This is a genomic window from Candidatus Omnitrophota bacterium, assembly GCA_030688425.1.
GTDB lineage: Bacteria > Omnitrophota > Gorgyraeia > Zapsychrales > JANLHA01 > JAUYIB01.
Map to the genome: position 1 here is coordinate 114085 of JAUYIB010000012.1, position 57671 is coordinate 171755.

Below are 57671 nucleotides of genomic sequence, written 5' to 3' on the forward strand. Positions count from 1 at the left end.
ACAGATCTTCCGTCGTCCCTATTCCGGGCGAACGCTCCAGGGCCTTGCGGATCATCTCCTGGGCCTCGGGCTTCTTGTATTGCAACTGCAATAAAACCGCCAGGGCTTCCTCCTGCCAGCCCGGAGCGGAAGCCAGAGGGGCAACAGCCCCCCGGTCCTTGATCAATCCATATTTTCCAACTTTACCCTGGAGCTTGGCAATGATTTCCTTGGATTTCTGCAGCCCGATTCCCGGCAGGGTTTTCAGGAAAGACTGGTCGCCTTCGTTGATCGCCTGGGCGATCTCCGAGATCGGCTTATTCAAGGCCTTGACCGCGGCCCGAGGGCCGATCCCCGACACCTTGATGAAGTGAAGAAAAAAATCCCGCTCGATCTCGTTTAAAAATCCCACAAGCACGTCATTGCCGCTGGAGGGTGTCAGCTGAAGATAATGATAAATGACCAGATCAATCGTCCCCTGCCCATCGGAAGGTCCCTCAATCCTTCCCAGGACCGAGACCGGCACCAGGACTTCATAACAGATGCCGTGGAGGTCAAGGATGACCGAATGTTCCCGTTTTTCAACCAGGCGGCCTGACAGTTTGACGATCATATCACGTGGTCGCGGGCTTGATCCGCGCGCCCGCTGCAAACGACAAGCGCCGGAGGCGGGACTCCTGCCGCTCGATATACGCAAACCCCAAAGCCAGGGCCAGCGCGTCGCTGGCGTCCAGCGTCAGCTTCTCTTCGCTGATCCCCAGGGTCCTGGCGACGACACTGCGGATCTGTTCCTTGGACGCATTCCCGTTACCCAAAAGGGCTTTGCGGATCCGCTTGACGGGATATTCGACGAGCCGCAGCTCCCGGTGGGCGCACAACAAACAGATCACTCCGCGCGCGTGCCCGAGGATGCATGCCGTGGTCGGATGCCGGTAATGCGCATACAGCTTCTCGATGACCATGACCTCCGGGGAATACTGCTGAATCACGGCGTCGAGATTGGAATACACCTTGCCGATCTTGTTTTGCAGAAGGTCCCTCGGCCTGGGCTCGACCGTCCCCGCCTCCAGCAGATGGACGGACCGGACGGCCCCGGGCTCACAGTCAATCACGCCGTACCCTGTGGCTTTCAACCCGGGATCTATGCCCAAAATTCGCATGATTACGCCGACTTTTCCAATTCTTCATCAGGGATGTCAAAATTGGCGTAAACGTTCTGGATGTCTTCGTGCTCTTCCAGGGCTTCCATGAGCGCGATGATCTGCTTGGCGTCATCACCCGCGAGCTTTACGCTGGCGTTGGGAACCTTCGTGATTTCCGAGGCGACCAGGGGGACCTTTTTCGCGTTGAGGGAGCTCTTGACAGACTCCAGCTTCGCGGGCTCGCAGGTGATTTCGAAATAAGCCGCGTCGCTTTTGATATCGTCCGCTCCCGCGTCCAGCACGATATCCATGAGTGCATCTTCGCTGATTTTGTCCTTCTCTATCGAAATGAAACCTTTCGACGTGAACATCCACGCCGTGCTGCCGGCTCCGGCCAGACTGCCGTTCTTCTTGGTCAGAATATTCCGGACCTCAGCGGTCGTCCGGTTCTTGTTGTCCGTCAAGCCTTCGATCAAAAAGGCCACCCCGCCCGGGCCGTACGCGTCAAACATGACCGTTTCATAAACAACACCCGGAAGTTCGCCCGTCCCTTTCTTGATGGCATTCTCAACGTTGCTGTTGGGCATATTGACTTCCTTGGCCCTGGCGATCGCCGCGCGCAGGCGGATATTCGTGTCCGGATTACCGCCGCTCTCTTTCGCCGCCGCCGTGATTTCGCGCGTCACCTTGGTAAACGCGGCCCCTCTCTTGGCGTCTGTAGCCGCTTTCTTGTGCTTGATCGTTGCCCATTTTGAATGACCTGACATGGAACCAACCTCCTCATTGCCGTGCTCTGGGATTTTCCGCCGTTTCTCCCGCCGGACTCATGGCCGGCAGAATTCCCGAGGAATAAACCCTTTTGTTACTTGATTGATTCTGTACATCCACGATACATCGTCGATGGACCCCATTGAAAATAGAACGAGCAAGCCAATAAGCCGAGTTCTGTCATCCAGGCGGTTCATTTGCATGAACGCGCCGGACGGCGGTTATTCCACTCACCCCGGGGATTGCTCCCCCCACGGACGAAAACCCGCGGGGCCTTGCCGGCCGGACTCTTGCAGCCAACCCGGAAATGTGACGAAGCGGATCCGCTTCGTTCCGCCGTTTGACCGGAGGATCTTTCCCTATTTGGCCTTGCTCCATGCAGAGATTGCTCGTTTCACCCCTCGACTCCTCGCTGCGCTCGTCGCTCAGGGTAAACCCTCTTACAAGGAATTTATACTGAGCGAGGCCAACATGTTGGCCGAGTCGAAGTATCGTCACTGTAGCTCTGATCCCGTAGCCCTGGCACCGCGAGGTGACAGGACAAAGGCCCTGCATTAACAGGGTGCATGATCCTTTGGAGCTCGGACTTTCCTCCCCTCCGCTTCCCGCGGAGAGGCAACCGCCTTGGCTTGCTCCTTTGCAATTGCTTCCCGCGCCAGTTTGTCCGCCTCGGTATTCTGTTCCCGGGGGACATGCTGAATTCGGAACTCCCGAATGCCGCGGAGCAGATGCTGAATCTGGTCAAAGAGCTGTTGTAACGCGGGATTTTTGATCTTGTACTCCCCGCGGATCTGCCGGCACATCAGTTCGCTGTCCGAATACACCGAAACTTTATCGGCCCGGAGGACCAGGGCTTCCTGGAGGGCGTAAAGAAGGGCTGTATATTCCGCAATGTTGTTGGTGGCCTGGCCTATCCCCTGGGTCAGCGCGCGGATGGTGACTCCGCCTTCGCGGATGACCGCCCCGATCCCGGCGGGGCCGGGGTTGCCGCTGCACGCCCCGTCCGTAAAAATTTCAAGTTCTTTTCCGCTCAACGTTCGCCCCCGCCCCTGTTCCTGCTCATCTCACATCTCATCTTCCAGGTACAGAATCCGCGTACACATCTCACAGCATATCATCTGGTCGTGCATCTTGATGGCGTTGATGACCTGGGGCGGAAGATTCATATAGCAGCCCCCGCAGGACATCCCCGCCACAGGCACGATCGCCAGCCCGTGCTTGTTGGCCAAAATTCTTTCATACCGGGACAACAGGGGCTTATTGACCTCCGGGGCGATCTGTCCGCGCTGGGCGTCCAGGGACCGGACCTTCTCCTCAATCGCCTTCAGCTCATCCTCAATCTGCTTTTTCTGTGCGGCGAATTTCTTCTCTTCCTCGGCCAGCACGGCTTTTTCCTGATTGATCTGCGCCGTGACGGCATCGGCCCGGTCATACGACATTAAAATTTTTTCCTCGGCCATCGACTTGTCGGCCCGGATTCCCTCGATCTCGGTGAGTTTGGCTGTGTATTCCCGGTTGGTCTTGATCAACGACAATTGGGCGTTGGATTTGACGATCGCGTCTTCCTTGGACTGAAGGTCCATTTCAAACGACTTTCGCTCGACCAGGATAGCTTTCAGCTTTTCCTCAAGGGCCTTGAGTCCGGCTTTCTTGCTTTCAAATCGGCTGGTAAGGTCTTTAAGGAGAACCGGCTTATCCCTCAGCTCGTTCTTGAGATTGTAAATCTGTACGTCAATTTTCTGAAGACTCACAAGCCTGCGTATCTGATCTATGAGCGTGACTTCCGGCACAAACCAATCCTTCCTTAAGCACAAACGCTGCAAAACCCCATGCAAGACTTCCCCCGGAACCGCAAATGAAATGGTGGGCACAGAAGGACTCGAACGTCGCGATCCTCCGCTACGCTGCGGATCCGCTCCTCACAGGGGCTCCGCCCCTATGACGCTCCCCCGCAGAAATGCTGCGGGGTCACTGTGACCCCGACGACGCGGGAAAATGCTTTTCCCGCACCCTTTGGGTTCGAGTCCTTGCTCGAACCGCATTTCAAATACTGGTGGGCACAGAAGGACTCGAACCTTCGACCTCTGCCATGTGAGGGCAGCGCTCTAACCAGCTGAGCTATGCGCCCGCCGTAAATCCCCAAACCTCAGGCGTCAACTTTACAAAAACTGAATTTTCCGTCCAGGACAGCGTCGCGGGCCGATATTCCCCTCACGCGCCCCAACACCTCCCGCAACCTGCCCGTCCGTCACTTATCCTGGGCCCAGAAGGACTCGAACCTCCGACCAAGTGATTATGAGTCACCTGCTCTCACCGACTGAGCTATGGGCCCGATATTGAATTCCCCTGCTGCGAGGCCCGACGCCTTGTCCTCTTCAGCGATCAAGTCCCGAGCCCTGCGAGGGACTGAGCCTATGGGCCCGAAATCAAAACTCCGGTTACAAGGCACTCCTCAAAGGCTGCCTTCGCCGCTACAGTCCCGGGCCCAGAAACAGGTTAAACGATGAGCCCGCGCGACCTTGCCTGCGATTGTTCTTGGCACAAAAATTTGTCCTTTAGAATATCACAAGAAAGCCGAACTTTCAATAAAATTCACGAGGGGAAGAGGTTGCAAACGAAAGGCAACGCGCTACGGGGCGGATTTGGAAGCCGGACGGTCAACGACATTGATCTTGAGAGTGGCGGACGGGTTCACCCCCTGGATGCTCATGCTGTAAACGCTATAAATTTCAAACTCCTTGGGCCTTTGAAAGCTCTCCCCTTTCAGCCGCAGAGAAATCGAATCCCCCGACCTCAAAATGACCGAGGCCCCCTGGCCGACCGCGCTGGTCGGATAGGTCCCCCAGGCCATGTTGTCGATGAGAAAATACAGATTTTCCGGCCCCATATGCCGGACCCACATATGGCGCTTGGTGACATTTTTCAGGACCACCTCGAACTCGATGTCCTCGCGCGTATAATACACGTCCTGCAGCGGCCTGAGCTCCATCCGGAGCGGCATGTAGGACTGCTGATGCTGGCCCAACACCATCCCGTATTTCTGGACCAACGGCATAAGGTCAAACTGCGTCCGGAGCAAATGCTTGTTCAGATAACCGGACATTTTCACATCCAGAAGTGGGAATGAAAAATTAAACGAGGTCGCCCGGGAGGGAAACGTTCTGTCATCGATCCGATCAATAGTCAGGCCAAAGGCGTAAGGGGTTTTATAGGGTCTCTCTGAAGTGCCTTTGTATTCATAAACGATCGCGTAAATCCCCTGCTGATTTTCATAAAGGGCGCTCGGTCCGAAGGCCGAAAGCTCTTTGTAATTCTCCTTTTCCGCGAGGACATCCTGATAGATGCTCAGGATCGCCTCATTGGCGATCTCCTTGGTCTTGGGATCAACCTGCCCGGAGGCCGGGTCCTCCCCCCGGACAACAGACGGAGACAGGGCCCAAAGGAAACACAGGAACAAAAGGGTTCTTTTCATGCCGTCTCTGTTCTTTTACGGTTAAACGTATTTCAATTATATCACAGGACAACCGGAATGCACTGCCCGCGAAGAAATTTAAGGACCCAAAGAAAAGGCCTGCCGAAAACACCGGCAGGCCTTTTCACGGAATACGGACAACGGGACAACCGCCTCAGAAGGACCCTTCCGCGTCGCGGGCCGCCATGTCCAAGAACGCCTTGATGCGGCGGGAACGGGTCGGGTGGCGCAGCTTCCTCAGCGCCTTGGATTCGATCTGCCGGACGCGTTCACGGGTCACGTTGAATTCGCTCCCGACTTCCTCCAGGGTCCGGCTGGTCCCGTCATGGATACCGAACCGGAGCTCCAGGATTTTTCTCTCGCGCTCATCCAGCGTTTCCAGGACGGAGGAAATCTCGTCCTTGAGCATCGAATGCAGGGTCGCGTTGGCCGGGGATACGGCCTTTTTATCCTCGATGAAATCTCCGAAATTCGTGTCACCCTCGTCTCCGATCGGCGTCTGTAAAGAGATCGGGACCTGGGAAATCTTGAGGATCTCCTTGACCTTGCTCACGGGGATGCGCATCTGCTTGGCGATCTCCTGGGCGGACGGCTCACGGCCGTATTCCTGCACAAAAAGCCTCGACACGCGGATGATCTTGTTGATTGTTTCCGTCATATGGACCGGAATGCGGATCGTCCGCGCCTGGTCGGCGATGGAGCGCGTGATGGCCTGGCGGATCCACCAGGTGGCATACGTCGAAAATTTATACCCGCGTTTGTATTCGAATTTTTCCACCGCGCGGATGAGGCCCATGTTGCCTTCCTGGATCAGATCCAAGAACGACAGCCCGCGGTTGATGTATTTCTTGGCGATGCTGACCACCAGTCGGAGGTTGGCCTCCACCAGAAGTTTTTTGGCCTTGTTGAATTTGGCCTGCCGGATCTTGATAATCCGCAGCTGCTCCTTGACCACATCCAGGGAGTCACCCAGTTCTTTCTGCAGCCCCAGTTTCTGTTTGCGGAGTTCCGAAACGCTCGGGACCTTTTTCTTGCCCTTGAGACCGCGGTCGACTTTTTCGATCGCTTCCACGATCTCGGTGATCCTGATCACCATGTCTTCGTTCACGGACGCGGTCAGCTTGAACTCGGCCAGATATCTCGCGGATTGTTCCGAGCCCGGCTTGGCGCGCTTGACCTGCTCTACGAGCTTTTGCAAATCCTTGATCAGCTTGGGACGGCGCTCCAGCTCGTCTTTGATCACATCCTCGACGTTGATCTCTTCGGCCAGGACCTTATGAATCGTGGCCAGGGCCTCCTTGCGCGCGTATTTGCTCAAAAACAGGGCTTCGGCGAACCTCTTCTCGGCTTCCTCGATCCGCTTGGCCAGCCGGATTTCATCCTCGCGGGACAACAGCGGGATGGAGCCCATCTGCTTGAGATACATCTTGACCGGATCGTCCAGGGGAATAAATTTGTCGGAATATTCGTCCTCCCGGCCCTGCTCTTCCCGGCTGCGGCGGATCTGCTGCTCGCGGGATTCTTCTTCCTCTTCCCCCCCGGCTGCTGCGGCGGCGGGAGCGGCATCTTCGGCCTCATCCGAATCCTCCTCGGAATCGACGACCTTGATGTCCTTGCCATCGAGGACGTCGAACACATGGTCGATGTCTTCCGAGGAATCGATCGATTCCGAAAGCGTCGCATTCACCTCATCAAACGTGAGAAACCCCTTTTTCTTCCCGAGCGTAATGAGCTTGTCAATGTCTTCCTTAAGAAGTTCTCTGCCTTTCATGCGTTTACCCCTTGATGAGTTGGTTAAACTCCGAAATCAATTCTTCCATCCTGCGCTGATCCCCCTGATGCTTGGCCGTCTCCATCTGGCTGCGCAGGGAAAGACGCTGGGCCTTCATGCGCTCCTGCTTCAAGCGCTGGATGTAATCGGTGTGAACCTTTTTCTTATCCACCGACGGCATTTCAGGCGACACCATCAGGCCCGAGATGATCTTGAGAATGTCCTGGCTTTGAAAACAATTCATCAGGGCCGAAAGATTGATGTCCCGGCCCTGGTCAAACATGGTGAAAATCTCCGACACAATGGTGCGGACATGCTCGTTCTGAAAATCTTCCACCCCGACCTCGGATCTTGTCAGGGGAATGAACTCCTGCTCTTCGAGCATCAGCCGCAGCAGTTCCCTTTCCACGGGCCTCATGGCCGCCGCCGGGGCCGTGGCCGACGCAGGCCGGGGAGCGGCCGCGCCGTCGGGAGAGGACACCTTTGCCATCTCCTTGTGCAGGGCCTCCTGGGAAATCCCCAGGGCCGCCGCCAGCCGCTTCATATATTCCGACTGCATCACGGCGTTGCCGAACTTCGCGATCGTCGGCAGCATCTCGGAAGCGATCCTGGCCTTCCCCTCGATGGTCGCCGGGATCCTGGCCATCAAATATTTCAACTTGAAATCAAAGACCGAAACAGCGTTGTCCAAGCGTTCGCAGAATTTGTCCACGCCATGCTTGCGGACGAACGAATCCGGGTCGTCCTTCTCCGCCAGTGTCGCTATCCTGGCATTCATCCCCTCCTCGATGAGGAGGTCCAGGCTGCGGATCATCGCGGCCTGGCCGGCCGGATCCGTGTCAAACAGCATGACCACGTTGTGCGTGTAACGCCTGAGAAGCCGGATCTGCTCAACGGTCAGCGCCGTGCCCAGGGACGCGACACAGTGAGGAATCCCGGCCCGGTGGGGCATCAGGAAATCCATGTACCCCTCGACCACGACCGCGCAATCGTTTTTGACCACGGCGTCCTTGGACCAGTGCAGGCCGTAAAGATGCCGGCCCTTGGTGTAGATCGGCGTCTCGGGCGAATTGATGTATTTGGCCTGGTCCTGGGGATCCAGACTGCGCGCCCCGAAAGCCACACACTGCCCCCGGTAATCAAGGATCGGGAACATCACCCGGTTTCGAAAACGGTCATAATACCCGTCGCGCTTATTGCTGGCGATGATGAGCCCGGCTTTCTCCATCATGTCCAGAGGGACATTTTCCTGACGGAGATGGGCCATCAGCGTGTCCCACGCGTCGGGCGCGAATCCGAGCTGGTAAATCTTCGCAATGTCGGGGGTCACCTGCCGCCCCGTGAGATACTCCCTCGCCGCCGCGCCTGCCGGACTTTTGTCAGAGAACAAATTCGCGTGAAAAAATTTGAGGGCCAGCTCGTTGATCTTCACGAGCTGCTGTCTCAACTGCCGGGTCTGCTCCCCGTGCTCCGATGTCTCTGGGATAAGAACCCCGGCCTTGTCCGCCAGAAACCTGACCGCCTCGGGAAATTCCATCCGTTCCTGTTTCATCACGAACGAGATGACGTTCCCGCCCACCCCGCAGCCGAAACAGTGAAAAATCTGTTTGTCCGGATTCACCACGAACGACGGCGTCTTTTCGTGATGGAACGGACACAGGGCCTTGAAGCTCCGCCCGGCGTTCTTCAATGGCACATAACCGGCGATGACCTGGACAATGTCGCTCCGGTCCAAAACCTGGTCTATCACGTCGTTGGGAATGAAGCTCATATCCGCCTCACTCTCCGGAACCCGGAACAGGTGATGATCTCAAGTTTGCCGCGTCTCTCCAATTTATCCAGCAACATGTTCAGCCCCAGATTGTCGCTCGCAATGTGCCCGGCGATCACCACATGCATAAATTCTTTTTTGACTTTCTCAAAATGCGTTTCCGACAGGTGCATCCCCAGCAAGGTCCCGATTCCCATCTGGGACAACCGCCCGAAAATCTCCTGCGACCCTTCCGTTCCCCCCGTCATATCCACCAGGACGCGCCCGGCCTTGTCCCTGGCCTTGCCGGACAGGATCACCGGCCCGGCCTTGTCCTTCATGGCGTCCTGATATTCCGGTTCCTCCAAAAGCAAATCAACGACGTCCTCCAGGGTCCCGGGTTTCCGGCGATCCATCCGTCTCTGCAAATATTGCGTCACAAGATTATCGCTCGGGGTATGACAGCACAACAGCGGGATCCCCAAGAGCCGCGCGGCGTCCACCGTGCGGGAATGATTGCCGCTATGCAGACGGCGGGCCACCTCGTCCATCCGCTGTTTCATCAGTTCCTGGGCCGGCTCTCGGGCCATTCCCAGGATTTGCAGATGCTCCGCCTGCAATCCCATCACCTCGGACAGCCCTGCCAAGGCAACGCCTTCAGGGTGATGGGCGATGACCAGGTCCACGGGCCGGCCGTTACGCCCCAGGCGGTCGGCCAGGAGCATTTCTCCGGTCTCGATGTCGATCCCGATCATGACCCTTCGGACGTCCCGCCGGCGGTCACCGTTTAGAATGCGGGTGTCCGCATACGGATTGGTCAGTGATTCCTTATCAAAGAACTTCTTGTCCCGCCGGCCCAATTTCCGGTACCGGCTGCGGACATCCCGCAGATATCCGGCCATGCCTTCACGGCCTCGGACATCCGCCCGGATCCCTTCTCGGACAAAAAAATCGTAAATCTCGCCCAGTTGCAAGGCAAAACCTCAATAAAGAAACCGGGGGTCACTTCTTTTTATTCTTCTTGACCCCGATATCTTTGATCTCGAAGGCGGCTTCGTTTTTCTTTTCAGTCGAGAAAATTTTCGCCACCGACTTTTCGTAACAAAAATTGTAAACGCTGGGAGAGAAATCCACGAGATAAAACCCTGACAGCGAGGCCTTGGCGGTTCTGGACAGGTAAGGATGCTCCGAAAGGAGGAACGCCAGGAACATCATCCCGCAGACCATGATGCTGCGGATACCGCCGAGAAAAGCCCCTCCCCATTTGTTGAGGACCGGGTGAGTTTCCGTCTTGAAAAGGATCAGCCACCCGTCCCGGATAATCTTAAAGATCAGGACCACGCCGCCCCACAGTATCCCATAGGCGATGACCACGGGCATTTCCCAGGAGATGAACATGATGCCCTGCAAAAACGCCGCGAACCCCGTATAATAATGCAGCGTAATGAATGTCGCCATCAGCATGCCGAGGAACTTGAAAAATTCCACAATGAACCCGTAGGTTCCCCCGGCGTAAATGCACCTGGCCAGGATACCCAAAACAAGGATGTCAATCCAGTTAATGGCGGATAAAAATGGCTCTATCATCTTGAGTTCCGGCGCTAATGTTGGTAAAGTATAACACACGCCCACAGGGGTGTCAAGAAAGCGCTTTCACTAAATCCGAGCTTCTAAAGCAGCCATAACCATTTGACAAATATCGGGTTGCGGGATTACTGGATAATTTTTAAAAACCCGCAGACTTGACAATGCCCCCGGAAAGTGCTATCTTTCAAGCCATGCACCTTAATAAGGACGTATCTATGAAAACAATACCGGAACAACACCTTATCCTGGAAGAAAAACTGCACAGGGCGAGTCAGGAACTGAACACCCTGTATGAAATCAGCTGCGCGATGCGAACCACGCTGGAGCTGGATCACATCCTCTACATCATCCTGACCAGCGTCACGGCCCATACCGGACTGGGGTTCAACCGGGCCCTCCTTTTTCTTGTCAACAAAAAGGATCGCTGTCTGGAATGCCGCATGGCCATTGGCCCGGAATCCGGGGAACATGCCGACCGGATATGGAAATATCTCGAAAATTCCAAACAAAAACTCGAAGACATGATTCAGACCGACAACATTGAGGAAATCGTAGGCCGGTCGGGTCTTTATCAATCGCTCAAGGAGTTCCGGCTTCCCCTCAACTCCAACGACGGCAGTCTCATGTCCCGCGCCTATCATCAGGGGGTTCCCATCCATATCGCGCCGGCCCAGATCGGGCAGTTCGCCCATGATCCGCTCATCCGCGTCTTCCCGACAAATGAAGTGATTCTTATCCCCCTCAAGGCCAAGGACGCGGTCAACGGGCTGATCATCGCCGACAACCTCTATACGCAAAAGCCCATCAAGGAAGAGGACATCAAGATGTTCACCATGCTGGCCAACCAGGCCGGCCTGGCGATCGAAAATTCACAGCTCTACGAAATGGTTGTGCAGAAAAGCCATACCGATTCGATCACGTTGTTGTGGAATCACGGCTTTTTCCAGGAGAGACTCGCGGAAGAGGTGAAAGACGCCCAGGAGAAAAAACTGCCGCTGAGTCTTTTGATCATCGACATCGACAACTTCAAGCAGCTCAACGACACCTACGGGCACCAGAACGGAGATATGGTCCTCAAGGAGATGGCGCAGATCCTGAGGAACTCGTCGAGAACCATCGACTATGTCTGCCGCTACGGAGGAGAGGAATTCTCGGTGATTCTGGTGCAGACCACCAAAGAGCAAGGATTCGAAGTCGCGGAAAGGGTCCGCAAGAACATCGAATCCTACCGTTTCGCCCACTTCCTGCCGAACGCCGACATGAATGTCACTGTCAGCATCGGACTGGCGACGTTTCCGGAACACGCGGCGACCAAAGAAGACCTGATCGCCAACGCCGACAAAGCGATGTACATCGCCAAATTCGGCGGAAAAAACCGGACCTGCCTGCCTTAATCTGCCAAACAAACTGATCTTCGCGTTGGAATTCTGAAGAAAACCTCATTAACCCCAGCTGCCCTCACCGCTCCGCAGGGCAAACCGCTGGGGCTAATTCGCACAGTTGACTTGCGTCGCCTGCGGCTCCGCAAGCCAAGTGCTCATTAGACCCCCGCCGTGACTTCTTCCTGGCGGGGATCGTCCTTCTTCTCTGCAAACTTCACGGAAACGATCTTGGACACGCCGGTTTCCTGCATGGTGATCCCGTACATAACGTTCGCGCTGGCGATCGTCTTTTTGTTGTGGGTGATCACAATGAACTGGGCGATCTTGGAAAAATCCTTCAGCAAATAACTGAAACGCCCGACGTTGGACTCGTCCAGGGCCGCGTCGATTTCGTCCAGGACGCAGAACGGACTGGGGTTCACTTTAAAAACGCCGAAAATGAGCGCGATCGCGGTCAGGGTCTTTTCTCCGCCGGACAGGAGGCTGATGTTCTGCAGCTTCTTGCCCGGGGGCCGGGCCACGATTTCGATGCCTGACTCCAGCACATTTTCCGGGTCCAAAAGAAGGAGCTGGGCCTCCCCGCCGCCGAACAGCATCCGGAAATAAATCCGGAATTCCTCGCTGACCCTGGTGAAGGTGTCCATGAACATTTGACGGGTCTGGCGGTTGATCTTCTGGACGGTCTGCAGGAGCTGTTCGCGGGCGCTGATCAAATCGCTCTGCTGTTTGGTCAAAAATTCGAATCGGCCCCGCAGCTCGTCGAATTCTTCGATGGCCACGAGATTGACCGTCCCGAACGATTCGCACCGCTTGCGCAGGCGTTCAATTTCATCTTGCAGGGTCTGCGGATCCGACGGGACCGGGGCCGGCTGAGGCTGGCCTTCGGCCTGCGGCTGCTGGGCCGCGGCCGCCATCTGGGCCAGGGCCTCGTCCAGATTGATCCGATACGTCTGCATCAGTCTGTCGCGGATCTCTTTTTCCTGGAAGGACGTCTGCTGGCAGTTCAACTCCAGCTGATGGAGTTGATTCTTGATGTCCTCTGTCTCTCCGGCGCAGGACGCGATGCTCGCCCGCACGCTGTTGAGCTTCTGCGTGCTCTCCTCCCTCTGCCGGATGTAGCCCGACAAAGTGCCTTCGAAAGATTTTTTCTGCTCCTTCAACTGGTCGATGGCCAGGGTCAGGTCCTCGATCTCCTTGAGATACGTCTCTTTTTTCGAAGAAAACTCCCCGGATTCCTCGTCGATCTTCTGGACCTCCGCCCGGCATTCCTCCACCGCCTGGGAAAACATCTGCAGGTTCGCGTCATACCCGGAACGCTGCTCCGCAAAGGACTGAATTTCGGTTTCCAGCTGGGCCACGGCCACGGTTGTCTCTTCGCGCTCCTGGGATTTGGCGGCGATCAGGTCCTGCTGTTCGCGGATGCGGATCTGGCAGGACAAGAGATCCTGGTTGAGCTGGTCCAACTGCTGGCTCGACTCTTCCTCCGATTTTTTCAAACCCGCCAGCGTCTCCAATACCTCCTGAAGTTCCAGAGCCACCAGGCCGAGCTCCTCATTAAGCTTGTCCGATTCGCCGATCACGTCCTTTTTCTGGGACTCATAGATCGACAGCGTCTTTTCGCGCTCGCGCAGGTCGGCTTCGATATGTTCCATAGACAGTTTCTGCTGGTCGATCCGGGCCTGGGTCTCATTCTTGACGGCCATATTCTGTTCCAATTCTCCGGAAATCCCGTCTATCTCCGCGGAAATCTGCTGGGGGTCAAGCTCGATGAATTTGGCCTCGCAGACGATCTCAAAAAGCTCCTGGCTGGGATCGGGAAACGACGCCCGGAGGGCCTCCTGCTTGGCCGGATCGGCCGGATGGAACTCGCGGACCTTGCCGATGATGCCGGTGTGATGCTGTAGCGGCGGCCGCTGGGTAAAAAGGCGGCCGATGACGTCGGGATCGGGAATGCCCTGATACTGGACGCGGAGCTTCTCGATAAAATCCTTTTGGGAGATCAAAAACAATTTCCGCTTTTCCAGATCGTCGATCCGTGCCTGCTGGGTGTTGAGCTGGAGCGTGAGACCGCTGAGCCCTTCATTTTCCTGCTGAAGCCGCGCCTTGATCTGGGCAACGGCCTCGGTGGTGGACTCGATGTTCCGCGAAACTTCCTGCAGGCGGTTATCGATCTCGGTTTTCTCCGATGAGACCTTGACATTTTCCATCTCCAGGCGCCGCTTGCGGGCCAGGCCTCCCTGCATCTCTTTCATGATCTCGGTCAGCCGGTTTTTCAGATGGACCTGGCGGGACGTGATCTCAAGAATTTTCTCCTCTTCGGCCTGGATCGTCTGGCGCGCGTCACGGACCGTCTGGGCGATCGCCTCCAGGGCCCGCCGCTTCTCCTCCAGGGCCTGCGCGTTGCGGGCCGCGGTCTCTTCCATGCGGGCCAGGACCTGCTTCAATTCATCCATCTTCTCCTGCTGCTGGCGGCCGCGCAGGAGCAAGGAATCTTTCTGCTCCTGAAGGCGGGCCTCATTCCGGGAAATATTCTGCAGGCGCTCTTCATTAAAACCGATCTGGCGGTTGTTGATGTCGATCTGGCTGTCGACCTTGATTTCTTCGGCAGTGAGCTCGTTGACTTTTTCTTCGACCTCCTCCAGAAGCTGGGTCTGGTGCTCCAGGAGCTCATTGAATTCACGCAGCTCCTCGTTCAATTGGGCTTCCTTCGAACGCAGGTCGTTCATGTGCGACTGGAGTTCCGCTTCCTGGCTGGAATAGACATCGATCTGGTGGCGGGCAAAACCGACTTCAAAATTCTTGAGCTTTTCAAATTCTTCCTTATACCGGCGGGCCTTGTTGGCCTGGCGCTCGCACGAGGAGATCTGGCGCTTGACCTCGATGACGATGTCATTGATGCGCAGGAGGTTGTCTTCCGTGTCCTTGAGCTTGCCCATGGCCTCCTTTTTCTTGGATTTATACTTGGTGATGCCGGCGGCCTCGTCAAGGATGATGCGCCGGTCTTCGGGCTTGGCGCTCACGACCAGGTCCACCCGTCCCTGCTGGACCATTGAATACGCTTCCGCGCCGATGCCGGTGCCCATAAAAAGCTCGAGAGTGTCCTTGAGCCGGACCGGGGTCTTGTTCAGCAGATATTCACTTTCCCCGGAACGGAACAGCCGGCGGGTGACGGTCACCTCGTCGTATTCGATCGGCAGCATTCGGGATTCGTTGGAAAAAGTCAGGCTCACTTCGGCAAAGCCCAGCCCCGGCTTCTTGTCGGTGCCGTTAAAAATGACATCGCCCATCTCCGAACCGCGCAGTTCCTTGACGCTCTGCTCTCCGAGGACCCAGCGGATGGCGTCGAAAATATTGCTCTTGCCGCAGCCGTTGGGACCGACGACAGCCGTGATCCCCTGCTCAAAATTCAAGACCGTCTTATCCGCGAATGATTTGAATCCGAAGATTTCGAGTTTCTTAAAATACATGAACAACTCCTCTCTTGGTTGTCATGCGGGTTCGGCCGGCGCGGATCTCCTGACAACGAGTCATGGTCATCTCCTCTGGGACGCGATCAATCCTTCCACGATCTTGATGGTCGACTGCAGGTCCGTGAATTTCGGCAGCATATCTTCAGGGATGACGATTTTATATCTTTTCTCGATACCGGCGAGGATCTCCAGGGCCATCATGGAATCCATCCCCAGGTCCTTGACAAAACTGGCGCCAAGGTCCACTTTCTCCGGCTCGGTCTCCAAAATTTCCGCCACGAGCTTCCTCAGCTCCTGCTCAACGTTCAGTCCAGACTGCTGTTCAGCCATGCAACCTCCTCCTTAAAACACTGCGGCCTTCTCTAAGATAATTATTGTTGGTGCTCTAACCAGGCGTCGACCTTCTCTTTTCTAAACCTCCACTGCCCCACGGTCTTAATGGCAGGAATCTTTCCTTTTTTCACCCAGTCATAAATGGTGCGCTTCTTGACCCGCAAATACTGGGCCAAATCATCAATTGTCATAAGGACGTCATCAACCATGGATGTGTCCGAGTCGTGTTTGATTTCTTGATCAAGGTTGATATGCATTTCGACTATTTCAATTTATTACGTTTAATATCTTATGTCAACTTTTTTTACATATTTTTCACATTAAATACATTTAATTGCATAAATGAATCGTCCAGTATCTTAAAATTGCATCGTATTACATATGATTGCATAATATGCTGTTTCATACAAGCCTTGATTCATGAATTTAACCATAAGGAAATTCGACAAAACCGGGCGGGCCAGACTATGAGGGAATCGGAAGATCGACATCCACATCCTTTGCGTAATCCACGCCGTCTATTCCAAACCCGAAAAGCCGGAGGAATTCCTCGTTATACCCCTGGACGTCCGCGATTTTCGACACATTCTCCGTCGAGACATCTTTCCAGAGGGCCATCACTTCGGACTGGACATCGTCGCGCATTTCCCAATCATCAATGCGCACGCGCCCGGCCTCGTCCACCGGAATGGCACTGTTGGGACGGCCCGCGTAAATGCGGTCCGCAAACAAACGATAAATCTGCTGGATGCAATTCTCATGAACACCCTTGGCCTTCATGACCTTCATCAACAATACAAAATACAATGGGATGAACGGGATCGCGGAACTGGACTGTGTGACCAGGGCCTTATTAACAGACACCAGCGCGCGGCCGCCTTTCTGCCGGAACACCGCATCCATCTGTTTGGCCGTGGCCTCAAGGTGGTCCTTGGCCGCACCGATGGTGCCGTTGCGGTAAACGGCTCGGGTCACCTCCGGCCCGATGTAGGAATACGCGATCGTGATCGCGCCCGGGGCCACCAGCTTTTCGGCGTCCAGGGCCTCGATCCACATCCGCCAATCCTCCCCGCCCATGACCTTGACGGTATGTTCGACTTCCTGCGGCGTGGCCGCCGGCAACGAAACTTCCGTCACCTCATTCTTCTCGAAATCAATCGACTTATTGGTATAAACGCCTCCTGTCGGCCTGAGAGTGGACTTAAAAATTTCTTGCGTCTTCGGATGCACGCGCCGGGGCGAGGCCAGGCTGTAGATCACGCAATCCAGGGGCCCCAGATCTTTCTTGACCATCCCGATGACCTGCCGGCGGATTTCGTCGGAGAATGCGTCGCCGTTGACGCTTTTGGCATACAGCCCTTCGGCCCGTGCCGCCAGATCAAAAGCCACGGAATTGTACCATCCGGCGGTGGCGGTCCTTTTTCCCTCAGCCGGTCTTTCAAAGAAAACCCCGATGGTGGCGGCCCGGGACCCGAACGCCGCGGCGATGCGCGACGCCAGGCCGTAGCCGTTCGACGCGCCGATCACCAGCGCCCGCCTGGGGCCGGAAACGACCGGCGGCTTGCCCTTGATGAAATCGATCTGGTCCTTGACGTTCTTGGCGCATCCGGCCGGATGGGCCGTGGTGCAGATAAACCCTCGGATTTTCGGTTCAACGATCATGCTTCAGCCTTTCCATGGTGAAAACATCGAACGGTTACTCTCCGGTCTGGACCTGCCGCCGCTTGGGGACAATCACAATGCCCGATGTCGTCACATCAAAACGCTTGCGGTCCAGCTCCAAATCGTAACCAATGCGGGAATGCGGAGGGATAATGACTTCCTTATCGATAATCGCGCTCTTGATCTTGGCGTTTTCCCCGACGATGACGCCCTCCATCAGGACGGAGGCCTGCACCTGGGCATGCTTTTCGATCTTGACGTTCGAAGAAAGGACGGATCCGCTGACCTCGCCGCCGCTGATCATGCAGCCGCCGGAGATCAGGGAATTCTCGATCAGCCCGTTGACGATTTTCTTGTTTTCCTCCACGACGCTGATGATCTTGATCGGCGGGTGCTGCTCGTGATACGTCCGGACAGGCCACTGCTTTTCAAACAGGTCGAATTCCGGCTGGGGCTTGACCAGGTCCATGTTGGCCTGGTAGTACGCGTCGCGCGTCCCGATGTCGCGCCAGTATTTCGGCTTGTTGTTCTGGTCCACGAAATTGTAGACAAATACCTTCCTCTTGTTCAGGATCATCTGGGGAATAACGTTCTTGCCAAAATCGTGGTCGGACTGGGCCGACTTGGAGTCGCTGGCCAGCTCATCCAGGAGAACGTCCCGGCTGAACAGATAAATCCCCATGGAGGCGAATATGGAAGCCGGCTCGCCGGGAATGGTCCGGGGAGACTGCGGTTTTTCCTGAAAGCCGCAGACCCGGCTCTGGCCGTCGACCTCGATCACGCCGAAACTGGTGGACGTGTCTTTGGGCATCTTGATGCAGGCCACGGTCATGTCGGCGCCGCGCTCTTTGTGAAAATCAATCATCCGGCGGTAATCCATCTTGTAGATGTGATCTCCGGCAAGAATCAGGATGAATTCGGGATTCAGGTCATGGATAGCGTAAATATTCTGATGGATGGCGTCCGCCGTGCCCCTGTACCAGTCGGAGCTGATCCTCTGCTGGGCCGGGATCACGTCGATGAATTCCCCCAGCTGGGAGGACACGATGTCCCATCCGGCCAGGATGTGTTTCTGCAGGGAAAACGATTTGTACTGGATCAGGACGTAGATGCGGCGCAGGCCGGAGTTGATGCAGTTGCTCAGCGTAAAATCGATGATCCGGTAAATTCCCCCGAACGGAACGGCGGGTTTGGCGCGGTCGCGGGTCAAAGGGTTTAACCGCTCCCCCTTACCCCCGGCCAGGATAAATGTCAGGACTTCTCGCATGGATCAGACTGCTTTCAAAAAGAATTTGAGTTGATTCGCCGTATTATACGTTCATCTCAGGAGGTTTTCAACGGGAATCGAGGGTTTTTCGTCCCTCTCCCCGCCAGGCCCTGGTCAATTTCCCGGCTGGACGCCGTTGGAAACGGCCTGATTTTGCGTAGAAAGATTCAGGATCCGCTCGTTCAATTCCCGGGCCGACTCCCTGTCCCCCAGGGCCTCATAGACGTCGCCCAGCCTGCGGAGCACCGCGGCGTCTTCTTTCTTGGCCTCCGACAAAGCGGAGAACACTTCCTGCGCCGGCTTCCGCTGGTTTTTTTCAATCAAAAAATTGCCAAGCATCATCATATCCTCAACGGCATGGGGGTTCATCCGGAATCCCTGCCGGACCGTCTTGACCGCGTCTTCATACTTGCCGTCATGCGCGTAAGCCCTGGCCAGAAGGAAATAATTTTTCGGATCGCCCGGCCACATCTCAATGACCCGCTGATACTGGCTCACGGCATGCTCGTATTCGTTCAGGTCAAAGAGCGCCTGCGCCATATTCTCCCGGATTTTCTGATCGTGGGTTGCGAACAGCGCCGCCAGGCGGAAATTCTCAAAGGCCTTTTGGTACTCTTTCTGCCGGCCGTAAATCGCGCCGATCATTTTATAAGGCTCGTGGTGGCTGGGGTTCACCTTCACGGCCGCCTGGGCCTCGGCCAGCGCCGGGCCGTCCAGGCCCAGGGCATCCAGGGTGTAAGCCCTGTTTGTGTTTTGATACGCGACGACCTGGGCCGCCCCCAGGCGATACAAATTGAGTTCTTTGGCTTTCCATTGGGCGAGATCAATCTTGTGCTTGTCGATGACCGCCTGATGCTCGGGGATATTTTTCAAAAAGATCACCCCGTCAAAATCAAAATAGACCACCGACCAGTCCGGGTTACGGTACATGTAATTGAGATCGTTTTTGGGGATATGGCTGTGGACGGAGCTGAAAAAGACCCCGGTGATCCGGTACTTCTCCATGGCCTTGGCAAACTCCTCGTCATTGTCCTTTTCCCAGATGCTTTGGTAGAATTTGAAAAACGCGGGGCCGTAGACCTCTGTGCGGCCGTCGATAAAGACCTTGATGTCGGGCGAGGTTCGCCCCACCAGATACGCCCCCGAATTGAAGTCATTGAAAAAGTTACCTTTGACCTTGTTGTCCACAAGAAAATCGGCGGCTTTTTGGGGATAAATGCGCTGAGACACTCCGCCGAATTCGCTTTTGCGTTCATATTTGTCGAAATCATAATAACCGTTCAAAGACGCGTCGGAGATAAACTGAAGCATCCAGACGATCAAAAATCCCTTGATAAAAATCGCCGTCAAATGGATGAACTTTTTGTCCGTGATCCGGATGGGCACGATATCCCGCAACGAGATGCTCAAGGCATTGGTGACGAACACCAGGTAGGCGGCGAAAGCAAAGAACACCAGGTTCCGGACCGCGGAGAGAGAAAAGACGAGAAAAACGATCCAGAAGACAAGAACGCCGATGTCGAGCTTCCGGCGGTTATAAACAAAACTGATGAACGACAAAAGGATCAGAAGCCGGTAATAAGGGTACGGCTCGAGAGAAAAAATATTCCCCTGGGTGATCGGCCGCTTCAGTTCCACAATCTTGTCGAAAAATATCTTGGACTCTCCCGAAATTTGCATGAAGACGCCGATCGGATACCAGGCGCCCTGGAACGTCAGCGGATTCAGGAGACACGCGGCCACCACCGCGACCAGGATCCATTTGAGCCGCCGGTATTCCTCGTTTGTCAGCCGTCCGGAATGGTTCCACTCGTAGGGCAGAGGCGCATGGCGTTTGAGCCACTCGGCGAAAAGGCCGATCATCACAAACAGCGGCCCGAAGAAAAAGAACCCGTGCATATTGGCCCAGAGGACCTGGATCCCGAACAGGGCCCAGACCGACCAACGGCGGTCCAGGCAGAGCGACATGATGTAAATGAACAAGGCAAAAAAGAGCAGGCTGTACAGATCCGGACGGATGGTGAACCGACCGTGATAGATAAGACTGACCAATAAGAGACAAAAAATCACACCGAGTTGTTTCTCGTTGTTGTACCCCAACAGCAGGAGGACCGCCATCGTGACGGTCACAAGGAGCACCTGCATGAAAATCAGCCCGTCCGGCCCCCAGAACTTGTCGATCCAATAAATCAGGACCTGAAAGAGCCACTCGTGGTTCACCCAGTCCTTGCCGGCGATCGTGCAGGACAGCACGTCCTGAGAGGGGACAAAACCGTTCTCAACGATGTAGCGCCCCGTCCCGATGTGAAGCCACAGGTCGAGGTCCTTGATCTCAAGATTGGCCATGAAGATCGTAACGCCGAAAATCATGGCGATGGCCATCAGACCGACCAGAATGCTCAATTTTTTCCAAAAATCCAGGCTCATGTCCCTCCCTTTCAGAAAAAGATCACACCGGCTTATTCCAGGACCCAGTGATCGTTGCCACGGTGCACCATGGACGCGCCGGGATCTGCGGCAGGTTTATTATCTCTTGGCGAGGATTGATAGTCAATGGCCGCCCTCAATAATTGCTGCGTATAGCCGTGCATCGGCTGCCGGAAAACCTCTTCGCAGGGGCCGCTCTCCAGGATTTTCCCCTGGCACATGACCGTGATCTTGAAGCACAGTTTTTTGATGACGCGCAGATTATGGGAAATAAACAAATATGTCAGGGCGTATTTCCCCCGCAGGTCCTGGAGCAATTGGATGATCTCCTCCTGCACCAGGACGTCCAGCGAGGACACGGCCTCGTCCAGAACAATCAGCTTGGGACGCATGATCACCGCCCGGGCGATGGCGATCCGCTGGCGTTCCCCTCCGCTGAATTCATGGGGATACCGCTCCAGGGCCCCCTCCGGGAGGTGAACGGCGCTCAAGGCCTCCCTCATCCTTTCGTCCCGCTCTTTCCGCGACAAATCCGGAAGAAAGGTCATGGCTTCCTGCAGGGTGTTCCGGATCGAAAACCGGGGGTCCAGGCTTGTATACGGGTCTTGAAAGACCATCTGCATGTCCTTGCGCAAAGGCCTCATCTGATTCGGGGAAAAACCGGAAATATCCCGGCCGCAAAAAACAATGCGGCCTGAATCCGGGGACAGCAGACGCAGAAGGATCCGCCCCAGCGTCGTCTTGCCGCTTCCGGATTCCCCCACCAGGCCCAGGTGCTCTCCTTCGCGGATGGACAGGTCGACACCGTCAACGGCGCGGACATCCTGCGCCGGAACCCACGGCAGGTCTTTGCGGACGCGAAAATATTTTTTGATGTTTTTCAGTTCAACAAGCATTTTCTATTCCCCTCCTCAAACCTTCAACGTCTCCAGCAGCCGGCAGGTGTACGGATGCTTCGGTGACCCCAGCACCTGCGCAACGGATCCGGACTCCACGACTTCTCCGCCGGAAAGCACGACCGCTTCATCGGCCAGATGCGCCACGACGCCCAGGTCGTGCGTGATCAGGACGATGGAAAGGTCCATCTCCTTGCGCAATTTCCGGAAAAGGTCCATGATCCTCACCTGGAGGGTCACATCCAGACTGCTCGTCGGTTCATCCGCGATGATCAGGCCCGGAGACGCCGCGATGGCCTGGGCGATCATGGCCCGCTGGCGCATCCCTCCGCTCAACTGGTGCGGATAACTTTGATAAACCCGCCGGGGATCGGGAATCTCGACCCGGTCCAAAAGATCAAGCACCGCCTCTCTCCGCTTTTGCCCCGCCAGGTCCGTATGGAACCGCAGGACCTCTTCGATCTGCTCCCCTACCGAAAAGACAGGGTTCATCGCCGACAATGGCTCCTGGAACACCATGCCGAGCCTCCGGCCCCGCAGGCGCCGCATGCTCTCCCCGTCAAGCCCCAGAAGGGATTGCCCGCCAAAAACGATCTCCCCCCTGACAATGCGCAGCGCCGGCGGCAGCAGCCGCAGGATCGACAGGCCCGTTGTGGTCTTGCCGCTCCCCGACCCGCCCACAAGCGCCAGGATCGAGGCCGCGGAAAGGCGGAAACTCACGTCTTTGACGATAGGCCGGGGACGTCCGGATCCGATGACTTCTACGGTCAAGTCCTTCACCACCAAAAGGTCGTCCGCCATCCTACCCTTCCCTCCCCGTTTTCAGCAGCGGATCCAGACAATCGCGCAGAGCGTCGCCCACGATGTTGAACGAAACAATCGTCAGAAAAATAAAAAACGCCGGCCACAGGATCCACGGCGCGAACTGGATCCGCACGATGCTCATCGCGTCGGTGAGCATGTTGCCCCAGCTGGCAAAAGGGTCCTGGATGCCCAGCCCGATCAAGCTCAACGCCGACTCGCCCAGGATATACCCGGGGATCGAAAGCATCACCGCCACGATCGAATAGGAAACGGTGTGCGGCAGGATGTGGCGGATAATGACCGCCATGTCCGAAAGCCCGATGGCCTTGGCCGCCAGCACGTATTCTCTCTCCCGCAGGGACAGGCACATCCCGCGGATGATCCTGGCCAGACTCGCCCAGGAAATGAATGACAGGATGATAACGATCGCGAAATAAATCTGCACGGAATTGAAATTTTCCGGCACCGCGGCCCGCAGGGCCAGCAGCAGATAAAAGCCGGGCACCATCATGAACATCTCGCAGATCCGCATGAGCGCGTTATCCACCCAGCCGCCGTAATAACCGGCGATCCCGCCCACGATCAACCCGATCGTGAAGGAGATCAAGACACCAATCAACCCGATAGACAAAGAAATCCTGGCCCCATACATCAGACGGGAAAAGACGTCCCTCCCCCTCGCGTCTGCGCCCAAAAGATAGATCCGCCCCGGCGCGTCCACGCCGAAGAGGTGCGTCCGGCTGGGGATGACTCCGAGCCATTTGTATTCTTCACCCCGCGCGAACAAACGGACAGGATATTTCTGGGCATTGTCCTGCACATAAACGCGGGCGTGCAGATCGTTGAAGGTCAGATTGATCCCGTATACGAACGGCATGGACAGCCGCCCCTCGTCCCATACCCGCACGGCCGTGGGCGGGCAATAGGAATACTTGCGGTCCTCATCCCGATAAGTGTACGGGGCGAGAAAATCGGCAAACAGAGCCACGGCATACAGGGCCGCCAGGACCCAGGCGCAGACAACCGCCAGCCGGTTCTTCCGGAATTGCCGCAAGTGGATTTGAAATTCGCTTTGACTCATGTCTCTGGAATCACCTTTCACACCCGCCGGCTGCTTCAATCGTCCCTGAGGGGACGAAGCAAAACGCCGGCGTCAATTCGCCCGCAAACTTACTGTCGCCTACGGCTCCGTAAGTTTAGGGCTCATTGACCATAACGAATCCTCGGATCGGCCTTGACCAGCAAAATGTCAGCTATAAGATTCCCCAGCAGGAACATCACCCCGCCCATCAGCATGCTCGCCATGACCAGATAAATATCTTTGGCAAAAACCGCTTTCAGCATCAAGGCCCCCAGCCCCGGCCAGCTGCAAATGATCTCGATCAGGGCCGCTCCGCTCAACAAGGACGAAAATTCATACCCCAGCAAGGTGATCAAAGGATTGATCGCGTTGCGCAGCGCGTGCACATAGATCACCCGGTTCTCCGGAAGACCTTTGGCCCGGGCCGTCAAAATATACTGCTGGCCCAGGACCTCCAGCATGTTACCGCGCATGATCCTCTGGAGGGCCGCGACCGAACCCATCGACAAAGCGACCGTCGGGATGGCCAAATGTTTCAAGATGTCCCAGCCTTGGCCCCAGGCGGAAAGCTGGTCGAAATCCGGGCCGTACATCCCGCCCAGCGGCAAGGCGCCGGTCCGGCTCGCCCAGAACAGCAGGATCATGGCCACGAAAAATCCCGGGACAGACAGCACGACATACGACAAAAACTGGACCACACGGTCGACGACGCCATTGCGGTTCAAAGCGGCCCAGATGCCGAGGGGAATCGCGATCAGCCACGTGAACAGAAAACTCGCGAACGACAGCAGGAACGTGTTCAGGATGCGGCCGCCGATCACGTGCGACACCGGCACGTTGTAATGGAAAGAGAACCCCAGCTCGCCCTTCAGAAACAAATTTTTCAGCCAATAAAAATACTGCTGCCAGACGGGCTTGTCCAACTGGTAAAGTTTTTCATACCGGGCAATGGTCTCCTGCGAAATTTGAGGGTCCAGCCGGATCGAATCCAGATAATTGCCCGGCGTGAGCCGCATCAGGATGAACGTCAACAGCGCCATGGCGAACAGCATGGGGATCGCGATCAGGATTCTTCGAAGGATGAACCGCGTCATGGCCTTCTCTGCTCCGGGAGGATATAGATCTCCTCAAGGTTATGGAAAATACCGCCGTAGGCCGTGGGCCGGAGATTGCCGAACCTGTTCCGGACGGCGGAAATCCTCGCGCTCAACACCGTGTAGATGACCGGAAGCTGCTGCGACACGAGCACCTGGAACTCGTCATAAAAAACTTTCCGCTTTCCCTCATCCAGCTCCTGGACGCCGAGGCTGAAAAGTTCGTCGATCCGTTTTTCCCAGTCCGTGGCCGGGGCTTTCTGTCGCGGGTTCCACAGGTGCAGCTGGCCGTCGGAGGACCAGACGTTCTTGCCGAAATGCGGCTCCACCCCGCCGGTCAGCCCCATGACGAGGGCGTCCCATTCAAACGTCGAGGTGAGCTTGCTGACCAGGGTATTAAACTCCACCGGCTTAAAATTGATCCTCATGCCGAGTTTTTCCAGATCGTTGCGGATGATCGCGGCGATGTCCATCCGCTCGGAGTTGTCGGCGTTCGTGTAAAGGGTGAATTCCACCGGGCGCCCCTGGCTGTCCTCCAGGACGCCGTCGCCGTTTTTGCGCTTGAACCCGGCTTCGTTCAGGGTACGGGCGGCCTTTTCCAGATCATATTCGTATTGAGGAACGCCGGGATTGTAAAAAAACGCGTCGGCCGGGCTCATCGGCGAATCCTGCGGATACCCGAGACCGTTCTTGACGATCTCGATCATCCGTTTCTTGTCCACCGCGTGCGCCACGGCCCGGCGGAACGCGGGATCGGTAAACCAGGACAGCTTGGCCGGGTCCACGAACGGCTTAGAGGTCTTCGGGTTCTGGCCGGCATTCAGGTTAAAGGCCAGGAAATTGCTTCCGAACGCCGGGCCCATGTCATAAACGGTGAAATTCCTTTCCCGGTCCATGGGCTTCAGCAACGGGTAATCCATCCCCCGAAAACTGTAGGCGTCCACGCTCCCTTCCAGGAATTTCAGCAGCTCCACGTCCGCGTTCTGCACGATCAAAAAAATGAGCCGGTCTACATACGGCAGGCGGTCTCCTTCGGCGGACTTGCGCCAGTAATAGGGATTCCCTTCCAGCACGATCCGCTGTCCCGGCTCGTATTTCGCGAGACGGAACGGTCCCGTCCCCACGATCTCTCGGGGGGCCGTGTCAATGCCCCAGGTAAAATTGAATTTCCCCTCTTTGAGCGGCTGTGCCAGCTTGTGCTTGGGCACGATCGCCTGGCCCACTCCGCGCAGGAACGGAGCGAATTTGACCGGCAGGATGAACCGGACCGTATGATCGTCGATCTTGAAAACGGCGAACGGTTTGCCGTCGATGGTGAAGATGTCCCGGGAGGAGGTCGGGATGTCGGGATTGAAAATCAGGTCATTGTACGTGAAGACCACATCGTCCGCCGTGAACGGATGCCCGTCGTTCCATTGCACGCCCCGGCGCAGATGGAACGTCCAGGTCAGCCCGTCTTCGCTGACCTCCCAGCGCTCGGCCAGAGTGGGGATGATCTTGAGGGTTTCAGGATCGGTGCGCGTGAGCCCTTCAAAAATGAGGCCCGTGATCTCCGAGGTTGAGGTTTCCTTGGCGATGATGTCGTTAAAGGAACGGGGATCCGAGGTGGTGGACAGGACGATCTGTCCGCCGTGCTTGTTGTCCGCGCGGGCCGGCGGGCAAGGGGCCAGGCTCAGGGACAAAGCCGCCAGAAACAAAAAGCCCCGAAGTTTCATAAAACCCGGGGCAAAAGACATAACATCGGTTCTGGCGCGAGCGGGGATCGTCCGGAAGGTTCCGGATTTTTCACAACCGGGAATGCGGGGCATTCTTAAGGGCTACGGTGTCGCGTTGACCGGCAGGGGCGGCATGACATCCAATGCCGATTTGGCCGGCGGATTGACATTCACGGAACTGGGGACGATGGACTGTCCTTTTTTTGCCGAAAGAAAGGCCAAGGACAGACAGGTCACGATAAAAAGCGTGGTCAGGATTGCCGTGGTTTTCACCATGAACGCGTTGGTCCTGGCCCCCAGCATGGTCTCGGCCGAGGCGAAACTCTCCGCCAACCCGCCGCCCTTCCCTTTCTGCATGAGGATCGCCGCCACGAGAAAAATACAGACAACCGTATGAACAAAAATCACAAGTCCTGTCATAAGAGTTTCCTTTGGGTAATGATTATATCTATCTTGTTGCCCCGCCTGCCTCAACCGCCGGAATCGCTTCGCGATTCCGAACGAAGCAAATCGGCGGGGTTAATTCGGCCAACCAACTTATGTCGCCTTCGGCTCCATAAGTTGGGGCCTCATTAATTGCGGCAGCCGCCCCGGATGATCTGGACGAAGCTGTCGTGCTTTAAGCTCGCGCCGCCCACAAGGGCGCCGTCGATGTCCGGCTGGGAAATGAGCTCGGCGGTGTTGTCCGGCTTGACGCTGCCGCCGTATTGAATGCGGATCTTCTCCGCAAGATCCCGCCCGTATGTCTGCTCCAGCAGCCCCCGGATGAATTTATGGACTTCCTGGGCCTGCTGGGGCGTAGCGGTCTTGCCCGTTCCGATGGCCCACACCGGTTCATAGGCGATGACCATTTTCTCCATGTCCTCGGCGCTGAATCCGGCCAGAGAGCCGTCCACCTGCGTCTTAATGACGTTGAAGGCCTGCCCGGACTCCCGTTCCTTCAGGTTCTCCCCCACGCACACGATCGGGGTCAGGCCGTGGCGGAGGGCCGCCTTGATTTTTTTATTGACGGTCTCATCCGTCTCGCCGAAATACTGGCGCCTCTCCGAATGCCCGATGATGACAAACTTGACGCCGATCGCCGTCAGCATGGGCGCGGCAATCTCGCCGGTGAACGCGCCGGAATCTTCCCAGAACAGGTTCTGCGCTCCCAGGGCGATATTGGTTTGATACAGGATGTCGCTCAAATCGGACAATGCCGTGAACGGCGGGCAGACAACGATTTCCACTTCAGAAACATCCGCCAAGTCCCTCTTAAGGAGCGTCACCAGGTCAATGGCTTCCTGGGACGTCTTGAACATCTTCCAGTTGCCGGCAATGATTGTTTTTCGCATGTTGGAATCCTTCCAGCTGAAATTAAATGGACTTGTTTAAAAGCGCCTTGACGCCGGGCAGTTCCTTGCCTTCCAGGAACTCGAGCGACGCCCCGCCGCCGGTTGAAATATGGGTCATGCCGGCTTCGCAATTGAATTTCCCGACGGCCGCGGCCGTGTCCCCGCCGCCGACGATGGAGGTCACGCCCTTGAGCCTGGAAACAAATTCGGCGATCTCTCTGGTCCCTTCCGCGTATTCGTTGATCTCAAACACGCCGACCGGGCCGTTCCAGACAATGGTCTTGGCCGTGGCCAGGACGTCCTTGAACTTTTTGCGGGTTTCCGGGCCGATGTCCACACCCATCCAGCCGTCCGCGATCTCGCCTGCGGCGATCTTTCGCTCCTGCGGCTTTTCAAATTCGCGAGTAATGACAAAATCTTCGGACAGCAGGATGTTGACCTTGGCCTGCTTTGCCTTCTCTAATATAGTCTTCGCTGTCTCGACCTTGTCGGCCTCCAGCTTGGAATTTCCGATGCTTTTGCCCTGGGCCTTCAAAAAGGTATACGCCATCCCGCCGCCGATCAGGATCGCATCAGCCCTGCCCAAAAGATTCTCGATCAGCATGATCTTGTCCGAGACCTTGGCCCCGCCAAGAATAACGACCAGCGGTTTCTGGGGATTGTCGATGGCTTTCGAAAGGTAATCCACTTCTTTTTCAAGGAGAAATCCGGCCACGGACGGCAGGTGTTTTGTGACACCTTCGGTCGACGCGTGGGCGCGATGGGCGGTCCCGAAAGCGTCGTTCACATAAATATCCGCGAGAGACGCCAATTCCTTGGCAAAGTCCGGGAAATTCTTGGTCTCGCCTTTGTGAAACCTCAAATTTTCCAGCAGGATGACTTTTTCAGAGCTCTTCTGAACGGCCTCCTTCACCTGCGGACCGATGCAGTCGTCGAGTTTCAGGACCTTTTGCCCCAGCAATTTTTCCAACTGTTGAGCCACGGGCGTCAGGCGGGCATCCTCTTCGACCTGCCCGTCCGGCCGTCCGAGATGGCTCATCAGGATCACTTTGGCCGCTTTTTGCTCCAGCGCGTACTGGATGGTCGGCAGGGCGGCACGGATACGCCGGTCGTCCGTGATCTTCAAACTCTTGTCCAGAGGGACGTTAAAGTCTACCCGGATGATAACCTTTTTGTTTTTCAAATCGATGTCGCGGATGGTTTGTTTTTTCATGAAAACCTTCTTCTGGTTAAACGTTTATGAAAATGGTTCAAAAATCCGGATAGAACCGGATCGGCCTGGCTATGTATATATTTAGGGAAATTCTCTTTCTTAATGGCAACTATTATATCCAAGCTGTTCCTTTTGTCAACCGGCTTGGCGTTCCCCGGCGCCGGCTCCCGGCCGGCTGTCCGCGAGACCGGCTGACCTGAGGGCCACAGCCAGCCCCATCATGACCCACATAAGACTGCCCAGTTGGACAGAATAAAAATTGGTATCAAACGCGGCGTGGGTAAAAAACCCGCCAAGCCCCGCCAGCAAACCTCCCAGGGTCCCGCTCACATGCGGGTCCCTGATCAGAGGCAACGCGGCCAATGATTTAACAATGAGCAAACCGATGACCCATAGGAAGGCCGCCAGCCCGATCACGCCGGTCTCCGCAGCCATCTGGAGATAACAGTTGTGAGGGTACGCCTGGGGGATTTTATGGTCGCTTTCAATGACTTTTTGATAGGTGTTGTAACCGGAACCAAACACGGGATATTTCCGGATCACATGAAAAGCCCCCGCCCAAAAATTGTCCGTCCGTCCGCATCCCGTAAAATTCTTGATCCGCTCAATGACCTCCCCGACAGATTCCTTCAACGAGGAAGAGACCGCGGTCTCCGGCCCGGGGGAAGGGGCGGACTGGGACTCCAGTTCCTTCTTCTGCAATTCCTGGGACTCTGTCCAGCGGACATCATCCGATGTAAAAGACACATTGCGGTTTTTAACCAAAAGAGGCGTAAACACCATAAAAAAAAGGCAAAGAATAATGAGAGAAGCTATCCCTCCCCTCCGGTCCAGCAGGATGAGAAGGAAGACCGCCGCGGAAAATCCGACCCAGGCCCCCCGGGAGAACGTAAAGCCCAGGCAGGCGATGTTCACCACAAGGATCAGGAGAAGAAGCGCCCGGTTATGGAACAGGACCCTGTCCAACTGCCCCCGGGGTTCCGCCCCGCGGCGGGAAAAACTCGCCATGACAAGCCCCAGGAGGACAAAGATCGCGATCAAAAGGTACGAACCGTAATCGTTGGGGTGTTTGAAAGACGCCATGACCCGCCCCCCGCCCAGCAGATTCCCGTAAATGAAATCCCTTCCCGTGACAAACTGGGTGACACCGCTGGCCCCGATCAGCATGGCAGAACCAACAAAAACCGTTAGGAACGCGTTGATGGCGCGCCTCGCCGTCATGCATTCCACAAACGCGAAATAAAGGTAAATATTCTCAAACAGTTTAAAGATCACCCCCCGGAGGCTCAACAGCGGATAAGGGCTGAAAAGGACTGACAGAAAATTAATGAGGAGAAACACGCCGATCGGGACGTTGAGGAAACTGGGGGAGGGACGGAAGAAATCCGCGTAGGCCTTCCAGCGTTCCAGAGAAAACGGAGAAACTCCCCGCCGGATTTGCGCGTTGATCTCGGGGATAATGACAACCCCCCGCTTGATGAAAAAAGTCAGCAGGATCAGTCCGAAGAAACTCTCCACCAGGGCGGTGGAAATCGGCACAAAAAAAATCAGCGAGCAAAACGCCCATCGCATGACAAGGTCGCATCTGTCCAGCGCTTTCTGCTGTGTCATCTTGCAATCCTCATGAAAATCATGCCGCCATGTCCCGGCGGGACAGATACCACCGGATGGTCCGGCGGATCCCGTCGTCCAGGGACACCTTGGCCCGAAACCCGAATTCCTTCCTGGCGCGGCCGACATCCAGGCAGCGGCGGGGCTGTCCATCGGGCCGGGAACGGTCCCAGACGATCCGGCCGCGGAACCCGGTCCGTTCGGCGACCAGATGAACAAGGTCCTTGATCGAGATCTCAAACCCGGCACCGATGTTGACCGGATCGGATTTATTGTATTTTTCCGACGCAAGGAGAATCGCCTCGGCCGCGTCATCCACATACAGGAATTCCCGCGTGGCCTTGCCTGTCCCCCACACGGTCACGGACGCGTCCCCGCGCGCCTTGGCCTCAAGGCATTTGCGGATGAGCGCCGGGATCACGTGCGAGGTCGTGAGCGAAAAATTGTCCCACGGCCCGTACAAATTCACGGGCAGAAGATAGATCGAATTGAAGCCGTACTGCTGGCGGTAGGCCTGGGACTGGACCAGCAGCATCTTTTTGGCCAGGCCGTAAGGGGCGTTGGTCTCTTCCGGATATCCATCCCAAAGATCGTCCTCCTTGAAAGGGACTTTCGTGAATTTGGGATACGCGCAGATCGTGCCGATGGCCACGAATTTTTCCACTTCCGCGAGCCGCGCCTGTTCAATCAATTGCACGCCCATCATCAGGTTGTCGTAAAAAAACTTCCCCGGGTTTTCCCGGTTGGCGCCGATCCCCCCGACCACCGCGGCCAGATGGATGATGATGTCAGGCCTGGCCTTTTTCAAAAGACGCAGGATGGGTCCCGTCTCGCGCAGGTCGTAATCCCGGCTGCGGGGCACAAAAATATTTGAGCAACCGCGCCTCTTTAACTTCTCGAGGATGACCCGGCCCAAAAAACCCGCCCCGCCGGTGACGACGACCCTTTTGTTTTTCCAAAATTGTGTTGCCATTCAGTCCTCTGTCAATACCCCCGGCTGCCCCAATCGCATGGCGGGGCAAATCGCCGGGGCTAATTCGCACATGAACTTACGTTCGCTGCGCTCCGCAAGTTCAGTGCTCATTAAGCCGGGAGGTCATCCCCTTGATCCCATGGACCTTCTGCTCGACCAATTTCATGTCCGCGTCCACCATCATGCGGACCAAGGACTTGAACCCGACTTTCGGCTTCCACTTCAGGGCCCTCCGGGCCTTGGCGCTGTCCCCCAGGAGGATGTCCACTTCCGTCGGACGGAAATACCGCTGGTCGATCTTCACGTATCTTTTCCAATCCAGTTCCGCGTAACCAAAGGCCTCCTGCAAAAATTCTTTCACCGAGTGCGTTTCGCCGGTGGCGATCACGTAATCGTCCGGCCTGGGCTGCTGGAGCATCCGCCACATCGCCTCGACATAATCCCCGGCGAAACCCCAGTCGCGCTTGGCGTTGAGGTTGCCCAAAAACAATTTGTCCTGGAGCCCGAATTTGATCCTCGCCAGGGCCATGGTGATCTTGCGGGTGACGAACGTCTCCCCCCGTCTCGGGGATTCGTGATTGAACAGGATGCCGTTGCAGGCATAAATTTTGTAGGCCTCACGGTAATTGACGGTCAGCCAGTACGAATACAACTTGGCCGCCGCGTAAGGACTGCGGGGATAAAACGGAGTTTTTTCATTCTGGGGAATTTCCTGGGCCAGGCCGAACATCTCGGAGCTCGAGGCCTGGTAAAATTTGGTCTCGATCCCGGAATCCCGGATCGCTTCCAGGAGACGGGTCGTGCCCAGCGCCGTGATCTCCGCCGTGTATTCCGGAATGTCGAAACTCACGCGGACATGGCTCTGCGCGCCGAGGTTGTAAATTTCGTCCGGCCGGATGGTCCGGATGATCCTGTTGAGCGAGCTCGCGTCATTCAGGTCGCCGTAAACAAGCTTCAGCCGCACGCCTTTTTCATGCGGGTCCCGGTACAAGTGGTCGATCCGGTCGGTATTGAACGAGCTGGACCTGCGGATCAGGCCAAAAACTTCATAACCTTTTTCCAAAAGGAATTCCGCCAGGTAAGAACCGTCCTGGCCCGTGATCCCGGTGATCAATGCTTTTTTCCTGCTGGGCATATGTCCTCCCCCGCCTAACGTGTTTGTTGCGTGTCCGCCAGACGAATGGCGCTGACCAGTCCCCCGGCCATCAGCCAAAAAAAGGCGGAAAGCTGCAAAGAATAGAAATTCGTGTCCACGGCACTGTGCATCAGAAACGCCGCCATGCCGGCCGCGGCGCCGGCGATGATGTGCCTCGACGGGGCGCGTGTTGCAGCGGCCACGGTCTTCGCGGCTTTCATGAAAAGCTGGAACACAATACCCAAGAAAAGGACCAGCCCGGCCAGACCGGTCTCGACGGTCAATTGGACGTAACAGTTATGGGCGTATGTCGGCTGAAACCCGACGGACAACCGGCTGGGCCGCGTCCGGACATATTCCTCGTAGCGGGGCATGAACGTATTGATGCCGTGGCCGAAGACAGGACGTTCCCGGACCATTTCCCAGCTGTCCCGCCAGAGGTTCGCCCGCCAGCCGATGGCGGTGCTGATCATGGGCGCGTCAACGCGGGAATTCTTCCTGAGGGCCGCATTCCCCGCCAGGCCGGTCACGATGACCGCCACAAAACCGGCGATGAGGATCACCCTCCCCCGTTTTCCCGAAATGGCCGCAAAAACCACCATCCCGGCGAGCGTGGCCAGCCAGGCCCCCCGCGAATAGGTCAGGAGCAACGACCATAAAACTAATATACATATTAAGATAAAAAGGCCATAATGCCACAATTTTTTGCTTTTTGTCATAAGCAGAGAAAAAATCACGGGCACGGCCCCCGCCCAATACGCTCCAAGGCTGTTGGAGTGGTTAAAGGCGGCCGTGGCCCGGAACCCGTCCACCAGCTGATTACCAAAAAAAATGTCCCGCCCGGAGACAAACACCTGGAACAAACTGTCCAGGGCCGTGGCCAGGGACGTGACCAGGAAAACAGCCAGGAGGATACCCAGGCGTCTCCTCGTTCCGCAGGAGTCGGCCACAAGGAAGAAGATCACGAACCACTCCAGGGTCTTGGTGACGAAGCCATGCCAGGAGCGTTCAGGGTAGACACTCCCCAGCACCGAAAAAACGCAGGCCCCCAGGAAAAGCCAGACAGCCGTTCCGGCAAAACCGAACGGCGGGTTCAAGGCCTTCAAAGCGTCCAGGGCTTTTCGCCCGAACGTGGGAGCCGCCGGGGACCAGACAGCCGGCACTGTCCTTTTGACGATCCAAAGAATCAGGGAAAGGATCACACAGACCTCGATGGCGGCCTTGCTGTATGGCAGCCAGAAGACGAGAGCGCAGAGGAGGACAAAGATGGAGCGGTCGAGGGTGAGAATGAGTTTTTGGGGGGTCATGGTGTTGGTGGGATCATTGGCCCCGGCCGCTTCAACCCCCGAAATCAAGAACGATTTCGGCGAAGCAAGGCGCCGGGATTAATTCGGCGTCCGAGGAAAAGTTTTTTAGATAGACATTAACCCCGGCTGCCCTGACCGCTGCGCAGGGCGAACAACCGGGGTTAGTTCGCACAGATGGCTTACGTCGTCCCGCTTCGCGGGATCTCCGTAAGCCATGTGCTCACTAATACGCTCCCCTCCCTTTGCACACAACGGGGACGGTTTGGAGCAGGATGTTCCAGTCAAGCCAGAACGACCAGTTGTTGATATACCAGATGTCCCAGCGGATGAGCCGGTCGAAAGAGATGTCACTGCGGCCGCGGATCTGCCACAGGCCCGTCATGCCGGGACGGACCTCAAGCCGCTTGATCTGGCGCAGGTCCTCTTTCTCGACCTGGGCGATCGGGAAGGGCCGGGGGCCGACCAGGCTCATCTCCCCGATGAGGACATTGATGAGCTGGGGCAATTCATCCAGGCTGTATTTGCGCAGAAAACGCCCAAAGGGAGTGACGCGCGGGTCGTTGCGTATTTTGAAAATCGGGCCGTCCACTTCGTTCTTGTCCTTCAGTTGCGAGAGCTGCCGGTCCGCGTCGCTGACCATGCTGCGGAACTTGTACATAAAAAACTGCCGCCCTCCCCGCCCGTAACGCCGGGACAGATAAAAAACCGGGCCGGGGCTGTCCAGCTTGATCAGGACCGCCAGCGCGAGAAGCAGCGGGGACAGCACGGTCAAAAGGCTCAGCGACGCGATAAAATCGAAAAGCCGCTTGCCCGCCTGTTTGCGCAGGTTTTCCGCGTCGCAGTACTCCAGGATCGGAATGACGCCGATGTTATATTTGAAGAATTCCCCCTTGCTGAGTTCAAACCCCTGGGGGACCACGCGCACGGCGACATTCAGGTCGTTGGCCTGCTCCAACAACTGAATGAACGCGTCGTTGTCGTGATGCGTGGTGATGAAAACCTTGTTGATGAATTCCCTCTGGGCGATGTCCGGAAAGTCCGCGACCCGGCCGAGGACCTTGTGCCCGCCATGCTCGGACCCGGCCGGATGGACGTCATCCAGGTATCCGGAAATCCGCAGCCCCAGCCCCGGCCTTTTCCGGATCTCCTCGACCAGGGTCACGCCGACACTCCCGGTGCCGATGATCAGCACATTGAAATTGTTGTACCCCCGGGCGACGATGAATTCGACGAACGCCCGCTTGAAGATCCGCCAGATCACGAGAAAGACGGTGATAAACACCGCGATCAGGATCAGGATGCTGCGGGGAAAATCCGCGACCTTCAGGAGAAAAACCGCCATGACCGTGGCCAGGGACGAATAAAATACGGATTTTGTGACCTCCAGGAACTCAAGCCCTTCGAGGACCTCGCGCCGGGTCTGGTACAGGTCGTTGGCATTATTGAAAAACAGGATGGTGAAAATCCAGACGACAAAAACAATGTGGAACGGATTGGACGGGGTCAGGAAAATATTGTGGAACGAAACTTCAAAAGGCAGGGTGTGCCGGCGCAGGAGACAGGCCAGGTAAATCGCCGCGCCCACGCAGATGATGTCGATGAGGATGTAGCTGAATTTGATGAAAAATATTCGCCGTCGCGTCACCATGGAACCCAAGACCTCGTGCTAATTCCTCATCGCCCTCCGCAGGCCATTTCCCGCAGGAGCAGAAAAATAAAACGCGTATTGCCGACCAGATACCTCCGCCAGAGCCGCCGGGGCTCACAGCAAAACCGGAACAGCCATTCCAGCCCGGACCGTTGCATCCACCGAGGGGCCTGCGGCTTGTTCCCGGCGTGAAAATCGAACGCCGCGCCGGCGCCGATGATCACCGGGACGTCCAGCCGTTCCCGGTGCAGGGACATCCAGTAATCCTGCTTGGGAGAACCCAATCCGACCCAGAGGATATCCGGCCGGCAATGATTGATCTTCTCCAGGACAGAATCGCTTTCGCGTTCCCCGATCCCCAGCATTCCCGGGGCGTGGCTTCCGGCGATATTCAGGGCCGGGAACATCTTCATCAAACGCTGTGCCAGCCGGGCCAGAGATTCCCCGGTCCCTCCGTAAAAATAATGGCGGAACCCCGTCCTCTGGCTCATGTCGCACAGCGCCAGCATCAGATCCGGGCCGTAAGTCCGCTGGATGTCCGCGTGCCCCCGCCGGCGGCCGATCCACACCAGAGGCATGCCGTCGGGTGTTGTCATCCCCGCGTTGTTGACGATCTCCCGGTATTGGGGATCATCCTGGCAGTCCATGACCGTGGACACCGGGGCGACACAGACATACGTCCGGGTCCGGGTCCGGATCCATTCCTCAACGGTTCGGCAGGCCGCAGCCAAATTGGTCGCGTGGATCCTGACGCCCAAAACCGTAAAAGATTCCAATTCCTGCCTGCCCGAAGGGGTTTCATTCATGATGGAGCCCGCGGACTTTGGTTTGCCCCACGCCCACCATCCCGAGTGAGAGTCGAGGGACAGCTCGCGGTTCCTCTCTTCCTCGCCCTTGCAGGGGGGGATCCCGTTGATTTCCCATCCCCGGCCAAAAGCCCGGATGTTTATAAAAATACGGGATAAAGTTTTGAACAGCAACGGGTTGCAATCAGCCTGCGCCCGGCCGCTACAGATAAGTTATATAAATAGCATAATGTCTCATCCGTGGGAAGGAATTTCTTTACCAGCCCGGCGGCTTACGGAAGACCGGAGGGACGGGGGACCCGGTAAAAAATCTCAAGAAAAGGCGAATGGGACGGCCCGGAAAATTCAGAAGACCGGAAGGCCGTGAATGTATTGGGCAAGGACTCCTCTTCGGATTTCAGGAGAAAACCATCGCAAGAGGCCGCTCCGTCAAAACAGGCCTGGAGAAACGCGGTCCCCGCGTCCGTGAACGGCAGGACAACCCATCCGTCCGCGTTACCGTAAACATGCGGCCCGGTCGAGGCAAGGACCTCCTGGCCGCAATCTTCCGCGCCGGAGCATCCCGGCTCTTTCCATTCCCTTTCCCCATCGGAAGCGGCCATCCAGCTGGACTCCTGCGGCCGGGGAGCATAACCGATCCCGCCCCCTTCGTTCCATGGCCGGAGGACAGAGTAAAGATTCAAGGTCGATTTGGCCGCCAGATCGTCCTCTGCCGCGTTGTCATACTGATAAAGATACATCGCCGCCGCAAGGATCGTTCCTCCCTGCAGGCGCCCGGAACGGACATCGGAAAACTTGATGAGCGAGCGGTACCGGTTGTTATTGTCCCCTCCGCCCGTGCCGATCGCCGGCGTCGCCCCCCAATTCACCCGCTGATGGCTGGGATCGCTCCCGATCCGGACATCGCTCACCTCGTCAGCGCCCCGGCCCGTCAGGAGAACTTCAATGCCTTCCTTTTGAAGGACCTCCCGGGTCATCAGCATCCGGAAAAGGCCGCGGTCATACGCCAGGACTTTTAACGCGGCTTCGTGATCCCGGATCAGTCCGGCCTCGGCATCCAGCCGGGACAGACGCGCCTCCGCGGAATCAAGGCGGCTCAAATGCGCCTCCAGAGCCGCGGTCCGGCGCTCCAGGGCCGGCAGGTCCCGTGTTCCCCATTCAAGCCGGGACAGACGGGAGAAATGGTTGTCCAGGACAAGACCCAGACAACCTAAAAGCAACAGCGCCAAAATAAATCGTCCGCGTGCCATATTCTCACTCCAATGTCATGATGCTTTCAAACGCCGCGATCATCCGCCGGCCGTAGGCCTCCGGCGTGTAGACGCGCAGATATTTTTCCCGGCCGGCCTGCCCCATCCTCTCCCGCAGGGGCTTGTTGCCGGTCAATTCCAATATTTTTGCCGCCAGGGCTTCGTGGTCCCCTTTCGGAAAAATAAACCCGTTCACACCGTCCTCCACGATCTCGGGGATCGCGCCCTCCCGGGAGGCCACCGCGGGCAGGCGTTCGGCCATGGCGTGGAGCAGGACCAGGCCGAAAACATCCCTGTGCGAGGGGAACATAAAAATATCCGCGGAGCGGAAATACGCCGTCCGCTCCGCCTCGCCGCCGACATACCCGACGTACTTCACCCTGTCCTGCAAAAGGTTCTCCTGGATAAACGCGCTGAATTCCCCCAGCAGCTGGGGAGACTCCACCGGGCCGGCGAACGTGAAATGCGCGTGCGGATTTTTTGCAAGCACCAGCGGGATGGCCTTGAGCGCCGTCATCACCCCTTTGGAACGGCTCAAAAACGAAAAATACAGCACGTGCGGGTCCTGCGGCTTCAACGGCGCGGGAGCCGTTTTGATCTCTTCCGTGTCCTCGACGGCGCCGGGCACCGCGAACACCCTCTCCATCGGCAGAAACCCTTTGTAGACAGCCCGCGTGGCTTCGCCCAGGACGATGCTGGCCGTGACGCGCCGCATGAAACACCGGATCAGGCCCCGCATCCCCCACCCGCACGAATCATACAGCTCCCGCAGGTACTGTCCCATGTCGTGCAAAATGACCTCGCGGAAAAAAAGCCAGGCCGTCATGCAAAACACAAAATCCTTCAAAAACGGCATCTTGTCAAAGCTCATCGCGTAAAGCACATACCTCGGCCGGTGCCACAAAATGAGCCCGATGAACTGAAAATAATACTGGATGAATTTCAAAAGCTTGTCGGGCGTGACTTTCTTGTGCTTGGAGTATGACCAGAACCGCATGTCAAAAAAAATGATATCGAACGCCTCCACGAACGGCGAGGCCATAAGAACCTTGTAGACCATGCTGTGGCCGAAATTCGGCGGCGGGAGAATGCCGCAGATGAGGATTCTTTCCTTACTCATGGCTTTGGGGGATGGCCGTCCGGGTAACACGCGCGGTAATAGTCTTCCAGCATTTCGTGGATCGTCATGCGGGGGCTCCAGCCGAGCGCGCGGCCGAGATTTTCGCAGAGCACCTCCGAGAAAGGTTCCGCCTGCGGGCCGGTGAACCGGACCTCCGATGACGATCCGCAGATATCCCGGATCGCGAAGGCCAGTTCATCCAGTCGGATCCTGCCCGGCGAGGCCGCGTTAAACGTCCCGGAGATCCCCTCTTTCCGGACGATCTCCAGACAGCACGACACCAGGTCACGGATGCTTAAAAATTGAAGGAACGATTCCTTGGGGGCGAAGATCTCCAGGGGTTCCCCGCGCGCGGCCCTGTCGAACAACACCGGGACAACCGCCTTGACGGCCTGCCCCGGCCCCATGATGTTCACGCAGCGCAGGACGCACAAATTCCCGTTCGCGAGCGTCGCGCGGCAAAGATTTTCCGCCGCGAGCTTGCTCTTTTCATATTCGCCCTGCGGCTCCAGCGGGGAATCCTCTGCCAGGGGCTTTCCTTCATTGCGGTAGACCTTCACCGTCGACAAAAGGACAAAATGCGAACTGGACACCCCCGAAAGGACGTGCTCGGTGCCGAGGACGTTCACCTCGCGGTATTTCTCCGGGCTGCGGTCTCCGACATGCGTCACGTTGTAGGCGGCGAGGTGAAAAACAAAATCAAAATAACCCTCCTGGGGAAAGGCCCGGCTGATGTCCACGCGGTGAAACGACGAACATCCCTCCGGAAGCTGGACCCCGGGCGAAGCCGAATCCAGGCCGTGCACGGTATAACCGTTGCGGGCCAGCTCCGCGGACAGAGCGCGCCCCGCAAATCCGCAGACGCCCGTGATCAGGATTTTCGGATTAGCCATGAGCGGACCTCCTCCGTGCGGCCTTCATCTGCCGGTCTTCCAGCTTTTTCATGAGCACGGTCGCGTTGTACAGCGACTCAAACGAGCCGGCGTCCGTCCAGTGGGACTTGAGGATCGAATGCGACAAAAGCCCCTGTTTCGCATAGTGGGACAGGACGTCCGTCATCTCATATTCCCCCCGGGGGCTTTTTTTCAATTGGCGCAGCAATTCAAACACTTCGGGCTGGAACATCCAGAGGCCCGTGTTGACGCAATTCGTCGGCGGTCTCTTGGGCTTCTCAATGATGTCCACGATCTGTTTTCCCTTGAACACGACAACGCCGTATTTTTCCGGGTCCTTCACCCGGGCGACCAGGATCTTGGCCCGGTAGCGGTCCTTTTCCGCCTGGAACTCCTTCACGAATCTGCCGATGTCCTCGCTCACCACATTGTCCCCGAGGATCACCATGAACTCCTCATCGCGCGCGAAGTCTTCGGCCATCAAAAGGGCCGCGCCGGTGCCGGTGTTGCCTTCCTGGATCTCGTAACTAAACCGCGCGCCCCATTCCCGGCCCGACCCCAGCAGGCGGAAGAAGTCCCCGACGTGCTCCCCGCCGGTGACGATGAGGATGTCCCGGATCCCCGCCTTGAGCAGGGTCTCCAGGGGATAATAGATCATCGGCTTTTTATAAACCGGCAATAAATGTTTGTTCGTGACCTTGGTCAGCGGCCTGAGCCGCACCGCCGAACCGCCTGCCAGAAGAACGCCTCTCATGATTGCTCCTTACCTATTCCGCCCCTTGGGGCGGGTTGCCATATTTCCATGGGAAATCAGCCTGGGCGCTGATCCACGGAGGAATGAGGCCTTCTCCGGATCCTCCGCGGCGAGCCGCGGGGAATGCGGGAAGCTTCATTTCCCCTTCTTGTTCTTAGTGCCGTTCCAGAATCCGGTCACATACCGTTTGTCTAAATTGTTCTTGAGAGGACGCCACCAGTCCTCATGCTCCCGGTACCAGTCCACGGTCAGTTTCAGCCCTTCCTTCAGGCGGTACCGCGGTTCCCAGCCGAGCCGCCGCAGTTTCGCGCAATTCAGGCTGTAACGGAAATCATGGCCGGGCCGGTCTTTCACAAACCGGATCATGTGTTCGTCCCTGCCGACGTGGCCAAGGATCATCTTTGTCAATTTCAGGTTGGCGCATTCCTGCCCGCCGCCCACGTTGTACACCTCGCCGTTCACGCCCCGGCGGACCAGCAGGTGGATCGCCCGGCAATGGTCTTCCACGTAAAGCCAGTCACGGACCTGCGCGCCCTTGCCGTAAACCGGCACCGGCAGGCCGTCCACCAGGTTGGTGATGAACAGCGGGATCACTTTTTCCGGATACGCCTGCGGCCCGTAATTGTTGGACGCCCGCGTGATCACCACCGGGAGCCGGTACGTCTCAAAAAAACTGAACGCCAGCCGTTCCCCACCGAGCTTGGAAGCGGCGTACGGATTGCGCGGCTTGAGGACAGAGGTCTCGGAAAAACTCCCTTTCAGGATGTGGCCGTACACCTCGTCCGTCGAGATCTGGACGAACCGCTTCAAACTTTTGAGTTTGCGCGCTTCCTGCAGAAGGATATAAACGCCGAAAATGTCGGTCTTCAGGAACGCCTGCGGATCGTCGATGGACCGGTCCACCGCGGCCTCGGCCGCGAAGTTGACCACCACGCCGGCCCCGGCCATGGCCCTCCGGACCGCGGCCTCGTCGCAGATGTCGCCCTTGATGAACTCAAAATCCGCCCGGCCCATGAAGGGCCGGAGGTTCTCGATGTTCCCCGAATAAGTCAGCTTGTCGAGGACGCAGACCTCGATGTTCCTCTCATGGCGGTACAGATACTCCACAAAATTGCTGCCGATGAATCCGGCGCCGCCGGTGACAAGATATTTCATCTTCTTTCCCATAAAGGATTCCCCCATCGGTCCGTTGCCGTCACGCGCCAACAGTGGCCGTTTTCTTGCCTGTCAATGGCCGGGCGTAGGCGGCCGTGATCCCCAGCAAAGACCAGAACGTGATGGCCGTATAGGGCAGTTCCAGGAAGACCAGGGTCTGCGCCAACATAAACCAGTAGATCAGGACGCTCACCAGCAGGCCGCCGACGATGGACTTGCGGCGGAGGAACGCCGCGGTCAAGCCCGCCAACACAACGACCAGCCCCCCGGCCAGGGCGAATCCCATCAGCCCCCCGCGGTAGATCATGTGCAAAAATGAATTGTGCGGCGTGATCCAGCCGTCGCGGTACCACTCCACGGACGCCCAGCCGAGGATCTCAATGGACGGGGAGCGTTGGGGCTTGCCGAAATTCATGCCTGTCAGCCATTTGTTCTCCCGCACAAATTCCCGTGTCATGTCCCGCCAGATGAACAACCGGAACAGAATGTTGTTCACGGCCACCTCCAGGGAACGGTCCGCCTGCTGAAGAGAAACTTTCAAGACAACATCTTTCCTCCGGGACTCCAGCCCAGCCACAAAACGGTCGAAATTCTTATCGCTTTCCTTCTCAAGGGATGTCTGCAGATCCTCCTCAGCAGAAAGGGTCACGGCATCAACGCCCTGCCGCACCGCCTGAACCACGTCGGTCAATTTCTGCTCAAATCTTTCGGTGATGTCCTTCTCCAGAAGCTCAAAATATTTCTGAAACGACATCCGGGCAGAGTCGAGGATATGGTCCTTCTGCCGTTCCAGCGATTCCTTGGTCTGCCCGAAAAGGCTCTCGACCTGCAACTGGACATCCGCGTTGAGCTCCGATCCCAGAAATTGACGCTCCCTCGCCAGGGATTCTCCCGCACGGGCCAAAATTCGCATGGATTCTTCTTCCAGCGACCGCAATGCCTCATCCGCGGTCTTGCGCGCCTTGTCCCGAAAATCACGGATGGCCTTGTCCCGGGTAGTGCTCGCCTCATCCCGCATGGCGATTTCTGCCGTTTCCCAGGACTTCGCGCTCTGGGCATCATAGAGGCCGAGGGTTTCGCTCTTGAACTGGTCAGCGCTGGTCACATAAAGATTGGAAGTGGTATCCCGCACCCGGTCCACAAAGTAATTGGAAACGACCTGCATCAGCCGCTCTTTTTCTTGCTGGACCTGCGTTTCCTCAATGGTTGAATTCCACGGGTTGGCCGTCTCTTTCTCTCCTCGGGCCATCAGCAAACGAAAAGGGTTGTCCTGATTTTCGTTATACAACTGGACGGGAAGTTCGACGGCCTCAAAGGCGGCCTGTTGATGTGCAATTTCCCGGTCATGTTCCGCAAACTGCGTCCGGATTTGTTCAATCCCCGTCATAGAGCGGAGAGCGCTCTTGTCCATAAAAAACACCATGCCGATCCCCACGATCAGGATCCCAGTAAAAATCCCTACCACTTTATACCGCCTTGATAACGGCAAAACCCCCCAAAAAACGAAACTGAGGAGGAATAACAGGGAGATAAAAATCCCGATTAGATGAGACCGGCTGCCTGTCCACAACAATCGATGATGCAGGATGAAAAAAACCAGGAACATGATAACCGCAATTTTTATCCACCGTTTTTTCAAACCCGGCAAAATGGCGGCAATCAAGCCGATATACGGGTAGATGTAATAATCACCCACCTTCATGAACACCAGGTTCACCAGAAGAAAAATCAGGAGAAAACGCCTCATGAACGTCTCAAAAAAAGCCGGCTCATAGCTCCAGTAGCAGATCAGGGCGAACAGCGGATAATAAAACAGCGCCGCATTGCGGAACGCCAGCGGTCCGAAACACGCGTAACCGTGCAGGGCCTTGACCAGCACCCATCCGGCATACCCCAGGACCGCGGCCAGGACAAGCGGACCCGGGCGCCGCGGAGATCCGTTCACATGGATCGCGGTGAGAACCAGGCAGACCAGCAGGAGGAATTCCCCGATGAAGATCGGGAAGTTCAGAAAAGCCGGCTTGACGTGCAGTTCGGCAAAATTGGACGTGAACAGGGAATACAAATAACAAAAGATCCCGATCACGGTCAGAACGTTATAAGGAAGCGCCCAAACCGGCCCGGAGGGCGGGGTCTGTTTTCTCAAGATGGATTTTGTCATGGATTGTTTTTGAAAACCCTTCAATAGACCAGGGAACCTTTGCGCAGGCGGAGCCGCATCAAAAACTTTCCCGCCAGCCGGTGGCACGCCGACAAGGCCCGGACCCCGAACACCCCGAAATACGAAACGACCAAAAGCGCGAACGGAATATTGAGCAGGCCGTAACGCTCCACGTAACACCGGGCCGTCTGGCGCACGCCCTCCGCGGACTGACCCGGGGCGAAGATCTTTTTCACGCACAGCGCGCGCAGAAGCGCCTTGAATTTCCTCCGGGCGGCAGGCCGGGGGACCTGAAACGATTTTTTGACCGCCCCGTAAGCCCGCTCCAGCAAACCGAGCCCCCGGCGGAATTCCCCGATCTCCGCCGAACCGCCGTCATAATAGATCTTTTCCACCAGAAGGGCGTCCTCGCGGCCGATCGCGATCCCGGACAAAAGCTCGAAGTTCCTCCGGACGACCTCCGCCATCTCCTCCGACACATGTGTCCGGCGATCCGTGACGCTCACCGACGCTTCGTGAAAGCGGATCGCCATCAGGACGTCCGCCGTGCTGGTGAGCTGATGGCCGCGCCCGACCAGGCGCGACCACAGATCATAATCCGCCACCACCCGGTATTTCTCGTCATACCCGCCGCATTCTAGGACGCGGTTCTTTTTCATCAGGACCCCGCCGTGGTTGATCGGCACGGACGCGAAAAGCTTCAACACCATGTCCGCCGGTTCCGAAGACGACGCCAGCTTGCGGACGATCCGGTTTTCGCTGTTGATGATCACCGCCTGCGCGCTGACCGCGACATACTGCGGATGCGACACGATGAAGCGGTGCTGGATTTCCAGCCAGCGAGGGAACGCCCAATCGTCCGCGTCGATCCGCGCGATGTACGGGCCCTTCGCCAGCTTCAGCCCGGCGTTGAGCGATTTCGTCTGCCCCAGGTTCTCCGGATTGCGGTGCAGGAATATCCGGCTGTCCTTAAACGATTCGATGACGGCCGCGGACCCGTCCGTGCTGCAGTCGTCCACGATCAAAAACTCAAAATCCCCGAACGTCTGGCTCAGCACGCTTTGGACCGCCGGCGCCAGATACCTGCCGCCGTTGTAAACCGTCATCAGGACTGTCACATCGGGCCGGACCATCACTCCGCATACCTCAGGAACATCCGCTCCACGAACACATTGTCGATGCTGCCGACCCACATCCGGTATTTCCTCCGCTCGCCGGGGAAGTAGCCCCCGCTGGGCAGAAAGCGGGAAAAGTTGTAAAACGCCGTCGAGGCGTGATAATGCTTTTTCTGCGCGTCGTGCATGAGCACGATGCCGTTGGGTTGCAGGCACCCCATGGCCAGTTGAAGGCATCTCCGGCGGAAACGCGCGTCAACAATGATGATGTGATAGCTCTTGTTGAGCAGAAGCGGCCAATGGATATACTTGTGTTCCTCCTCGCTTTGCGGGGCGAACCGGCCGCAGGCCGGGGCCGAGTCCCAACTCCACCCTTCCTTCTCCCAGAACGGCGAGAATTCCTTCAGGTGCAGGGTCACATGCTCGTCCAGCCCCCGATGGCGCACCAGGTCCTTCACCTTCTCGTGCCAGCCGCGGTGATTGTCGATGGAGTCCATATGGAAACGGACGCCTTCCCTCTTCAAAAAACTCGCGAAATAAATGGTGGAAAACCCCGAGCCGTATTCAAAAATATTCAGCGGCTGGCGGTCCTTGACCGCGAGAAGGGCGGACTTATAAATTTCGATTTCCTGCCGGGTCATGGCCGGCATCTGCAGGAGCCCGTGCAGGCGCATCACCCAGGGATACGGGTGCAGGCGGCTTTTGATTTTTTGGAGGATGGCCATGACGTCAGGGTCTCTGGAGAAAATAATTCAACAAATTTTTCACCGCCTCGGTCTCCATCTGGAGCCGGGATTCCGCGGTCAGGGTGGCGACGTGCGGGGTGAGAACGACGTTGTCCAGTTCGCAGAGCTTTCCCTTGTACGGCTCTTCGGGGAAAACGTCCAGCCCAGCCCCGCCCAGCCGCCCTTCTTTTAAAGCCGAATACAGCGCCGCTTCGTCAACCGCGTCACCCCGCGACAGGTTGGCCAGGACCGCGCCGGGCTTCATCAGGCCGATGTCCCGCCCGGTCATCCGGAACGGGTTCTTGGCCGAGGCGCTCACATGAAGGCACACGACATCCGCACGTTTCAGCAATTCATCCGCCGGCAGGATCGCCACGCCTTTCTGCCGGGCCCAAATCTCGTCCGGCTGGACATCTGACGCGCACACCGAGGCCCCCAGATACATCATCATCTCCGCCACCCTCTTGCCGATCCGGCCCAGACCGATGATCCCGACGTTTTTTCCGGCCAGCAGGCCGCCGGTTTTCTTCTCCCATTGCCCGGCCTTCATCCGGGAGGTGTGCCAGGACAGATGTCTCAGCAGATCCAGGATAATGGCCAGTGTCAACTCGGCCACCGGCTGGACCACCACATCCGGCGTGTTGAGGACCGCGATCCCCTTTTGCCGGGCCTTGTCCTTGTGGATATTGTCCGTCCCCACCCCGCAGCGGCTGATGCACTTCAAGTTCGTCATCCGCTCCAGGACCGTCTCATCATACGGCTCCACCCCGGCCACAATGCCTTCGCAGTCCTTGCCGAGCGACACGACCTCGTCGGCCTTGAGCCGTTTTCCGGTCGTGTTCAGCCAGAATGGATGCCCGCTTTTTTCCAAAAGCTCCAGCGGCTCGCGGCCGTTCTCGGCGAAGGTGGACAGGGCAACAAAAATTTTCTTTTTCATCGGTACAAGCCCCTCTATTTTCCCGCCGGCAAGGTCATCAGGACCTGCTTCGCCGCGGCCTTGATCTCCGGAATGGTGTCCCACCGTTTCAACAGCTCTTTCAGATCTTTTCTCGCGGCACCGTACCTTTTCATCTGGGCTTTGGCCAGGGCCGCGTTGAAAAGGCCGGCCTGGTTCAGTGGGGTCTGACGGTCAAAAACCGAAATGACCCGGCCGTCCAGGGCGGCCAGTTTTTCAAAATTGGCGAGGGCTTTCCCGGGCTGGCCGGAATGCATAAGAAATTTTCCCTCAAACAGCAGAAAATCCTCCTCCAATTCCCGATATTTGCCGACTTGCCGGAGGGTCTGTTCCAGCCTGTCGAGCGAACCCTGAGGGACCGCCCCCACGCCGAAATTCAAAATCCGCAGGGCCTTCAGGTAATCCTCCGGCCAGGTTTCCGCTTCAATTTCCTCCTGCGTGAGGGGAAAATACCGGCTTGCCGGAATGACGGTCACCCATGCTTTGCCTTTCAATTGGTCGGATAAAAAATAAATGTGGGCCCCCCCGAAAACGACGGCGATCCGCTTCCCCCGGTTCTTTTCGGCCAGCTTCAGGACATTCCCGAGGATGTTCCAATTCCACTCCTCCCATGGCGTGTCCCGGCCGTACAGCCGGTGGAGAGCGAGATGGTAATCGCGCCAGAGCTGCTGCGCCTTTTCACTGTTCATGTCTTCGCACGATCCGGAAGCGCCGGCGGATTGGAAGTCCCTCTCCATTTTCTGGTATTCCGCCCAGACACCCTTCTGCGCAAAGGCCTCAAACATTTTCTGAAGCTCGGCCTGATACACCGGATTATGCCATCCGGCCGGGAGGACCGGGACCTTGTTCGCTTCGGCCCACGGCTTCGTGATCTGCCACAAATCCATCGGCGCCCAGGGCCAGGGGTCGGCGACGTTCCCCGGGGCTTCGACCAGCAGCGCGTCGGGAGAGACCTTTTTGAGCAGGGCGCGCAGGTGCCCCGGCGTATAACCCTCGGGCATATCACCGATAAAATGCTGGGTCGCAATGAAGACGACCTCTGTCTTCCTGCCCGGCGTCTCCGCGGCTTCGGCGGCGGCGATCCCCGCTCTTAAAAAAAGACCCGCCGCGAACACCCCCGCCAGAGCGCCCCACCGCAACAAGAAAAATTTCCTCATGGCCATTTCCTCACCATCACGCCGATCCGAGGATCTTCTCATAAATCCTCTTCTGCTCCGGGTCGGCCTGCAGGATATTCTCCACGATCCCGACGTCATCCGGCCGGTCAACCCCCACGGTCGGCTTGTCGTAAACAACGCCCAGGACCTGGAAACGGTGCTCCAGGATCCGCAGGAAGTCCACCGATTCCGTGATCTCCAGCGGCGTCGGCGGCAGCTGGGAGAACTGGCGCAGGAATTTTTTCGTGAACGCCGACAATCCGGTCTGGCGGTACATGGGGCAGGGGCCTTTCCTCACCCGGTGGAACGGGATGCCGGCCCGGGAATAAAACATCACAAAATTCCTTTGGTCCAGCGCCGCCTTGACGATGTCCTGATCCTGAAGGTCGGTCTCCTCCTGGATCACGGACAACAGATTGGTACACAACAGCCCCTTTTCGTGGCGGAACGGCTCGATCAGCATCCGGATCACGTCCGGGACGATCAGGGGTTCGTCCCCCTGCAGGATCACCACCACGTCCGCGGACGCGGACTGCATGGCCTCCTCCACCCGGTCGGTGCAGCGTTCGTGCGTGTCTTTGGTCATCACGGCCCTGCCGCCGAAACCCGACACGGTGTCCGCGATCTCCCGGTCACAGGTGGCCACGATGACGTCATTGACCGCCTCGCACAACAGCGCCCGGCGCCGGACGTGCTCCACCATCGGGAGACCCAAAATTTTTTGAAGAGGCTTGCCCGGGAACCGCGACGATCCCATGCGGGCGGGAATGACGGCTATCACTTTTTGGTTTGACATGAAAACTCCGAAATATGTTGTTACTCAAACGACCCCGCCCGGTTTATTCTGTCCCAAGAGCGAAATGCGCGCTCTTGGGACAAAACCGAGTCGGCGGGGCTAATTCGCTCATCAAACTTACGTTCGCCCCTCCGGGCCTCCGTAAGTTTGGAGCTCATTAGCTTTCATTGCGGCAACACCCCGCAGTCCACGTTGAGCGACTGGCCGGTGACGGACGCGGCCGCGTCCGACGCCAAAAAGAGGCACGCGTTCGCCACGTCCTGGCCGGACGGCAAGCGCTGGAGCGCGGACTGCTCTTGCGCGAATTTTTTCAAATAGGCCGCGGTGTTTTTGCCTTTGGCCGGGGACGACTTCTCTTTCAGGGCTTTCATAAGGCCTGCGGTTTCCACATACACCGGGCACACGGCGTTGACGCGGATGCCTTTGGGCCCCAGTTCCTTGGCCAGCGCCTGGGTCAGCCCGGTCACGCCGAATTTGGACGCGCAATAAGCGGAGTTATTAACGCCTCCTCTTTTCCCTGCCAGGCTGGAAATGTTGATGATGCACCCGCCCTTGCGCAGGACCTTGGCCGCGGCCTTGCAGCCCCAGAGCGTTCCCTTGAGGTTGGTGTCCAGCATCTCGTTCCAAAATTTCTCATCGATCGCCGAAAGCGGCCTCCAGCGGGAAAACCCGGCGCAGTTGACGTAGACATCCACCTGCCCGGCCCAGGACAGCGCCTCCTGCGCGAGATTCACATGGTCCTTCTCCCTGCGGACGTCCGTCCTCACAAACTTCGCGCGAAACGGCAATTTGGCCGCGAACCCGTTGTCCTGCCGGGCGCCGATCACGACGTGATACCCGGCCGCGTAAAACGCCTGGGCGATGGACGCCCCGATGCCCTTGTTCCCGCCGGTAATGACGAGTGTTTTCATAGATTCTCTCTTATCGAAAATTGAAGATTGAAAATGGACGATGGAATTAAAAAATTCCGCTCCACCGCAAAAAAACCGATAATCCCTGACGTCTCACCCCTCTATTTTCCGTCCTCCCTCTTCCATCCCCCCCGGGCTTTATCTCCCCCCGCGCAAAGCGTTGTAGGTTTTATGAATACGCTGATACCGTGCATAGACCGGATTGAAATCTTTGGGCGTGAGGGCCTTGAGAATTTTTTTGAACCGTTCGGCGATCGGGTCGACCTCGGACCGCATCTGCTCGACAAGGGCGTCATATTCCGCGCGGTTCTCGCTGTTTTTCGCTTTCTTGAGTTTCGGGATGTATTCCATCAGTTTGGCTTCGTATTCATCAAGATAATCTCTCGCCATGCCGGACGCGGTGAAAATCTTCTCCTTCGCCGCGGGCGCCCCCCTGTCCGGCCCGGGGGCCTCTTCCTGGGGCAGGGAAAAATACAGCCATACCACCACGATCAACAAAACAGCAAAAACAACAACCAGGGCCGACCGGCCGTTCTCCTGAAGCCAATCCAGGAGATTCGGCATCGCGGGGCCGGCCGGGCCTGAGGCGCGCCCGTTCCCTTTCGACGGACCAAAAATAAAAAACAGGCCGCCGGCGATCAGGATGAAAGCTATGATCAAAATATAATTCATAGGTTAAAAGAATCCCTCATGGGACACGGGTGCGCGCTGGCACCGGCGAGGAAAACCGTCCTCCCTCCTGGATCTGCATGTCCGTGTATCCTTGCGCTCATTCGTTCCTGATTTCCTTTATCTGACCTGGCACAGGGCCATGTATTTATTGTTGATCAGGGTGAGCCGCGCCTGAAGACGGCTGAAATCTCTCGGGTTGATGGTTTTCGCGCTCTGGTTGAACCGCTCGATCAGGGCCTGCACCTGGACCGTCAACTTGTCCACCAGCGCGACGTAAGCCGCCCGGTCGTTGCGGCTTTTGGCATGCTGGAACTTCGGGACATACTCGTTCACGAGGGCTTCGTATTCATCCAGGATCTTGTCCGGGGTCGAGGCCACGCCCGTTTGCTCCGGGACGACCTGTCCGGGCAGGACGATCTCCTGCGGCTCCGGGATCAGTTTCGAGTTCTTGAGATAATAAAACCCGCCCCCGAACAACACCAGCAAGATGACGATCGGCCCGATGGAATCCACGACACTGCCCTGATAAACCGGCTGGGCAGAGGGATCGAAGGTCCTTCCCAGCGGGTTCGAACTGTTCTCCCGGGCCTTGGCCTCCGCGGCCGCCCGCTCGCTCTGGGCCGAGCTGATAATGACGCACAACGCCACGACAATAACTGTCCCGGCCAGGATCAACATGGGTATCATGAGATTGCCTCCGTTAAAATTAATAAAAACCACGCGTCAAGGGACGACCCTTCGGGTCGCCACTTGGCCGTGGCATGACCACGGCCAAGTACTGCATCAAGCCACGGGCAAAGCCCGTGCATCTGATTTGTCAAACGGCCGCGGCCGTCTATTCTCCGGCTTTGCACTCCTGCACAACGGATGAAAACCACGCCACATCGGAAGTCTTGCCTTTTGTCATCCCGGAAAAGATCATGGCCCCGTACGACAGGGTGTCCTGCTCAGTCTTGCAGGGGCTGGTTGCGTCAGCGACTTGATTAAAATTGCTGTCATACAGCCCCACCCGCAAACACGTGCCGGCGGGCAGGACCTTCGGCGCCTCAATTTCGTGGAAGACATACAGAAGGTCCTCCCCCTCCGGGAATTCGAATCTGATCCGGTCCCCGCCCGGTTCATGCGGCCCGAGGCTGAACGGATAAAACGTCGGCCGGACAAGTTCCCCCAAGACCGGGGCCGCGCAAAGCCATAACAACGAACACAGTCCCAATGCCAAAATCCCGGACCTGATCCGCATCATCCACCCCGCTGTAAAAACATTTAATTCTGGGGACACAAGACTTAATTATTGAATGCTGTCATGCGTCCCCGGGATCCCGCGCGGCCAGATCCTGATGAACAAAACGCCGGCAAGGATCACGCTGAAAATATTGACGACCACCCCGGCCTCGAACCACTTGGGCACAAAGGTCAATTCGATCCGATGCTCGCCGGACGGAACCTTAAACCCGTTAAAAAGATAAAATGCCGGGAATATCCCCGCCCTTTCGCCGTCGATCTTCAGGCGCCAGCCGGCATCAAACGTCTCGGGGAACACGGCATAGAACGGACGCTTGGAATCGGCGCGAAACAGCACCCTGTTCTCTCTCGGCCTCTGGAAATCCTTGATATCGGCGCGGCCCGTACGCCCGAAGTCCTCAGCCGTCACGCCGCTGGACCGGGCGTCTTCCGCGCTGACATAGACCGTGCCCGCTCTGGGTTTCTCAAAATTCCTGATCAACGTAAAAAAATCGACGACCTGCAGTTTGCCCAGGGCATAAATGGGGGACTGCAAGCCCCGGCGTTCATAAATGTCATAAACGTCCCCGGGAACAGTTTTGGCAAAACCGGGCCAAGAAAAAGCTTCTCCCTTTTTGACCAGCGTAAAGTCGGCCGGAAAATACGTGCTCAAGGAAGCGGGCGTGCTCCCCCGGAAAGCGCCGAATTTGGTCTGATGGTTCCCGGCATAGGGAATGCTCTCCCAGTTTTCCTTGTCCTGCGCCTCATAATAAAACTTGAACTTCATCTGCCTGAGCGGGGTTGCGCCCAAAAATCCGGTTGTCCCGCGCACTCCATACAAAAGATTAAAATTGTGCATGATCCAATCCGGCTCCGCCTGGAACGGCAGGAGATACTTCCCCCGGGCCTGGGTGTAAAAAACCTGCTCAGGACTGCCGATCTGGTACATTTCCGGGTGGTTCCTTTGTCCTTTGTCATACCACTTAAAGCAGTCGAGCGTCATCATAAAGCCCCCGCCCAGGAGAATGACCGCCAGCGCGAGATGGGCGATCATGTGACGCGGCCTTAAGGCAAATATCGGGACAAGGATCAGGGCCTTGACCAGGATACGCTGGGCATTTTTCAAATTTTCCGGGACGAAATAGTGAAAAACCGGCGCGGCCCCGAGAGAGTCCAGGACGCTCTTCGACAACGCAAAAATCACCGGCAGAGCGGCGGCGGCCAGGGCCAGGGATAAAACGGCCCAGGCCAGGAAATCCCTCAGGGGCGACTTTCCATTTTTCAGGAACGACAACTCCTCATTGCTCAGGATGAGACAGACCGCGAGGACGATCGCGAAATCCAGGACATGCAGGGCATATTTGAACGTAAAATACGTCAGGGGCGAAAAGAACTTCTCTAAGGGCGGGAAAACCATCGCAAGGGTGGCCGCGGCGTCGGGGATACAAAAGTAAACCGCGAGGGCGATCCACATCCGATAAAAGAACGCGCTGTTCGGGAGTTTCTTAAATACGTTCCCGAAATGTTTTATGGCCAGGGCCAGACTGACCAATCCCAGGACGACGAAGGCCTTGGACCGGATCGGGCCCGCGTCAAGGACCCCGTTGCAAAAGATCTGCCAGAGGCCCGGGGCAAATTCCTTATTGCTGAAAAGGTCGAAGTTGTTGATGGGATAATACCCTGCCATGCGGCTGGACCCGAATCTCAGGAAGTATAACGAAGGCAGCATTTGAACGGCGCAAAGCCCCACAGAAAAAACTGACAACAGCATGACCGAAACCACGCCGTTTTTAACAGCGGCGGCTTTCTTGGGCCCGGGCCGGACCGTGACGGAATAGATGAAGAAAAAAATGGCCCACCAGATCAGCATTTGCGGCGTCTGGATGGAACTCTGGCCCAAAAACTGCAAGGCCAGCAAGGCCCCCACGCCCGTCGCGGCCAGGTAAACGTGCCTGCGCAACAATTTGACCGCCACAAGGGCCATGGCCGGGAAAAGCCCGCAGGCGTACAAAAGATACGGCGAAGCGGCGAGCGAGAACGTCTTGGACAGCAGGAGCCCCATATAGGCCAGGCCGCCGAAAAGCGCGATATACCATTTGGCCTTGAACTCATCCCACAAAAGAGCGGTCATGAAAAACACGCCCATCGCATACGGCTCGATGATCTTGAACAGATAAAAATGGTCGTCGCTGAGAAAAACGGCCGCGGGGTTGGTGGGATTGAAAATCGGATACATCCCTGTCGTGAAAAGACTGATCCCGCCGGCGATGCCGGCATTCCAAAACCCGAAATCGAGACTGCGCCAGCGGCGGGCGATGTCAATGATGACCCCCCAGTAATTATCGCTCAGCTCGTTGAAGGGAAACCCGTAGGGCGGCGCGTCGCACCGGTGAGCGATGTTCAGGCCCAGGATCACAGTGATCACGGCGGACAGGAGATATTTATAACGCGCGGGCACGGGAGGGAAATCGAACCTTCTTCCCGACACAAATGAGCACAGCAAACTGGTCCCTTTCATTATTTCCAATGGCCTTCTCTTTTTTCAATCCTGCAATTCCGGGGCCACTTGCCAACCCCCGGGGTTGGTTTTGGCATTCTACCTCACCGTGTGCGGAGAAATGCGGGCGACCTTGCCGTTTTTCCATACAACCAGCGGGCGGCCCGTTTTCTTGTGCCGCTCCACGACCTCACGCACCGCCCTTTTTAGGGCGATCTCGGCCTTGTCCTGTATCGATAAGCGCTTTTTCATCCGTCACCTCGCAGATTTCTCTAATTCGGGGCCCTCGAGACTTAATTATTGAATTATGTCATGTCCCCGGAACTCAAGATTCTCGTCGCGCCGCGGGAATCTTTCTCACCATCCCTTTTAGAGCCGCGGGAACGCTTAATCCGTCCCTTTCACACCTTGCACCAGCGCGTCCAGGCGGGCCTTGACCCTTTGATTCTCCGGATGGCCTTTCAGGTATTCCCGCATCTGCGCGATGGAGTCGGCGCGGTCAACTTCGCAAGCCAGCGCTTCCGCGTTTTTGAAAACTTCCTTTTCCTGAAAGATCGGCACCGCCCATTCCAGATGGTCGGCTTTGCTGACAATAAGGATACGGCCGGGATCCCTGCCCCGAAGCAATCCCGCCGCCAAATCGGCGTTTTCCGAGGTAGTCCTCGCCTGCTCTTCCAGGAGCAGGACGTCTTCCGGAACCCCCTCCGCCAAAGCCAGGTCCGCCATCATGCGGGCTTCCGAAATACCGCCTGCTGTGGGGCCGCCGGTCAGTATCAGCACAGAATCCGGGTTGGCCTTAAAAAACTCCGCCGCCTTTTTAACGCGCGCCACCATGTCCAGGGTCGGCGTCTGTCCATCAAGAGGTTCATTGCCAAGGACGATCAAAACCGCCCCCACCGCCTTGCCTTCTCCTGCCGAATACCCGGCACCCCAAACCGATAGAGACAACGCCAGGACAAAGAACGAAAAAAATTTTCTCAATCGCAACATAATCCGTCTCGGGGACACAGGGCGGCGGCATTACAACTTATACCGATAATAAAACCGGCCGTTCCCGTCCAGGACGACCTCTGTCGCCATGCCTTCGCCTGAAAAATAAACGCCGACCCGGCTTTGTTTCCCGCCCAGGGTCACCCACCAATTCTTCTTGCTGCCCGCCCCCGGGACCTTGATATCGCGGGACGGCGTTCCCAGTAACGCGATGACCTCCGCCTCGGTGGAAACTGCCGTGATCTTGGACAAAACATTGTCGCAGTAGGCCAGTTCTTCGGCGGACATCTGCGAGCGCGCCTTCTGCATCTCGGCTTGCTGACGCGCTTGACGGGCGTCTTCGGCAAAAAGCGGCGGAGCCGCAAGGACAGCCACCGTCAACACCCCCAAACCGATCAATCTCATTTTCATCCGTTTCCCTCCTGGCACCATCGACGGGATCCGTGCCACAATTCAGGTTTCGTCGTGTGTCCCCAGAAGTCGCAATTATTGAATTATGTCATGTGTCCCCGGAACTCCCCACTCGCTCAACTGCTCCCAGAGACCCGGCCCTTCAGGAGCCACTTTTTAACTTCCATGAAAATGAAACCGGATATGGCCAGAATTAACATAAAGCCGAAAACAAAAATGTAGGCTAAAAAAACATTAATGTATTGTTGCCGTCTTTCGTATTCTTCTTTTAGGACCAACTCCCCGTTATCTATGAGCTTCTCTTTTAAATAAAAATTCGCCGGGATGTCTGTTAACAATTTGATTAGTATTGTTTCTTGTGGCCTAATGTGATAAGCATCCAATTTCAATAGCGCTGAACCGTCTTTTAATTTTTCAATTTTATGAGAAATAGCATCGCTGCGACTTTCCACGCTTGCACCGGAAATCGATGCATTGTTATTTGCTTTAAACTCGAGCGTTAAATTATCACCTTTTGACTTACCAATATTAGTAATCTCAATTAATGAGATTCGAGGAATCCCCGACAGCTCTTCCCGACCTACAATTTCGAAATATTCCTTCGGAAGATCAAACTCCTTAATATCGACAACAATTACCGGACGAAAATACCAATTAGTAAAAAGTGGCGATCCGATGAAACCAATAACGAATGTAATAAGGCTCGGTATCACTAATTTTAATCTTAATCTTAATTTCATCTTTTGTCCCTTTTCGAAAACCCCAAATCGCTTATAACTATCACCTCTCAACCCATCCCACTTTTACGTGTGACTTGTATCCCTGCGTCCGTGCGCTCCTCTTAAATCGTCATCCCCGTAAACCCCCCATCCACCGTGATCTCTGCCCCGGTCACGAAACTGGCGGCATCAGAGGACAGCCACAACACGGCGCCGACTAATTCTTCGGGCTTGCCGTATCTTCCCATGGGGGTGTGGCCGAGGATGGCGGTCTCGCGGTCTTTATCAATGAAATTCTTCATGCTCCACTCGGTCGGGAAAAAGCCGGGGCGCAGGGCGTTGACGCGGACGTTGGACTTGGCCCACTCTCTTCCCAGATTCTGCGTGAGGTTTTTGACGCCGGACTTGGCAACCGAATAGGTGAAGGCCTTGGACAACGGCGGGCCGGCCGAGGCGGATGACATGTTGATGATACTGCCCTTCTGCCGTTTCACCATGACCTCGCCGAACACCTGGCAGGCCAAAAACGTCGCTGTAACGTGGGAATCGAGGATGGATTTCCATTCCTCGAGCGTGATCTGGAAGAACGGCGTGGGCGCGTTGGTGCCGGCGCCGTTGATGAGGATGTCCACCCCGCCGAACACTTTCAGCACCTGATCGCGGGCGGAGATGAGCTCGTCTTTTTTGGTGACGTCGCAGGTGACGCCGATGGCCTTGGCCCCGGTTTTTTCGATCTTCGCGATGATCTCTTTGATCTTGTCCGGGTCCTTGTCGATGACCGCGATGCCGACCCCGCACTTGGCCAGGCCCAGCGCCATCTGACTGCACAAATGCCCTGCCCCGCCGATGACAACAGCGGTCCTGCCTTTGAGGTTGAACAGTTCGGTGAGATAGTCAGCCATCAATACCGCTCCTTAAGACGAAAACTTTTTAAGCACGCTTAACCGGTGACGGACAGGGCCGTCGAAGGCGTTGATGAACGGCACCCGCACGCCGGCCAGCCGCAAGCCCCGCCTGGTCTTGTGCAGGGAAAAGAAATATTTGTACCACGGCGCTTCTTCGTCCACCAAGTGCCTGTCGCCGCTGTCCCACGGATATTCCGCGAACCGCACGATCTCGCCGCCGGGGAATTCCTTTTCTTCGCGGTTACAGCAGTAAAACCAGCCGTTCTCCACCAGGTTGCGCCGCAAGAATTGAAAATACCCCGCGATCGCGGATGAGGTCATCTCCTGCATCGAGGCGGTGTTGATCGCGCCGTCCAGCCGCAGGCCCTCAAGGCAGGCAAGATGTTCCGCGGGGCAGTAAATAAACCCCCTGGCCGGAAGAGACCGCGCGTCCGTCCCCGGCTGAACGAGCCGGCGGGCTTCGCCCGGATGCGCCTTGCCGCAAAAATGCGCCTGAAAGAGCAGGGTCTTGCCCAGATCCACCAGAACAATCCGGCTGTCCGGCCAGACGCTTTTGATCAGGCAGGACAGAAACCCGTAGCCGTCGCCGATCACCATCACGGTGAAGGAGGACGCCGGGCTCATCCGCGTTTTGATC

At 56.8% G+C, this 57671-nt stretch carries 52 protein-coding genes, 2 tRNA genes, 1 other RNA gene and 1 pseudogene (2 of these 56 only partly in view); 1 reads left to right on the plus strand and 55 read right to left on the minus strand.

The features are described 5' to 3' along the window. The 13 genes and pseudogenes from ruvA to Q8Q08_01640 form a co-directional block, all read right to left on the minus strand. Positions 1 to 592 carry the 5' portion of a Holliday junction branch migration protein RuvA gene (gene ruvA / locus Q8Q08_01580; GenBank protein MDP2652702.1) on the minus strand. It extends 35 nt beyond the left edge of the window, so only the first 592 of its 627 coding nucleotides appear in the window; the start codon lies at positions 590 to 592; the stop codon falls past the left edge of the window. Between the two features lies 1 nt (position 593). Further along, positions 594 to 1139 carry a crossover junction endodeoxyribonuclease RuvC gene (gene ruvC, locus Q8Q08_01585; GenBank protein MDP2652703.1) on the minus strand — a complete coding sequence of 182 codons (546 nt, stop codon included), beginning with the start codon at positions 1137 to 1139 and terminating at the stop codon, positions 594 to 596. Positions 1140 to 1141: 2 nt separating this feature from the next. Then, positions 1142 to 1888 carry a YebC/PmpR family DNA-binding transcriptional regulator gene (locus Q8Q08_01590; protein ID MDP2652704.1) on the minus strand — a complete coding sequence of 249 codons (747 nt, stop codon included), beginning with the start codon at positions 1886 to 1888 and terminating at the stop codon, positions 1142 to 1144. A gap of 151 nt (positions 1889 to 2039) precedes the next feature. After that, positions 2040 to 2525: RNase P RNA component class A (gene rnpB / locus Q8Q08_01595), an RNA gene on the minus strand. Between the two features lie 17 nt (positions 2526 to 2542). Next, a pseudogene (locus Q8Q08_01600) lies at positions 2543 to 2923 on the minus strand (ribonuclease HI family protein). Between the two features lie 30 nt (positions 2924 to 2953). After that, on the minus strand, positions 2954 to 3679 hold the full coding sequence (locus Q8Q08_01605) for a C4-type zinc ribbon domain-containing protein (protein ID MDP2652705.1): 726 nt from the start codon (positions 3677 to 3679) through the stop codon (positions 2954 to 2956). 261 nt (positions 3680 to 3940) lie between these two features. Then, a tRNA-Val gene (locus Q8Q08_01610) sits at positions 3941 to 4017 on the minus strand. A 130-nt stretch (positions 4018 to 4147) separates the two neighbouring features. Next, positions 4148 to 4221, minus strand: a tRNA-Ile gene (locus Q8Q08_01615). Positions 4222 to 4518: 297 nt separating this feature from the next. Further along, on the minus strand, positions 4519 to 5361 hold the full coding sequence (locus Q8Q08_01620; protein ID MDP2652706.1) for a hypothetical protein: 843 nt from the start codon (positions 5359 to 5361) through the stop codon (positions 4519 to 4521). A 154-nt stretch (positions 5362 to 5515) separates the two neighbouring features. Beyond that, positions 5516 to 7132 carry an RNA polymerase sigma factor RpoD gene (gene rpoD / locus Q8Q08_01625; GenBank protein ID MDP2652707.1) on the minus strand — a complete coding sequence of 539 codons (1617 nt, stop codon included), beginning with the start codon at positions 7130 to 7132 and terminating at the stop codon, positions 5516 to 5518. A 4-nt stretch (positions 7133 to 7136) separates the two neighbouring features. Then, complete coding sequence (gene dnaG / locus Q8Q08_01630) at positions 7137 to 8903, minus strand: DNA primase (protein ID MDP2652708.1); 1767 nt, start codon at positions 8901 to 8903, stop codon at positions 7137 to 7139. Further along, on the minus strand, positions 8900 to 9856 hold the full coding sequence (locus tag Q8Q08_01635; protein MDP2652709.1) for an NGG1p interacting factor NIF3: 957 nt from the start codon (positions 9854 to 9856) through the stop codon (positions 8900 to 8902). The genes dnaG and Q8Q08_01635 overlap by 4 nt, the downstream gene beginning before the upstream one ends. Positions 9857 to 9884: 28 nt before the next feature. Next, complete coding sequence (locus Q8Q08_01640) at positions 9885 to 10469, minus strand: CvpA family protein (GenBank protein ID MDP2652710.1); 585 nt, start codon at positions 10467 to 10469, stop codon at positions 9885 to 9887. Between the two features lie 215 nt (positions 10470 to 10684). Here Q8Q08_01640 and Q8Q08_01645 point away from each other — a divergent pair, with 215 nt between their 5' ends. Next, entirely contained in the window at positions 10685 to 11863 is a 1179-nt protein-coding gene (locus Q8Q08_01645; protein ID MDP2652711.1) for a sensor domain-containing diguanylate cyclase, read from the plus strand. A 146-nt stretch (positions 11864 to 12009) separates the two neighbouring features. Here the strand turns inward: Q8Q08_01645 and Q8Q08_01650 are convergent, their stop codons facing one another. The 42 genes from Q8Q08_01650 to Q8Q08_01855 all read right to left on the minus strand — a co-directional run. Beyond that, entirely contained in the window at positions 12010 to 15318 is a 3309-nt protein-coding gene (locus tag Q8Q08_01650; protein MDP2652712.1) for an AAA family ATPase, read from the minus strand. A 66-nt stretch (positions 15319 to 15384) separates the two neighbouring features. Next, entirely contained in the window at positions 15385 to 15651 is a 267-nt protein-coding gene (locus Q8Q08_01655) for an acyl carrier protein (protein ID MDP2652713.1), read from the minus strand. A gap of 41 nt (positions 15652 to 15692) precedes the next feature. Next, positions 15693 to 15911, minus strand: a complete 219-nt coding sequence (locus Q8Q08_01660) for a helix-turn-helix domain-containing protein (protein MDP2652714.1) — start codon at positions 15909 to 15911, stop codon at positions 15693 to 15695. 208 nt (positions 15912 to 16119) lie between these two features. Continuing rightward, positions 16120 to 17316: a trans-2-enoyl-CoA reductase family protein gene (locus tag Q8Q08_01665; protein ID MDP2652715.1), complete on the minus strand. Its 1197-nt coding sequence runs from the start codon at positions 17314 to 17316 to the stop codon at positions 16120 to 16122. A 34-nt stretch (positions 17317 to 17350) separates the two neighbouring features. Next, the gene (glgC, locus tag Q8Q08_01670) at positions 17351 to 18583 is read right to left on the minus strand and encodes a glucose-1-phosphate adenylyltransferase (protein MDP2652716.1); all 1233 of its coding nucleotides are present in this window, start codon (positions 18581 to 18583) and stop codon (positions 17351 to 17353) included. 114 nt (positions 18584 to 18697) lie between these two features. Then, positions 18698 to 21010 carry a tetratricopeptide repeat protein gene (locus tag Q8Q08_01675; protein ID MDP2652717.1) on the minus strand — a complete coding sequence of 771 codons (2313 nt, stop codon included), beginning with the start codon at positions 21008 to 21010 and terminating at the stop codon, positions 18698 to 18700. A gap of 32 nt (positions 21011 to 21042) precedes the next feature. Next, entirely contained in the window at positions 21043 to 21906 is an 864-nt protein-coding gene (locus Q8Q08_01680; GenBank protein MDP2652718.1) for an ATP-binding cassette domain-containing protein, read from the minus strand. Between the two features lie 15 nt (positions 21907 to 21921). After that, entirely contained in the window at positions 21922 to 22707 is a 786-nt protein-coding gene (locus Q8Q08_01685) for an ABC transporter ATP-binding protein (GenBank protein ID MDP2652719.1), read from the minus strand. A 1-nt stretch (position 22708) separates the two neighbouring features. After that, entirely contained in the window at positions 22709 to 23791 is a 1083-nt protein-coding gene (locus Q8Q08_01690; protein ID MDP2652720.1) for an ABC transporter permease, read from the minus strand. A 122-nt stretch (positions 23792 to 23913) separates the two neighbouring features. Further along, entirely contained in the window at positions 23914 to 24885 is a 972-nt protein-coding gene (locus Q8Q08_01695) for an ABC transporter permease (GenBank protein ID MDP2652721.1), read from the minus strand. Continuing rightward, on the minus strand, positions 24882 to 26600 hold the full coding sequence (locus Q8Q08_01700; protein ID MDP2652722.1) for an ABC transporter substrate-binding protein: 1719 nt from the start codon (positions 26598 to 26600) through the stop codon (positions 24882 to 24884). The genes Q8Q08_01695 and Q8Q08_01700 overlap by 4 nt, the downstream gene beginning before the upstream one ends. A 102-nt stretch (positions 26601 to 26702) precedes the next feature. After that, the gene (secG, locus tag Q8Q08_01705; protein ID MDP2652723.1) at positions 26703 to 27020 is read right to left on the minus strand and encodes a preprotein translocase subunit SecG; all 318 of its coding nucleotides are present in this window, start codon (positions 27018 to 27020) and stop codon (positions 26703 to 26705) included. Positions 27021 to 27172: 152 nt separating this feature from the next. Next, positions 27173 to 27934, minus strand: a complete 762-nt coding sequence (gene tpiA, locus Q8Q08_01710; GenBank protein MDP2652724.1) for a triose-phosphate isomerase — start codon at positions 27932 to 27934, stop codon at positions 27173 to 27175. 22 nt (positions 27935 to 27956) lie between these two features. After that, a complete protein-coding gene (locus Q8Q08_01715) occupies positions 27957 to 29147 on the minus strand; it encodes a phosphoglycerate kinase (GenBank protein ID MDP2652725.1) in 1191 nt (396 codons plus the stop codon). Between the two features lie 135 nt (positions 29148 to 29282). Further along, positions 29283 to 30758 carry an O-antigen ligase family protein gene (locus Q8Q08_01720; GenBank protein MDP2652726.1) on the minus strand — a complete coding sequence of 492 codons (1476 nt, stop codon included), beginning with the start codon at positions 30756 to 30758 and terminating at the stop codon, positions 29283 to 29285. 19 nt (positions 30759 to 30777) lie between these two features. Next, positions 30778 to 31731, minus strand: coding sequence for a GDP-L-fucose synthase (locus tag Q8Q08_01725; protein ID MDP2652727.1), 954 nt, complete (start codon positions 31729 to 31731; stop codon positions 30778 to 30780). 100 nt (positions 31732 to 31831) lie between these two features. Further along, a complete protein-coding gene (gene gmd, locus Q8Q08_01730) occupies positions 31832 to 32866 on the minus strand; it encodes a GDP-mannose 4,6-dehydratase (protein ID MDP2652728.1) in 1035 nt (344 codons plus the stop codon). 14 nt (positions 32867 to 32880) lie between these two features. Next, the gene (locus tag Q8Q08_01735) at positions 32881 to 34221 is read right to left on the minus strand and encodes an O-antigen ligase family protein (protein ID MDP2652729.1); all 1341 of its coding nucleotides are present in this window, start codon (positions 34219 to 34221) and stop codon (positions 32881 to 32883) included. A gap of 175 nt (positions 34222 to 34396) precedes the next feature. Further along, complete coding sequence (locus Q8Q08_01740) at positions 34397 to 35821, minus strand: sugar transferase (protein MDP2652730.1); 1425 nt, start codon at positions 35819 to 35821, stop codon at positions 34397 to 34399. Between the two features lie 26 nt (positions 35822 to 35847). After that, a complete protein-coding gene (locus tag Q8Q08_01745; GenBank protein ID MDP2652731.1) occupies positions 35848 to 36627 on the minus strand; it encodes a WecB/TagA/CpsF family glycosyltransferase in 780 nt (259 codons plus the stop codon). A 272-nt stretch (positions 36628 to 36899) separates the two neighbouring features. Next, complete coding sequence (locus tag Q8Q08_01750; protein ID MDP2652732.1) at positions 36900 to 37877, minus strand: DNRLRE domain-containing protein; 978 nt, start codon at positions 37875 to 37877, stop codon at positions 36900 to 36902. Between the two features lie 4 nt (positions 37878 to 37881). Then, positions 37882 to 38997: a glycosyltransferase family 4 protein gene (locus tag Q8Q08_01755; GenBank protein ID MDP2652733.1), complete on the minus strand. Its 1116-nt coding sequence runs from the start codon at positions 38995 to 38997 to the stop codon at positions 37882 to 37884. After that, entirely contained in the window at positions 38994 to 39890 is an 897-nt protein-coding gene (locus Q8Q08_01760) for an NAD(P)-dependent oxidoreductase (GenBank protein ID MDP2652734.1), read from the minus strand. The genes Q8Q08_01755 and Q8Q08_01760 overlap by 4 nt, the downstream gene beginning before the upstream one ends. Further along, positions 39883 to 40644, minus strand: coding sequence for a sugar phosphate nucleotidyltransferase (locus Q8Q08_01765; protein MDP2652735.1), 762 nt, complete (start codon positions 40642 to 40644; stop codon positions 39883 to 39885). Before Q8Q08_01765 ends, Q8Q08_01760 begins: the two co-directional genes overlap by 8 nt. Before the next feature lie 135 nt (positions 40645 to 40779). Then, positions 40780 to 41811: a dTDP-glucose 4,6-dehydratase gene (gene rfbB, locus Q8Q08_01770; GenBank protein ID MDP2652736.1), complete on the minus strand. Its 1032-nt coding sequence runs from the start codon at positions 41809 to 41811 to the stop codon at positions 40780 to 40782. Between the two features lie 28 nt (positions 41812 to 41839). Next, positions 41840 to 43960, minus strand: coding sequence for an O-antigen ligase family protein (locus tag Q8Q08_01775; GenBank protein ID MDP2652737.1), 2121 nt, complete (start codon positions 43958 to 43960; stop codon positions 41840 to 41842). A 20-nt stretch (positions 43961 to 43980) separates the two neighbouring features. Continuing rightward, a complete protein-coding gene (locus Q8Q08_01780) occupies positions 43981 to 45093 on the minus strand; it encodes a glycosyltransferase (protein ID MDP2652738.1) in 1113 nt (370 codons plus the stop codon). Beyond that, entirely contained in the window at positions 45093 to 45800 is a 708-nt protein-coding gene (locus tag Q8Q08_01785; GenBank protein ID MDP2652739.1) for a class I SAM-dependent methyltransferase, read from the minus strand. The genes Q8Q08_01780 and Q8Q08_01785 overlap by 1 nt, the downstream gene beginning before the upstream one ends. Positions 45801 to 45804: 4 nt before the next feature. Further along, positions 45805 to 46737 carry a phosphoglycerate dehydrogenase gene (locus Q8Q08_01790; GenBank protein ID MDP2652740.1) on the minus strand — a complete coding sequence of 311 codons (933 nt, stop codon included), beginning with the start codon at positions 46735 to 46737 and terminating at the stop codon, positions 45805 to 45807. Between the two features lie 14 nt (positions 46738 to 46751). Continuing rightward, positions 46752 to 47912 (minus strand): hypothetical protein, encoded by a 1161-nt coding sequence (locus Q8Q08_01795; protein ID MDP2652741.1) that lies wholly within the window; start codon positions 47910 to 47912, stop codon positions 46752 to 46754. A gap of 16 nt (positions 47913 to 47928) precedes the next feature. Continuing rightward, positions 47929 to 48708, minus strand: coding sequence for a 3-deoxy-manno-octulosonate cytidylyltransferase (gene kdsB, locus Q8Q08_01800; protein ID MDP2652742.1), 780 nt, complete (start codon positions 48706 to 48708; stop codon positions 47929 to 47931). Between the two features lie 164 nt (positions 48709 to 48872). Next, complete coding sequence (locus Q8Q08_01805; GenBank protein MDP2652743.1) at positions 48873 to 49619, minus strand: SDR family oxidoreductase; 747 nt, start codon at positions 49617 to 49619, stop codon at positions 48873 to 48875. 138 nt (positions 49620 to 49757) lie between these two features. Continuing rightward, complete coding sequence (locus Q8Q08_01810; protein MDP2652744.1) at positions 49758 to 50291, minus strand: hypothetical protein; 534 nt, start codon at positions 50289 to 50291, stop codon at positions 49758 to 49760. Positions 50292 to 50408: 117 nt separating this feature from the next. After that, positions 50409 to 50978: a hypothetical protein gene (locus tag Q8Q08_01815; GenBank protein MDP2652745.1), complete on the minus strand. Its 570-nt coding sequence runs from the start codon at positions 50976 to 50978 to the stop codon at positions 50409 to 50411. 148 nt (positions 50979 to 51126) lie between these two features. Next, positions 51127 to 51534, minus strand: coding sequence for a hypothetical protein (locus Q8Q08_01820; GenBank protein ID MDP2652746.1), 408 nt, complete (start codon positions 51532 to 51534; stop codon positions 51127 to 51129). A 45-nt stretch (positions 51535 to 51579) separates the two neighbouring features. After that, a complete protein-coding gene (locus Q8Q08_01825) occupies positions 51580 to 53970 on the minus strand; it encodes a YfhO family protein (GenBank protein MDP2652747.1) in 2391 nt (796 codons plus the stop codon). Positions 53971 to 54108: 138 nt separating this feature from the next. Further along, positions 54109 to 54261 carry a hypothetical protein gene (locus Q8Q08_01830; GenBank protein ID MDP2652748.1) on the minus strand — a complete coding sequence of 51 codons (153 nt, stop codon included), beginning with the start codon at positions 54259 to 54261 and terminating at the stop codon, positions 54109 to 54111. Between the two features lie 135 nt (positions 54262 to 54396). Next, positions 54397 to 54999, minus strand: a complete 603-nt coding sequence (locus tag Q8Q08_01835; protein MDP2652749.1) for a YdcF family protein — start codon at positions 54997 to 54999, stop codon at positions 54397 to 54399. Positions 55000 to 55029: 30 nt separating this feature from the next. After that, complete coding sequence (locus tag Q8Q08_01840) at positions 55030 to 55410, minus strand: hypothetical protein (GenBank protein ID MDP2652750.1); 381 nt, start codon at positions 55408 to 55410, stop codon at positions 55030 to 55032. Between the two features lie 116 nt (positions 55411 to 55526). Then, complete coding sequence (locus Q8Q08_01845; protein ID MDP2652751.1) at positions 55527 to 56150, minus strand: hypothetical protein; 624 nt, start codon at positions 56148 to 56150, stop codon at positions 55527 to 55529. Between the two features lie 101 nt (positions 56151 to 56251). Further along, positions 56252 to 57031 carry an SDR family oxidoreductase gene (locus Q8Q08_01850; GenBank protein ID MDP2652752.1) on the minus strand — a complete coding sequence of 260 codons (780 nt, stop codon included), beginning with the start codon at positions 57029 to 57031 and terminating at the stop codon, positions 56252 to 56254. A gap of 12 nt (positions 57032 to 57043) precedes the next feature. Continuing rightward, positions 57044 to 57671, minus strand: partial view of a putative sugar O-methyltransferase gene (locus Q8Q08_01855; GenBank protein ID MDP2652753.1) — the 3' portion only. Its footprint extends 341 nt past the window's final position; 628 of the gene's 969 nt are visible here — the last part of the coding sequence; its start codon lies off the right edge, out of view; the stop codon is at positions 57044 to 57046.

Excerpts from the sequence above, each read along its gene's own strand:
- ruvC (MDP2652703.1), bottom strand. The coding sequence starts at position 1,139 with ATGCGAATTTTGGGCATAGATCCCGGGTTGAAAGCCACAGGGTACGGC.
- Q8Q08_01590 (MDP2652704.1), bottom strand. The coding sequence starts at position 1,888 with ATGTCAGGTCATTCAAAATGGGCAACGATCAAGCACAAGAAAGCGGCT.
- Q8Q08_01620 (MDP2652706.1), bottom strand. The coding sequence starts at position 5,361 with ATGAAAAGAACCCTTTTGTTCCTGTGTTTCCTTTGGGCCCTGTCTCCG.
- rpoD (MDP2652707.1), bottom strand. The coding sequence starts at position 7,132 with ATGAAAGGCAGAGAACTTCTTAAGGAAGACATTGACAAGCTCATTACG.
- dnaG (MDP2652708.1), bottom strand. The coding sequence starts at position 8,903 with ATGAGCTTCATTCCCAACGACGTGATAGACCAGGTTTTGGACCGGAGC.
- Q8Q08_01640 (MDP2652710.1), bottom strand. The coding sequence starts at position 10,469 with ATGATAGAGCCATTTTTATCCGCCATTAACTGGATTGACATCCTTGTT.
- Q8Q08_01645 (MDP2652711.1), top strand. The coding sequence starts at position 10,685 with ATGAAAACAATACCGGAACAACACCTTATCCTGGAAGAAAAACTGCAC.
- Q8Q08_01650 (MDP2652712.1), bottom strand. The coding sequence starts at position 15,318 with ATGTATTTTAAGAAACTCGAAATCTTCGGATTCAAATCATTCGCGGAT.
- Q8Q08_01655 (MDP2652713.1), bottom strand. The coding sequence starts at position 15,651 with ATGGCTGAACAGCAGTCTGGACTGAACGTTGAGCAGGAGCTGAGGAAG.
- Q8Q08_01660 (MDP2652714.1), bottom strand. The coding sequence starts at position 15,911 with ATGCATATCAACCTTGATCAAGAAATCAAACACGACTCGGACACATCC.
- Q8Q08_01665 (MDP2652715.1), bottom strand. The coding sequence starts at position 17,316 with ATGATCGTTGAACCGAAAATCCGAGGGTTTATCTGCACCACGGCCCAT.
- glgC (MDP2652716.1), bottom strand. The coding sequence starts at position 18,583 with ATGCGAGAAGTCCTGACATTTATCCTGGCCGGGGGTAAGGGGGAGCGG.
- Q8Q08_01675 (MDP2652717.1), bottom strand. The coding sequence starts at position 21,010 with ATGAGCCTGGATTTTTGGAAAAAATTGAGCATTCTGGTCGGTCTGATG.
- Q8Q08_01680 (MDP2652718.1), bottom strand. The coding sequence starts at position 21,906 with ATGCTTGTTGAACTGAAAAACATCAAAAAATATTTTCGCGTCCGCAAA.
- Q8Q08_01685 (MDP2652719.1), bottom strand. The coding sequence starts at position 22,707 with ATGGCGGACGACCTTTTGGTGGTGAAGGACTTGACCGTAGAAGTCATC.
- Q8Q08_01690 (MDP2652720.1), bottom strand. The coding sequence starts at position 23,791 with ATGAGTCAAAGCGAATTTCAAATCCACTTGCGGCAATTCCGGAAGAAC.
- Q8Q08_01695 (MDP2652721.1), bottom strand. The coding sequence starts at position 24,885 with ATGACGCGGTTCATCCTTCGAAGAATCCTGATCGCGATCCCCATGCTG.
- Q8Q08_01700 (MDP2652722.1), bottom strand. The coding sequence starts at position 26,600 with ATGAAACTTCGGGGCTTTTTGTTTCTGGCGGCTTTGTCCCTGAGCCTG.
- secG (MDP2652723.1), bottom strand. The coding sequence starts at position 27,020 with ATGACAGGACTTGTGATTTTTGTTCATACGGTTGTCTGTATTTTTCTC.
- tpiA (MDP2652724.1), bottom strand. The coding sequence starts at position 27,934 with ATGCGAAAAACAATCATTGCCGGCAACTGGAAGATGTTCAAGACGTCC.
- Q8Q08_01715 (MDP2652725.1), bottom strand. The coding sequence starts at position 29,147 with ATGAAAAAACAAACCATCCGCGACATCGATTTGAAAAACAAAAAGGTT.
- Q8Q08_01720 (MDP2652726.1), bottom strand. The coding sequence starts at position 30,758 with ATGACACAGCAGAAAGCGCTGGACAGATGCGACCTTGTCATGCGATGG.
- Q8Q08_01725 (MDP2652727.1), bottom strand. The coding sequence starts at position 31,731 with ATGGCAACACAATTTTGGAAAAACAAAAGGGTCGTCGTCACCGGCGGG.
- gmd (MDP2652728.1), bottom strand. The coding sequence starts at position 32,866 with ATGCCCAGCAGGAAAAAAGCATTGATCACCGGGATCACGGGCCAGGAC.
- Q8Q08_01740 (MDP2652730.1), bottom strand. The coding sequence starts at position 35,821 with ATGGTGACGCGACGGCGAATATTTTTCATCAAATTCAGCTACATCCTC.
- Q8Q08_01745 (MDP2652731.1), bottom strand. The coding sequence starts at position 36,627 with ATGAATGAAACCCCTTCGGGCAGGCAGGAATTGGAATCTTTTACGGTT.
- Q8Q08_01750 (MDP2652732.1), bottom strand. The coding sequence starts at position 37,877 with ATGGCACGCGGACGATTTATTTTGGCGCTGTTGCTTTTAGGTTGTCTG.
- Q8Q08_01755 (MDP2652733.1), bottom strand. The coding sequence starts at position 38,997 with ATGAGTAAGGAAAGAATCCTCATCTGCGGCATTCTCCCGCCGCCGAAT.
- Q8Q08_01760 (MDP2652734.1), bottom strand. The coding sequence starts at position 39,890 with ATGGCTAATCCGAAAATCCTGATCACGGGCGTCTGCGGATTTGCGGGG.
- Q8Q08_01765 (MDP2652735.1), bottom strand. The coding sequence starts at position 40,644 with ATGAGAGGCGTTCTTCTGGCAGGCGGTTCGGCGGTGCGGCTCAGGCCG.
- rfbB (MDP2652736.1), bottom strand. The coding sequence starts at position 41,811 with ATGGGAAAGAAGATGAAATATCTTGTCACCGGCGGCGCCGGATTCATC.
- Q8Q08_01775 (MDP2652737.1), bottom strand. The coding sequence starts at position 43,960 with ATGACAAAATCCATCTTGAGAAAACAGACCCCGCCCTCCGGGCCGGTT.
- Q8Q08_01780 (MDP2652738.1), bottom strand. The coding sequence starts at position 45,093 with ATGGTCCGGCCCGATGTGACAGTCCTGATGACGGTTTACAACGGCGGC.
- Q8Q08_01785 (MDP2652739.1), bottom strand. The coding sequence starts at position 45,800 with ATGGCCATCCTCCAAAAAATCAAAAGCCGCCTGCACCCGTATCCCTGG.
- Q8Q08_01790 (MDP2652740.1), bottom strand. The coding sequence starts at position 46,737 with ATGAAAAAGAAAATTTTTGTTGCCCTGTCCACCTTCGCCGAGAACGGC.
- Q8Q08_01795 (MDP2652741.1), bottom strand. The coding sequence starts at position 47,912 with ATGAGGAAATTTTTCTTGTTGCGGTGGGGCGCTCTGGCGGGGGTGTTC.
- kdsB (MDP2652742.1), bottom strand. The coding sequence starts at position 48,708 with ATGTCAAACCAAAAAGTGATAGCCGTCATTCCCGCCCGCATGGGATCG.
- Q8Q08_01805 (MDP2652743.1), bottom strand. The coding sequence starts at position 49,619 with ATGAAAACACTCGTCATTACCGGCGGGAACAAGGGCATCGGGGCGTCC.
- Q8Q08_01810 (MDP2652744.1), bottom strand. The coding sequence starts at position 50,291 with ATGAATTATATTTTGATCATAGCTTTCATCCTGATCGCCGGCGGCCTG.
- Q8Q08_01815 (MDP2652745.1), bottom strand. The coding sequence starts at position 50,978 with ATGATACCCATGTTGATCCTGGCCGGGACAGTTATTGTCGTGGCGTTG.
- Q8Q08_01820 (MDP2652746.1), bottom strand. The coding sequence starts at position 51,534 with ATGATGCGGATCAGGTCCGGGATTTTGGCATTGGGACTGTGTTCGTTG.
- Q8Q08_01830 (MDP2652748.1), bottom strand. The coding sequence starts at position 54,261 with ATGAAAAAGCGCTTATCGATACAGGACAAGGCCGAGATCGCCCTAAAA.
- Q8Q08_01835 (MDP2652749.1), bottom strand. The coding sequence starts at position 54,999 with ATGTTGCGATTGAGAAAATTTTTTTCGTTCTTTGTCCTGGCGTTGTCT.
- Q8Q08_01840 (MDP2652750.1), bottom strand. The coding sequence starts at position 55,410 with ATGAAAATGAGATTGATCGGTTTGGGGGTGTTGACGGTGGCTGTCCTT.
- Q8Q08_01845 (MDP2652751.1), bottom strand. The coding sequence starts at position 56,150 with ATGAAATTAAGATTAAGATTAAAATTAGTGATACCGAGCCTTATTACA.
- Q8Q08_01850 (MDP2652752.1), bottom strand. The coding sequence starts at position 57,031 with ATGGCTGACTATCTCACCGAACTGTTCAACCTCAAAGGCAGGACCGCT.